Here is a 57,671-nt window from a genome sequence, read left to right as displayed (position 1 = left end):
TTGACTTCTGACTTTAAGCTAAGTCAAAAGTTATCGGCCGTGGCCGATGTGTCTTATGCTACTTCAGAACAAAACGATAATGGCATAGGAGTAGCAAGAACCTATACCAGTAATGCAGCTGCTGGCGACCCGCTTTTATTTAGGTTTTTAAACTTAGAAAACGCTGATGGCTCTCCGGCTACGGTATATAATGTACATCCTTTAGTTAGAGATCAATTTTTGAACCGTGGTTTTGAGTCTAGGGCCTATAGCCCTATTACCGACCGTAACCTTATAGATGATTCTGCTAAAACCACAAACTTACGTTTGGCGGCCGGGCTTACCTACAAACCGTTTACTTGGTTAAGTGCCAATGTAAAATACCAGCACAATATTATTGAAACTACCCTACGCAAATATTTGGATCCCAGATCAAATATCATGAGATTTTTAAATAATAGATATATTACTGGGTTTGATACAGGAGCGGGAGTTGCAAGAGCGGTACCTTATGGAGGAGAATTACAGGTACAAAAAACGCAACGTACAAATAAAAATTTAAGAGGAACATTAGAATTTAATGAAACCCTGGGAGCGATACATTCTGTAACAGTTTTGGTAGGTGCAGAGTTTAATGAAAGTGCAGACAACCAACTGCGTTTTCGCCGTTTGGGTTATAACGACGCATCAGGAACTTCAGCATCATTATTATCATTACAAGGCACTACAGATAACCGAGGAAATTTAATCGGCAGCCAATTAGGTGGAACACTGACCTTTGGAGATGCGTTTAGGCCTGATGAAATTTTTAGGACGGTATCTAGCTTTGCAAACACCGTATATAGTTTTGACAATAAATACAATCTTAATGCATCCTTAAAGTTAGATCAAGCATCGGCATTTGGAATCAACCAACGTTTAAGCAAGAATAAATTATGGTCTGTAGGTGCATCATGGAATATTGATAGAGAATCGTTTTTTAATGTAAGTTTTATCGATCAGCTAAAATTAAGGGCATCATACGGTATTAACGGTAATTTCAGAAGACGATTATTTACAAAAACCACAATAGGTATCAGTAGAAACCCAGACTTTATCAATGGAGGCCCAAGCGCAAACATTACGGATCCCGGTAATAAAAATTTAACCTTGGAGAAAACAGCAAATACCAATATAGGGTTAGACTTTGGTTTGTTTGGAGATCGATTGAGGGGAACCGTAGATGTTTACAATAGAGAATCCGATGATTTAATTGCATTAACCAATATAAACCCGACTACTGGATTTTCTAGCCTTTCAACCAATACAGGTGTTATTAATAATAAAGGAATTGAGGTTTCACTTGGTACAGAGCTAGTAAGAGCTTCTGATTTTTCATGGAATATTAATCTTAATTACTCTTATAATAAAAGCAGGGTAAAAAAATTTAATTTAACAGCTCCCTCAGACATATTTAATTATGTTGGATTTGTAAATGACGGAAGTTTTGAATTAGTAGGAGAGGACATAAGTACCAGAGTTCGGTTTCCATGGGCCGGTTTAGATAACGAAGGAAACCCACAAGTATTTAATAGAAACGGAGATAGAGTTGGCTATGTAGATTACAATACACTAACCACAGATGATTTAGTAGCGACCAAGCCCTTTGTTGCACCACATTTCGGTGGATTCACAAATTCTATATCTTACAAAAATTTCACTTTGTCTGCGTTAGCAACGTATAAGTTTGGTCATGTATTTGAAGAAGATAAAACATCAAAATATGCATACCCTATAGACGAGCTTAAATTTGGATTTCATAAAGATGTAGAAAGAGCATGGAAAAATCCTGGAGACGAAGCTTTTACGGACATCCCCGCACTACCTAGAACGGTTGACGATTTTTTTACTCCCGGTGAAACAAATTTCAACAGATTTGAAATTTTCAACAACTCAAACTTTGCAATACATGATGCGGCACATGTACGTCTACAAGATATAACCTTAGCATATAATTTTAATGAAAACGTATTGGAAAGGCTGAATATTTCGGCTTTAAAAATGCAATTCCAAGTAAGGGATCTAGGCGTTATATGGTCTGCCAATAAAAAGAATATAGACCCGGAATCTGTTCCATTTTCTAACGATGCGAATTTATTTTCAGCATTTCCTAGAGCATTTAGGCCCGGTGTGAAAATACCACCAACCTATGTCTTATCATTTTCAGTTAACTTTTAAATAAAACGAAATGAAAAATATTAAACAATATATAGCCTTATTAATAATCACCATCATTTTTAATGCTTGTGATGATTTTGTAGATGTTGACCCTAGAGGTGTTCAGGTAGCGGAAACTCTGGATGATGTCGATTTATTGCTCAATGCCACCGTAGAACTTTCAGATGCAGCATCTGGGTTTTCAAATGCTATTCCAGCTATAATCAACGATAATATCGTTGTAGATGAATCTACGGTAAATGCGTTTATTACCCAAACAACAGAAGAATCACAATACGGGCAAATGTATAAGTTGAGCGAGCAGTTTTATATCAATGGAAAAAGAGATGAAACATGGGCTAGATCTTATGCTGTTATAGGAAGTGCTAACCATATCTTAAGTATTTTAGAAAAAATAGAACCTGAAACCGAGAGAGAAATTTCGATTAAAAATAGATTTACGGCAGAAGCCCTAACACATAGGGCATTCAGCTATTTTTGGCTAGTAAACATTTATGGGCAACACTATGGATTAACAGGTGCAAGTGAGGCAAATTCTGGTGTGCCTATAATAAGTGAGTTTGGTGACTTTGATTCGCCCACTCCAAGAGCTACTGTGAATGAAGTATATGACTTTATTTTAAATGATTTAACAACGGCATTGCCTCTAGCAACTACCTCTATAGATTTTACACATAGAGTTTCAAGATTGGGCGTACAAGCGCTTTTGGCAAAAGTGTATTTGCATATGGGTAGGTATGATGAAGCTTTAACGGCCACAGAAGATGCTTTAAGCCTTAACGATGTTTTATTGGATTATAACGACGAAACATACTGTGCGCTTGATTTTGATGGAAACTGTGAATTGGATTTTGATGGTTTACCTCTTCAAATACAGTTACCTATAGAAATAGAAAATCCAGAATTTGCTTTATTTAAAGATGGTCTTCCAATAGTTGCTTTCACCAACAGTTTTGTTTTTTTAACAATGGCAAGCCTCTCTGATGACCTATTGGATTTATACGATTTTGATTTTGATTTGCGTTTCAGAACTTTTTCTGAAGATTATGAAACAGGAAATACTGTTTTTGGAAATGAAGAAAATATTTTCTTTTTAAGAAGTAATGATGGTGTTACAGTACCTGAACTTATGTTAATTCAAGCAGAGTGTTTAGCTAGAGATAATCAGTATGGCACGGCTATTGACATTGTTAATGCATTGCGTGCAACACGTTTTGCAACAGGGTCGGACTATGAGCTTTTTGCAGCAGATGGTGACGAAGCATTAGTTCATATTAAAGAAGAACGCCGCAGGGAATTTCATGTAAATAGCAAACGCTTTTTTGAGATTAAGCGTTATAACGCGCAAGATAATGATGGTATCGAAATAACAAGAGGTTCGGTAACATTGGCTCCTAATAGTATAAACTGGGCAATGCCTATCGGTCAAAATGTAATCGACTTTTCACAAGGTTCCGTTGTTCAAAATCCAAGAGAATAATAAAAAGTATTAACTTTTTAAACATAAAAAATGACATTAAAAGCATATCTAAAAAATACGGCATTTTTTGTACTATTAGTAGGATTGATGTCCTTTGCCCCTACATCTACAACCCCCATGTCTAAAGATCATGGTGGTATCAAAGTAGGTCAGTACGCTCCTGATTTTAAATTAGAAGGCGCCGATGGAAAATCATACCAATTATCAGACTTTAGAGGAAAAGTAGTCGTATTGGATTTTTGGGCAATGTGGTGCGGGCCATGTAAAAAGAAAATGCCCAAAATTCAAAAACTACATGAAATGTATAAATCTCAGGATGTTGAGGTTTTAGGTGTGCTTGCAATGAACAATGGCGCTGAAGAAAAAGCAAAAACATATTTTGCTGAGAACAACTATAACTTTAAACTGCTTTATGGCGATAATAAGTTAACACACGATTATGAGCTTAAATTTTTACCTACGGTTGTGGTCTTAGATAAAAAAGGAAAAATTATTTACCTAACCACTAAGCCTAATCCCAATGAATTTGAAGATATAAAAGCATTAATAAAAAAACATAAATAATGAAAAAGATATTATGCACAATCTTAGGGCTGACCACAGCACTAAGCGGTTTTGCCCAAAACCCGGAAGAAGATAAAATTAGGGCGACCAATATGCCTAAGTTCAAGGCTTTAAAAATTGCAAATATACCTGGTGCAGTTCAATTATCACAACCACAATGGATTACAGGTTCGGAGCAAGATGTTCGTGTAGAAAAACATGGGCTTATTTACCCAGCTATGTTTGATTGGGACAAAGACGGCAAAGAAGATTTACTGTTAGGGGAATTTGAAACCAGCGATACCCTGAGCAACATAAAAGTATACTTAAACAAAGGCACAAAAGCACTACCAAAATACACAGGAAAATATTTTTATGCGAAAGATGTAAACGGTAATCGTATAGCCAACAGTCAATGGTGTTGCATAGGTATTCATCCTCGATTTGTAGATATTACCGGTGATGGGTATTTAGATATTTTATCAGGACAGTATAATCCAGGAATTGTTTCGTTATGGAGAGGATCTAAAGATGGTTTTTTACCGCGCGAAATTGTTGAACAGGAAGGTTGGCAAGAGGATGAAGAGCAACACCCATTAGTCATAGAAAAAAGACACGGTACTAAAAGAGGGTCGGCACCGTGGGAGCCGGATCATCTAATGTATTGGAATTATACAACAACCGATTTTGCCGATTTTAATGGCGATGGACTTCTCGATCTTTTTGTAGGTAGCTCATCAGGTATACGTGTGGCATTAAATACAGGCACTAAAGACACGCCTAAATTTGGAATCCGCAAAGATCTATATCATGTTAATGGTGATATTTTATATGTAAAAAAGCCTTCTAAAAAAGAAATTGAAGCCGATAGATCTAACGGGATTTATCCGAATTTGGCAGGAGCAAGTAAAGCTTATATTAAACCTATAGATTGGGATAATGATGGCGTATTGGACTTATTGATAACTACGGCTTATTACAAAAATTATCACCACGGGGTATATTTCTATAAAGGAATACAGACCGATAAAGGATTACGATTTAATAAATACGTTCCTTTATTTGAAGCCAAAGACGACTCTAAATCATTACCCGGCACACAACCTATGTTAACAGTTACTGACTACAATAATGATGGTTTTAACGACTTGGTAATTGGCACCTCTATTCCGACAACTAACGGTTTTGAGGTAGATGATAAAATGACATGGAACTGGATAGAAGATACAGGTATTGAAATGCCAGGAAAAGATGCAGGAAGACAAATAGAATATTCTGGAGGACTAGAAGTTGTCAAAAAAGAAATTGAAGAAGACCCCAGTAAAACCGCAATGTATTTAGGGCAACAAAAAGATCTTAAATATTTAACGCTTAGACATAGAGGTTATGTTTTTGTAATGTATGGAAGCAAACCAAAAACTAAAGCTAAAAAAGCTAAAACCGAAATTGCTGGAGAAGGGTTTATTCCAGAAAGAATATCAGTTGACAATAAAGTAACCAATACTTTTGATCATGTTTCTTTTGAAATTTTAACTCCAAAAAGAATCGGATACCATACAGTTCATGAAGCCGTGGTCAATATAACATTTGAAGATGGCTGGCATGGTTATGTAGATAACGAAGCTAACAAAAAGGATAGTTTTATACCTACAATGGCCAATATTAACTTGCCGTACTGGTTGGAGCCCGTAGGAGAACTTCAAATGCCAAAAAAATCTAAAAAAGCTGGTGCAGAGGTTTATAAAAACACCATTTCTTTTGTTCAAAAGTTTAAAATGAGACTATTAGAACCAGAAAATGTTAAAGAACCAGAAGAATTGGACTGGGATAAGGCAACAAAAGAAGAGACGGACGAATACGACAGAAAATATGCTATTTATGAAGAAGCTGTAATGAAACTTCCACAGCCAACAAAAGAATTTAAAATAGAATATAAGGTAGTATGGCAAACTTGCGATGATAACATGTGTTTGCCCCCAAAAACCGTTGAAGAAAGTGCAACTGTAAAGAACGCCTACTTTTAATCGAAAAGAAAAATTCTAAGCTAGATGTTACTAGGTTTTTGTTAAAGCTATTATATAGAATTCTAATAAGTTAATTCAGGTTTTAACTTATAGATTAAACCAAATAAGTACAATACCTACTTTATAAAGATGGTTGATTTATAAGTTTCCATTAAAAAATAAAAAAATGACCCATTATAAATCCATAAAGAAAATAACTGTGCTAATAGCTTTTTTTGCTCTTAGTATTACAGCAAATGCACAAGGCATTCAATTTTTTAAAGGCACCTTTGATGAGGCCATAGCTAAAGCAAAGGAGGAGAATAAATTAGTTTTTGTCGATTTCTATACTACTTGGTGCGGCCCATGTAAAATGATGTCAAAAAGAGTATTCCCTCAAAAGATTGTGGGGGATTATTTCAACGAAAAATTTGTGTCGATAAAAATAGATGCCGAAAAAGGAGAAGGTATTGCTTTGGCAGACACCTATAAAGTAGAAGCATATCCTACCTTGGTCTACATAAATTCAGATAAAACGGAGAAAGATCGTTTTGGCTCGGCCACATCTTCCGGTCAAGAATTGGTTGATTTTAGCAAACAAGTTTTAGGCGAAGGCATTGATTTTCTTGCGTTTTTTGAAAATTATGAAAAAAATGGAAATCGCGATTTAAATTATGTGCGTGAAATAATAAGAAAAGGAGCCGTTTATGCTCAAGGGCGTAAAGATGTGAAAGAACAGGGCAGATGGTTTAGTCGTGTTTATGAAATAGCCATGTGGTATTTTATAGCTAAAGACCCAAAAGAAATGATAAATACGGAAGATTTTAAGTTGATTGCGCAATACCTTGAAGGGCCGAACAATGGCAACCCTACAGTAGAATATGTGTACGATAATTATGATGCCTTTAAAAAAGTAGCACCATTAGAAGATTTAAGCCTATTTGTACAACGTACCAATAATCAATCTATAAATGAAAGTGCTGCTAAAGGTGATTTGGTTTTTAGAACGTATGTTGATGCTACAAAGGGAAGATTAAGGCAAGCTTATGAAGATGGAAAACAGTTTGATGAAGAAAGCGCAAAAGAAGACATTCATACCACTATGAAATATATTGGTGAAGCAGCTTATGCCGAATATCAAAACGACTATGACGCCTATTTAGATTATGCCATAAAAAGCATAAACCATACAAAAACATATAGAAAGCTTGATGCAGAAGATTATTTTTATCCGGTAGGAGGTCTTTTATATCGCATTTCAAATCCGGAATTAAAAAATGCAAAAAAGACATTGACCGAATCGCAAATAAAACGTTGTCATGAATTATTGGCTAAAAGTTTAAAAGATTCACCAAAACAAATAGAAACCTTAATAGCACAAGGTGATCTGTATGCCTTAGAAAATAAAAAGGATAAAGCAATTCCTGTATACAATAAAACAAAAACCTTATTGAAAGGTGACCAAGATGAAGATTATTTTGTTGAAATGTTAAACGACAAAATTAGAAAACTTAGGGGTCCGCAACGTAAAACATTTTAAATGAGACTGTTTATATTGTCCTTGCTTTTTGTTTTTGCATGTAAAAATGATACAACGCAAAATACGGATAAAAATATTGCTTCAATAGATTTGAGCACACCATTACCGGCAGATGAGACCATTAAAAAAGGCGTTTTACCTAACGGATTGACCTATTATATAAAAAGTACCGATGTCGTAAAAGATGCAGCTAGTTTTTATATTATTCAAAATGTAGGTTCTATTTTAGAAAATGACGACCAACAGGGGTTGGCACATTTCCTAGAGCACATGGCATTTAACGGAACCGAAAATTTTAAGGGCAAAGGTATTTTTGAAACCTTTGAAAAAGCTGGCGTTCTAGATAGGGAAATTAATGCCTATACCAGTTTTGATGAAACTGTATACAATATTGATAATGTACCGACCGAGCCAGAATTAATAGATAAAGGCTTGTTGGTATTGCACGATTGGTGCAATTACTTGTTGCTTACCGATGAGGAAATTGATGCAGAACGTGGTGTAATAAAAGAAGAATGGCGGTCAACTTTAGATGGACAATCACGTTTATACGAAGTGTCTTTGCCCATAACGTTCAATCATTCGAAATACGCAAAGCGTTTACCTATTGGGTTAATGTCCATTGTAGAAAACTTTGAATATAAAGCTTTACGTGATTTTTACCACGATTGGTACCGTACCGATTTACAGGCAATCGTAATCGTTGGCGATATTGATACAAATGAAATTGAAGCAAAGATCAAAGCATTGTTTTCAAAAATTCCGGCCGTAGAAAACCCCAGAGAGCGTTTTACCGTAGAAATCCCTGAAAATGATGACGTACTATATAGCTTGGGCATGGACAAAGAAATTTCTACGCCTATGATTGAATTTGGTATTCGTCATAAAAAATCAATGGCTGATCAGACGATCAAAGATTTAAAAATGACTTTATTAGAGTCAATGACCATTAGTATGATTTCTTCTAGAATAGCTGAAAAATCTCAAGATATCGAAGCCCCTTTTCTTTTTGCTCAACTGGACTATAAACAATTGTCTAAATTAAATAATAATTTAGGTATAATAATAGGCCCTAAGCCAGAACGGCAACAAGAAGCATTTGCCGCAATACTAACAGAAATGGTTAGGGCCGTTAAATATGGGTTTACTTCGTCAGAAATAGAAAGGGCTATAAGTGAGCTGTCAAGTTCTTATGAAACACAAATTGCTCAAAAAAATGATGTGCCACATGGTGCTATTATTAATGAGATACAAGAAAATTACCTTAATAATAGTACTATTTCAGATATTGAAAAGGAGTATGGTTACGTGAAGCGAATTTTTGTCTCATTAACCCCTGAAGACGTACATAATACCATTAAGCGGTTATATGCAGAAAAGAATAGGTATGTAAACGTAACAGGTGTAAAAGGAAGAAATAACTTGACCGAAATACAAGTTAATCAAATAATCGATGAGGTTGAGAATGATGAAAGTATAATTGCCTATACAGAGGCCTTTGCGGGTAAGACCTTAATCTCCGGATTGGATATTGAAGAAGGAACTATTGCAAAAACCGAAAAAAATGAGGCTATAGACGCTACAACCTATACGTTGGGCAACGGCATTAAAGTACACTATAAATTTGCCGATAAACAAAAGAACACCGTTAATCTTAATGCGATCAGTTATGGTGGTAAATCATTGATACGACCAAAAGATTTGCCTTCGGCTGAGTTAATAGGAGATTTAATTCAAGCCTCTGGACTAGGAAGCTTTTCAGCAACCGAGCTACCTAAAGTATTAGCAGGTAAAAGCGCGAATGCTTCACCTTCTTTATCGGAAACCACAGAAAGTATAACAGGAACATCATCAACGAAAGATGTAGAAACGATGTTACAACTGGCATATTTATATTTTGAAAACCCAAGATTTGATGAGGAAGCCTATGAAATAGTTCAAGACGGTATTGATAGCTATTTAGAAAGGCGTAGCAATGATATAAACGAACAAATGAATGATGGTTTGACTACAACCCTATATGGATATAACCACTCTAGAAAACGTGTATTCGATCAAGCATTCGTAGATGAGGCTTCCTTTGAGAACATTAAAGCCATATACTTGGATCGTTTTGATAATCCGGCGGACTTTGATTTCTATATCGTGGGCGATATAAAGTCAGCACAATTAGAGCCGTTGTTACTTAAATATGTAGCGAGTTTGCCTACTACCGAAGCTAGAGAAAGCTTTAAGGACAATAACGTAACATGGAAAGCCGATAAAATTGATGAAGACGTGTTTTTGGTTATGGAAGACCCTAAAGCCAGTGTAAACATTACATTAAAAAAGGATATCGATTATACGGTAAAAAATAACTTTGTTACTAGGGCGCTAGGCAATCTTATGCAATTAAGGTTAACCGAAACCTTACGAGAAGAAGAAGGTGGCGTGTACAGCCCGAGTGCATGGGCATATTTAACTAAAGTACCTAAACCGCTGTCTTATGTATCGGTAAAATTTGATTGTAATCCAGATTTAACAGAAAAACTGATCGCTATTGTTCATAACGAATTATCGGAAATAGCAAATGGAAATATTAAACCAAATGATCTTGAAAAAACCTTGATCAGTTTTAAAAAAGTACGTGAGCAGGCAAAAAACACCAACAAATACGATATGGATTTGTTGACCACTTTTTTTAGGGATGGCTATAATATGAACGAAGCCCAAAACTTTGAAGATGTTATAAACAGTATTACCCCAAAAGACATTCAAACTTTGGCAAAGACATTACAAAATGATGGAAAATCATTTGAAGTAGTATTTAAACCTAAAAAATAGAGCTACGGTCACAATACACGTTTGTGCTTATTACATCTATCGATTCCTTTAGAGCTTGTCCTAAAGGAATTGATATTTAAAATTGAATTGAAAATAAAAAGAATAAATTCCCATAAAATGAAATCATCGATTATAAAGAAAGCAATAGTATTTAGTTTAGGCATTTTTACTGTTTTACTATATGCGAATACAGATACCCACGAACGAAATGGGGTGGCGGTAAAATCATCAAATCCGGGTAACTGCATAAGAGTGCCTAATCAACCACCTAATGAAGAAAACCAGGCCAAACAAATACAAAATAGAATTTTAGAACTATATGATAAGCTGTTGGAGCCTACGGTAAGAGTACAAGTTGGCAGCATGTGGGCAAGCGCAGTAGTCGTTTCTGAAGATGGTTATATACTAACGGCCGGCCACGTTATTGATGCGGTAGAAGGAAAAGAAACCAATGTTACCCTATCCGATGATACGGTTTATAAAGCAATTTGTTTAGGAAAGGATGTTGATGCGGATTATGGTTTAATGAAAATAGAAACCACAAAAAAGTTGGCATTTGCAGAAATGGGCAATGCAGATGGGTTGGCAAAAGATGAAACCTGCTTAATGTTCGGTCATCCGGAAACTTCGGAAAAAGGACATCCTGCCATAGGTAGAATTGGCTTTTATAAAGGAATTAACAAAGGTGATTACCTTAAGACATCTTGCCTTATGATGCCCGGAGATTCAGGAGGACCTTTATTTGATTTAAATGGAAAGTTGATAGGTATTTGCAGTTATATTGATAGTGGATTAGGGGAAAATTACTATGCTTCTATAAAGAATGTAAAAAAGAATTGGAATAAGTTGATTGAAGGTAAAACGTTTAATAATGCACAGGAGTATTATGATGATTCTATAATGGAAGCCCCTATAAAAAACAAGCCATACGTGCTTAAAGGGGGTAAAAAAACATTGGTTAAACTGTTAGCCAATCATAAAAATAAAATATATAGGTCTATTGTCACTATAGAGAGTAGGGTCAATGAAGAAACGGTCTCTACTCAAGGAACTATTTTTAATGATGTTGGTTATATTGTTGCTAAATCTTCACAGATAGGAGATGCCAATGTCTATTGCACTTTATCCAATGCTCAAAAAATTGATGCAAAAGTTATTGGTCGCAATGAAGATAATGACTTGGTTGTTTTAAAAATAGAATCGCCCGAAAAACTTCAGGCCATAAATTTAGGCGACCAGAAAGAAATAAAACCAGGACAATTGTTAGGTACAATATCCAACAACGATAATATCATTTGGGCGGGTATGCTAGGTTTGGGTTCTCGGAAGATATCTTCAAAAGAAACAGGATATTTGGGCATACAGTTTAAAGAGTCGAATAACGTTATAGTTGAAAGTATCGTAAAGAATGGACCTGCAGAAAAAGCTAAATTAAAGGCAGGTGATAAAATTATAGCGTTCAATAATACTAAAATACCAACGATAGAGGATTTAATAGAGAAACTTTCAAAAACACGCCCAAATGAAACGGTGAAAATAACCATATTGAGAAAAGAAAAGGAGAAAAAACTTGATGTCGTAATGGGGAGAAGAAATCCTAATGTTAATTCAGAATATAGTGAGCACCCTGCAGATCAGGTGAAAGTATCTAAAATTAGAGATGGCTTTACTAAAGCATTTACTCATGATATGCCCTTAAAGTTAAATCATTGTGGTACTCCGGTATTTAATTTAAAAGGAGAGGTGTATGGTATTAATATCGCACGAAAGGGTAGAACTTGCTCATTGGCTATTCCATCAAAACAAATAGAGGAAATTATCAATACGATCCTATAAAAAAACCTATGATGAAAAGAACTTTTCATGTCCTATTATTTTGCCTGAATATAATATATTCTTTTGAAGGTATCGCTCAAAAAACTGTTTGGAAAATAGATGATTTACATTCAAAAATTGGATTTAGCGTTACACATATGATGGTTTCGGAAACCGAAGGCACTTTTGATTCATATGAGGCAGAACTAAAGTCGGACGCTAATGATTTTTCAGATTTAAAAGTCGATTTTACGATTAAAACAGCCAGTATAAATACAAGAAATGAACGTAGGGATAATCACTTGAAAGCAGAAGATTTTTTTGATGCCAAAAAGTATCCCGAGATAACATTTACTAGCAGTTCAATAGAAAAAGGAGAAGGAAGCTTACTTTATATTACTGGAGATTTGACGATTAGAGATGTTACCAAACAAGTCACATTTGAAGGCGATCATAAGGGAACGATTAAAAAAGACGGGTTTGGGCTTACCAGAGCTGGTTTGTTTATAAAGATAACGATTAACAGACAAGATTTTGGTATAGCTTATAATGACAAAACAGAAGCGGGTGAATTGTTTTTAAGTAATGATGTAGACGTTTTGTGCAAACTTTCTATAGTAAAAAACTAGACTTTGTCGTGCAAATATTATTGCGGTTACATACAGGGAAACCCTAAAAAAGGATAACTTTTTAAAGGGCTATGATAAACTAAAGTTTTGTTAAAAATATACTTGTAGTAGATGGGTGTGTCACCCATTTGGGCATTTTTACGCTCTAAAAACAGAAGGGCGATTAAAATTATAACAAACGTCTTTTTTTTAACACCTCCTTAACAAGGAAGAGCGCCAAACAAAACGTCTTATTATCAAAATAAATCAACTTTATACATGAAAAACTTTTTTTTGTTTCTTTCGTTAATTTCCTGTCTTTTTGGCAACGCACAAACTTTTGATCTCGATCGGGCATTACCTGTGGATCTTTCTATCCGTAAAGGTGTTTTGCCCAACGGGCTCACTTATTATATAAAAAGTACCGACGTAGTAAAAGATGCCGCCAGTTATTATATCATACAAAATGTAGGGTCAATTTTAGAAAATGACGACCAACAAGGATTGGCACATTTTTTAGAGCACATGGCTTTTAATGGTACCGAGAACTTTAATGGTAAAGGTATCCTTGAGACTTTTCAAAAACAAGGCTTGCTTTTTGGTAGGGATATCAATGCCTATACCAGTTTTGATGAAACCGTATATAACATCGATAATGTACCGACCAAGCCCGAATTAGTGGATAAAGGTTTATTGGTATTACATGATTGGTGTAATTATTTATTACTTACCGACGAAGAAATCGATGCGGAACGTGGAGTGATAAAAGAAGAATGGCGCTCACGTCAAAATGGGCAAATGCGCTTATTCGAAACCTCATTACCCATTACATTCAACAAATCTAAATACGCGGACCGTTTGCCGATCGGTTTAATGCCTATTGTGGAGAATTTTAAATACAAAGCCTTGCGCGATTTTTACCACGATTGGTATCGTACGGACTTGCAGGCTATTGCCATTGTTGGAGATATTGATACAGATGAAATCGAAGCAAAAATAAAAAAGTTATTTTCTAAAATACCGGCGGTTAAAAATGCCAGGGAACGGTTTGTAGTAGAAATACCCGAAAGTACCGGGTTGTTATACAGTTTGGGGATGGATAAAGAAATATCGACAGCCTCGATAGATTTTGGAATCCGTCATAAAAAATCATTAGCCGATCAAACCGTTAAAGATTTAAAAAAATCGCTATTGGAATCTATGGCTACAAGCATGATTTCTGCCAGAATATCCGAGAAAGCCCAAAATCCCGAAGCTCCATTTTTGTTTGCCCGAATGGGATATCAATCACTGAGCAGGGTAAATAATACATTAAATGTAAGAATAGGACCTAAGCCGGGAATGCAGCAACAAGCATTTGCGGCAGTATTGGCAGAAATTGTAAGAGCGGTCAAGTTTGGATATACTTCATCGGAAATTGAAAGAACCATAAAGCAGTTTTCAAATTATTACGAGACACAAATTGCTAAAAAAGATGACGTTGCCCATGGTGCGATTATCAATAATATAAAAAGTAACTACCTTAACAATGTTACCATTTCAGACATTGAAAAAGAATACGATATTGTAAAGCAGCTATTTGTTTCAATGACTCCGGAAGACATACATAACACCATCAAAAAGTTATATTCTAAAAAGAATAGATATGTAAATGTAACAGGAGTGGAGGGAAAAAATAATTTAACCGAAGCACAGGCAAATCAAATCATAAAAGATGTAGAAAACGATCCTAGTATTACTGCATATACCGAAGAATTTGCAGGTAAGACCTTAATTTCGGGATTAGAGATAAAAAATGGGAATATTGCAAAAACCGAAAAGAACGATGCCATAGGTTCTACGACCTATACGTTGAGCAATGGCATAAAAGTACACTATAAATTTGCCGATAAACAAAAAAACACGGTTAACTTGAATGCTATGAGTTATGGTGGAAAATCTTTGTTGGATGTTAAAGATTTACCGTCTGCCGATTTAATGGGGAATTTGATTCAAATGTCAGGATTAGGGGACTATTCTGCAACGGAACTGCCAAAAGTATTAGCGGGTAAAACGGCAAGTGTTTCGCCAAGACTTGCGGAAACAAGAGAGAGTATTACAGGTTCTTCCTCAACAAAAGATGTGGAAACCATGTTGCAGTTAGCGCATTTATATTTTGAAAACCCACGTTTTGATCAACAAGCCTATAAAGTACTTCAAGGAAGTATTGATAATTACTTGGTTAGACGAAGCAAAGACATTGGTGAACAAATGAAGGATGGTTTGACTACGACTTTGTATGGAGCCGGCCATCCCAGAAAACGTGTGTTTGATCAGGCATTTGTTGATGATGTATCTTTTGAGAAGATAAAAGCCGTTTATTTGGATCGTTTTGAGAATCCGGGAGATTTTGAGTTCTATATTGTAGGTGATGTAAAAGCGGAACAATTAGAACCGTTGTTGGCAAAGTATATTGCAAGTTTACCAACGAGCGATACTAGAGAAAACTTTAAAGACAATAATGTAAATTGGAAATCCGATAAAATAGATGAAGATGTATTTCTGGCAATGGAAGACCCAAAGACCAGTGTGAATATTACATTTAAGAAGCCCATCGATTACACAATAAAGAACAAATATGTTTCAAATGCTTTAGGTGATATTATGCAGTTAAGGTTAACGGAAACATTACGTGAAGAAGAGGGGGGAGTATATAGTCCACAGGCTTCGGCATTTTTATCCAAAGAACCAAAAACATTGTCCCACCTGTCCGTAAGATTTGATTGTAATCCGGATTTAGCGGAAAAATTGATAGGAATCGTTCATAACGAATTGTCTAAATTGGCCAAAGGAGACATTAAAACGGAGGATTTACAGAAAACATTGACCAATTATAAGAAAGTACGTGAGCAGTCAAAAAATAAGAATAGTTATGATATGACCTTACTGACCACTTTTTATAGAGATGGTTATAATATGAATGAAGCCAAAAATTTTGAAGATGTTGTAAATAACATCACAAAAAAAGATATTCAAACCTTGGCAAAAAGATTACAACAAAAAGGAAAATCATTTGAAGTAGTATTTAAACCAAAAAAATAGAATAAACATACTATCTTTCATCCACTGAACATTGTTCTCATAGATTAACTTAGTTTTCAGGTTAATGAAAGAATTTTTTAAGGGCTGTTACCATATTATATTGATGATGGCCCTTTCAATACTCTAAAACACGATTATGAAAAATTTATTTACCCTTTTGCTTTTAACCACAACCCTAAGTGTTTTTGCACAAATTCACGATCCCGTAAAGTGGGAAACAACGGTTGAAAAAATTTCGGATTCGGAATATGAATTAGTCGCTACGGCCACTATTGAAGGAGAATGGCATTTATATTCACAATCCGTGCCCGAAGATGGTCCTATTCCTACAACGTTTACGTTTCAGAGTAATCCAAACTATTTAAAAAAAGGAAATACTAAAGAAGGGGAAGGAACTACGGTAGACGATAAGGTATTTGATATGCGTATAAAATATTTTGGTCACAAAGCAGCGTTCAAGCAGCGTATAAAATTAAGGACGAAGAATACATTTAAAGTTGACGCAACTGTTGAGTTTATGGTGTGTAATGATACACAATGTTTGCCGCCAACTGAGGTTGACCTCGAATTTGAAGTAAACTAATTGTATTGAAATTACTGTCTAAAATGAAAAGAATAATAGTTTTATTACTAGTCTTAATAGGTGCTGTTACTACCGGTTTTTCACAAATACTTGAACCTGTTAAGTGGACAACCTCTGTTGAAAAACTATCAGAAACAGAATACAAACTGATTTCCAAGGCGACCATCGATCAAGGGTGGCATTTGTATTCACAGGATGTTCCTGAAGATGGGCCAATTCCTACCTCGTTCATTTATGACGATGCCGGTGGAGCTATCAAAATTATTGGCAATACATCTGAAGAGGAAGGTCATACCGAAGATGATCCGGTCTTTGAGATGCGCATTAAATATTTTGATAAATCTGCTGTATTTGAGCAAAAAATAGAAATATTGTCAGATGACGTTACCACTATCAATGCTATAGTTGAGTTTATGTCATGTAATGATTCGCAATGTACCCCTCCGACGGAATTTGATTTAATTTTTGAACTACCAGGTTCTGGTAAAGATGCTGCTGCGAATACAACTGATGCAATATCTGACGAAGGACAAAATAGTTCATCTTCTAATCGCGGTTTATGGGGGATCTTTATCATTGCCTTTCTATCGGGCTTTGCAGCTTTGTTGACACCCTGCGTGTTTCCCATGATTCCGCTTACGGTAAGTTTCTTTACCAAACAGAGTCAAAACAAAGCGGTAGGCATTAGAAATGCCATATTTTACGGTATATGTATTATTGTTATTTACGTATTGTTAGGTACTGCCGTTACCGCCATTTTTGGAGCAGATTCTTTAAATGCCTTGGCGACCAACGTATGGTTCAACTTGATATTCTTTTTATTATTGGTAGTATTTGCAGTGTCCTTTTTAGGAGCCTTTGAGATTACCCTACCCAGTTCTTGGGCCAATAAAGTGGATGCACAATCGAATAAGACCGGTTTGATCGGTATCTTTTTTATGGCCCTGGCCCTGGCCATTGTGTCCTTTTCCTGTACAGGCCCTATTGTTGGAACCTTGTTGGTGGAAGCTGCCTCTAAAGGAGGGCTTGCACCCATCATTGGTATGTTTGGTTTTTCCTTGGCCATTGCATTGCCCTTTGGCCTGTTTGCCGCTTTTCCGGGTTGGATGAATTCCCTGCCAAAATCTGGGGGATGGTTGAATACCGTAAAAGTTGTCCTTGGGTTTTTAGAACTGGCCTTGGCCTTCAAATTCTTATCACAGGCCGATTTGGTATTGCAGTTGCATTTTCTGGAACGTGAAGTGTTCATCGCAATATGGATAGCCATATTCGGTGCTTTGGCGCTATACCTTTTTGGTAAAATTCAATTGCCCCATGATTCCCCCCTAAGTTATATCTCCGTGGGCAGATTGTCCCTGGGGCTTTTGGTGCTTTCATTTACCATTTATCTGATTCCCGGACTTTGGGGGGCACCTTTAAACCTGATCAGTGCTTTTCCACCGCCTTTAGATTATAGCGAATCGCCCTATGGGGTCGGCTATACAAAAATAGGGAGTGGCGGTACAGTATCCGCTAATGCCCATGGGGATTTGCCGGATGGTGCCCATTTATTGGCGCCCCATGATATTTTAGCATTTAATGATTATGATAAAGGACTGGCCTATGCAAAAGAGATAGGAAAACCGGTAATGATCGATTTTACAGGATGGGCCTGTGTCAATTGCAGGAAGATGGAACAGAATGTCTGGCCAAAGCCCAAAGTGCTTGATATCCTAAAAAATAAGGTCGTGTTGATCTCTTTATATGTTGATGATAAACGTAAACTAGAGGCCGATGAAGTTGTAGATTCAAGACTGAAACCGGGAAAGAAGCTAAAATATATAGGTCAGAAGTGGAGTGAATTACAGACCATAAAATATAAGGCCAATACACAGCCATTTTATGTATTGATGGATCATAACGAAGAAAATTTGATCGATCCCGTTGCCTATACCCCGAACGTAGATGAATATCACAATTGGTTGACGAACGGATTGGAAAATTTTAAGAATAAATAACAAAATACAATGAAAAAAACAGCAATATTATTTGGACTTATATTAATCATCGTTTCCGCTTGTAAAAAAGAGATTGTAAAAGATTATGTATCCCTGTCCGGTGTCATTACAAACAAGAAATCCGACTCCTTGACATTAGTGAATAGAGCAGGTATCATTAAAAATTTTCAACTAAAAGAAGACGGTTCCTTTAGCGATACTCTAAAAATAGAGCAAGGAAAATATGCTTTGTTCCACGGTAATGAACGCACAAGCATATATTTGAAAAACGGATATGATTTAAAACTGTTTTTGGACACCAAAGAATTTGATGAGACCATTACCTATGAAGGTAAAGGAGCTGAAACCAATAACTATCTGGTGCAAACAGCATTATTACAAGAAAAAATATTTGCTGATTCGGGGCTTTTTGATTTGGATAAAAAAGATTTCGACATTAAAATAGAGAACACTATAGGCGAGTTGTCCAACGTTTTGACCAATACAAAAAAATTGGACTCGAGCTTTATTGCCAAAGAACATGAAAGTATTGATGGATTAAAAAAATATCTAAATAATAAATACCAGGAAAAACAATACTTAAAAACAGTTTTAGGCAAGGGCAAAACATCTCCAAAATTTACGGATTACGAAAATTATGCGGGCGGTACGACTTCTTTGGACGATTTAAAGGGTACCTATGTTTATATAGATATGTGGGCTACCTGGTGCGGTCCTTGCAAAGCGGAAATACCATTTCTAAAAGAAGTGGAAAAAGCATACCATGGTAAGAATATATCCTTTGTGAGTATTTCGATAGATCGGCAAAAGGCGTATGATACCTGGAGAGGTATGGTAGCCGAAAAAGAGTTGTCCGGAATCCAATTGTATGCCAAGGAAGATGAAACATTTGCCGCTGCCTATAAGATTTCCGGTATTCCCAGATTTATATTAATAGATCCAGAAGGAAACATTGTCAACGCAGATGCCCCAAGACCTTCCGACCCGAAATTAAAGGCACTGTTGGACGATTTAATATAAACTATGTATTGATTTCTATGAGAGGTATCGGGCTGGTAGGTTAAGTAAACTACCTTGGGGCAGGCCCACAAGGCATTCGCAAGAAAACAAGGTTCAAAGTTTCGAAGCAAGCCTCAGAGCATTTAAATCTCGATTATCGAGTAAACCTGTACCGTTCATTATATTGAATTCAATGAGTACAGTACCTCGGAGTACTTCGAACAGATTTCATAATTAATAATTGATTTTTGTAAAAGAACATCAAGGCTTATTTTCCAAGATGATTCTCTTTTTAAAAAGAATTAATGGATTTATACAAGATAAAGCAAAGGGAAGAAGAGTTGACTACTTCAAAAAAAGACAGCTTGGAATCACACTTTCAAGAGTTTAGGAAGCATATCATTGGAAGTACTACAACTTTTAATTCCGTTTACGGAGAAAAGAAACTATTGTATGCAGACTGGATCGCGAGTGGCCGTTTGTACGGTCCCATAGAGGACACCATGACCGATGTCATAGGCCCCATGGTAGCCAATACACATTCCTTTTCCAGTGAGACGGGCAAGGCCTCGACCTATGCATACAGGCATGCAAGGGAAATCATCAAAAAACATGTCAATGCCGGTGACGATGACATTTTGGTTACTGCCGGCACGGGCATGACGGGAGTACTATCGCGTTTACAGCGTATCATGGGCCTGCGCTTTCCAGATGCCGTCAAAGCCAAAGCGGAAATGCCAGAACGGGAAAAACCAGTGGTCTTCATTACCCATATGGAACATCATTCCAACCAGGTGCCGTGGATGGAGACCGTTGCCGATGTAGTTATCCTATCATGTGACGAACATAAACTTGTACATCCACGGACCTTGGAGAAAGCGCTAGAAAAATATAAGGAGAGACCTTTAAAAATAGGCGCGTTCACTGCCTGTTCCAATGTAACGGGTATCATTACCCCGTACCATGAGCTGGCCAAGATTATGCACACGCATGGGGGATATTGCATCATGGATTTTGCGGCCTCGGCGCCCTATGTAAAGATAGATATGCACCCGGAGGATGAGGACGAACGATTGGATGCCGTTCTTTTTTCGCCCCATAAGTTCCTTGGAGGCCCGGGAACATGCGGTGTATTGGTGTTCAATAAAGAAATGTACAATGCCGATTGTCCGGATGTTCCAGGAGGTGGAAACGTAAAATGGACGAATCCTTGGGGGGAATATGAATATCATGAAGATATAGAGACCAAAGAAGATGGGGGAACACCTGGATTTTTACAGGTCATGCGCACGGCATTGGCCATCCGGTTGAAGGAGAAGATGAACGAGGACAAAATAGCAGAACGTGAGGAAGAACTGTTGGCATTGTGTTTTCAGCGATTAGAGCAGATCCCGGGGCTGTACATTTTGGGAAATAATGATGAGAAGCGGATTGGATGCGTATCCTTCGGTGTCGAGGACATCCATTACAATCTGATCGTTAGGCTGTTGAACGACCGGTTCGGTATCCAGGTAAGGGGCGGATGGTCTTGTGCCAGTACCTATGGGCATCATTTGTTCGATTTAGATCAAAATTCTTCCAAAGATATTACCAAAGGTATTGCCAAGCAGGACCTGACCATAAAACCAGGTTGGGTACGCCTATCGTTGCACCCCACAACTACAAATGCAGAAGTGGTATTTATTTGTGATGCTATTAAAGCCGTAGTTCAAAATGCTTCCGAATGGCGGAATGAATATAAGTATAACCCCCAAAGCAATGAATTTGAGTATTTAAAGGGAGGGGATGACGAAATAATTCAAAAAACCAAAGATTGGTTTAAAATATAATAATATAAAGGATACAAGAAACTATCCCATAGGATATAAATAAAGAATAGGCGGATCGGAAGATTCGTCTTTTTTTGTTCAATGTTAAGAGCATTACTATTACACAAGGTTTATCAATAACAAATTTTAGACAATGGCCGCTCCATTGTAATTTCTCTTGTATTTTTGTCCCATGGAAGAATGGTACCATTACCCTTTGCTAATAGCGGTAGGTTTTGCGGTAGGTTTTATCAATACATTGGCAGGGGGAGGGTCACTTTTATCACTTCCCGTACTTATTTTTTTAGGATTGCCCCCTAGCGTTGCCAATGGTACCAATAGGGTTGCCATTATCATTCAGACGACTATGGCCACTGCGGGATTTAAGAGTAAAGGGGTTTCTACATTTCCGTTTAATGCCTATTTGGGCATTGCCTCTTTATTAGGCTCTATTATTGGGGCTTATATTGCAGTGGATATTTCTGGGGCCGTTTTTAATCGTGTACTGGCCATTGTGATGATAATCGTGGTATTGATCATTGTTTTTGGGCCAAAAATGAATACGGTTTACGCTCATGAAAGATTAACGGGAAAGTATTTGTGGTCTGCAATTATCGTCTTTTTCCTTTTTGGTATTTATGGCGGTTTCATCAATGCCGGATTGGGTTTTTTAATGATGTTGTTTTTGCATTATGTTAACCAGATGACCCTGTTAAGAGCTAATGTGACCAAAGTTGTCGTAGTTTTAATATACATGCTTTCCGCATTGGTGGTGTTTGCATTAAATGACAAGGTAAATTGGAAGATAGGATTTATTTTAGCCATCGGTAATGGAACGGGAGCATGGATCGCAAGTCGGTTTTCCGTTAAAAAAGGAGATGGATTTATTAAGATCTTCTTGATGATCGTAGTTGTGGCCATGGCCATCAGGCTCTGGTTTTTTATGTGATGATGTATGTATAATATAAATTGATTTTATGCCCGGATTTGAATTATTTGGAGAACAGGAAAAAGAACAGGTTCAAGATGTTTTGGATTCCGGTGTATTGATGCGTTATGGTTTTGACGGTATGCGTAACGGCCATTGGAAAGCCAGGGAACTGGAAACGGCTTTGGCGGATAGAATGCAGGCAAAATACGCTCAATTGCTCAGCAGTGGTACTGCGGCCCTTACCGTAGCTTTGGTAAGTGCCGGAGTAGGGGCGGGAGATGAAGTCATTATGCCCACATTCACCTTTGTGGCCAGCTTTGAATCTATTTTGGCCATTGGGGCGATTCCGGTTTTGGTTGATATTGATGATACGTTAACATTGTCCCCATCAGCGGTTAAAAAAGCCATAACCGATAGGACAAAAGTAATCATGCCTGTTCATATGTGTGGTTCCATGGCGGATTTAGGGGCTTTAAAACAGATTTGTGAACAATATGACCTTCTTCTTTTGGAAGACGCCTGCCAGGCCATAGGCGGAAGTTATGACGGGAAACCATTGGGGAGCTATGGTGATTTAGGATGCTTTTCTTTTGATTATGTCAAGACCATTACCTGTGGGGAAGGTGGAGCCATTATTACCAACAATAAAGAATATCATCTACATGCCGACCATTATTCAGATCACGGGCATGACCATATAGGTAAGGATAGGGGAGCGGAGTCACACCCTTTTTTAGGGTATAATTATCGTATTTCAGAATTAAATGCCGCGGTGGGATGTGCCCAAATAAAGCGTTTGGACGATTTCTTGAAAATTCAGAAAGAATATTACACGATACTTCAAGACCATTTGAAACAAGTTGAAGGAATAACATTTAGAAAGGTACCCGAAGGAGGGGTCGAAAACTATGCTTTCTTAAGTTTTTTCCTGCCGAACAAAGAATGCACTAAAAAAATACACGAAGCCCTAGGGGCGGCCGGAATAGATGGATGTTTTTATTGGTATGACAATAACTGGCATTATTACCGAAAATGGGAACATCTTACCCATTTAAAATCATTGGGAAAATTACCCGAGGAAGTTCATCATCGATTATTGGATTATACTAAGGCCGATTTTTCCGAGTCCGATAAATGGATGGGCAGGACCATATCCTGTTTGATCAAGATCGGTTGGACCAAAACCCAGGTTGAAGAAAGGGCCCTAAAAATGACCGAAGTAATCCTAAGCGGTTTAAAATAGGGGTCAGTAAGAAACATTGGCTACAATTTCCAACCCGTAGCCCACGATACCTACCCTCTTGGTCTGTGCGCTATTCGTAAGCAATCTGATTTTGGTTATGCCTATATCGTGTAGAATTTGGGCCCCAATACCAAAATCGCGGGAATCCATTTCTATTTTAGGGGCTTTATAAACCCCTTTCTTTTGCAATTCCCTTAGTTCGGCCAATCTGGAAATGAGGTTTAACGACTCCGCATTTTGATTGATAAAAACAATGGCACCCTTTCCTTCATTGTTAACGGCGGTAAACATGTCTTCCAATTTTTGATCGGGATTATTGGTCAAAGTTCCCAAAATATCGTTATTGATAAGGGTAGAGTTGATCCTAGTGAGAATTTCCTCCTCTTTTTTCCAGGAGCCTTTGGTCAAGGCAATATGAACATGGTTATTGGTGGTTTGCTTGTAGGCCCGTAACCTGAAATCCCCGAAACGTGTGGTAATCTCAAAATCATTTTCTTTTTCTATCAGGCTATCGTGTTCCATTCTATAAGCTACCAGGTCTTCTATGGAAACAATTTTCAGATCAAATTTTTGCGCAACATCAAAAAGTTGGGGCAATCTGGCCATACTACCATCATCGTTCATAATCTCAACAATAACGCCCGCCGGTCTAAGCCCGGCCAATCGTGCAAAATCAATGGCGGCCTCCGTATGCCCTGTACGTCTTAGTACGCCGCCTTCCTTGGCCACGAGGGGGAAGATATGGCCCGGTCTTGCCAAATCATGGGGTTTAGTATCATTTTCGGTCAACGCACGGACCGTTTTTGCCCTATCCGTAGCGGATATACCCGTGGTAACACCATTGCCCCTTAAATCTACGGATACCGTAAAAGCAGTCTCCATGGGGTCCGTATTGTTATTTACCATCATATGCAGCCCTAATTCCTTACAGCGACCTTCGGTCAGAGGTGCACAAATAAGCCCTTTGCCGTGTGTAGCCATGAAATTTACCGTCTCTGGAGTGGCCAGTTCGGCCGCGGCCAAAAAATCACCTTCATTTTCCCTATTCTCATCATCGACCACAATAATGACCTTTCCGGCACGGATATCCGCAATGGCTTCCTCAATGGTATTTAATGGTATTGGTTTGGGCATATCAATTGTCATTCGCTTTATTCCTTTTCTTGATCAAATTTTTAAAAAAGTCCGTTACTATACCAAAATTCACCATTCCTTTATCTTCGGTAGCCCTTTTGGTCAAAAAGATACCTAAAGGAAGCATGATCAGTGTGGACATCCATGCGCCCAACATAGGGTGGATATTATTTTCTTTGGCATAATTCCCTGCAAAGACACCGATAAAATAATAGATCAGAAAAAGAATTATGGCAATGACCATGGGAAGTCCTAACCCTCCTTTTCGTATAATGGCACCTAATGGAGCGCCCACAAAAAACAGGATAATACAGGAAAATGCCAGTGCATATTTATTATGAAGGGACAAAATATGCATGTTGTAATTCTTATAACGCTTCTGCATTTCCTCCTCTTTTCCCTGTACAGATGCTAAAATACCTGTAACGGTATTGTTGGCGGAACTCATAATCTGTATTCTTTGCCATTCGGGGAAAATATGAAGTATATTTTTTTTAAGGGAATCCCGCTTTTCCTTATTTGCCAGGTTCTTGGTAATTTGGGCGGTCAGGGCGGTATCTTTTTTAATCTTCTCCTTGTTTTTTGCCGTTGCCGTATCTTTTAATTGTATAGGAACGAACATCCCCATTCTACCCCTTATGTTTTTTGAAAAGGCCCGTACGATTCTAAAATTATCGTTCCGGATGGAATCGATATCCTTGGACAACCTGGTAATATTCTTCATCTTGGCCGTGCTAATATCCCGTTCTTCTTCCATATCAACGTTATTGAGCTCGGAGAGGTCAATGTTCATGGTATAGGTGTCAAAATGAGCCAGTACAAAAGGGTATTTGAGCTTGTTCTTGCTGTTTCTGGAAGCTGCATCCTTATGATAATATCCATCGGTCAACACCAATTGTAGAATATCCGAATCCTCACTGCTGATCAATTCTCCCGATTTGGCCTTTATGACCGTAGTGTTTACATTGGTCTTGGATTTTTCATGAATAATTACATTTTTAAGAAACCGATCGTTATCACCATATTTTTGATCGACCTTAATATTCATGTCAGCAGCTTCAAAATCGCTAAAAATACCTTCGGTAACCGCTGCCGCAGGTTTTACCTTAGCGATATTTTTTCTGAGATTGTATATTTTCCGCTGGGAAAGGGGAATCACATTATTGGCAAAAAAGAAAGTTACACAACCAAGGATCGTTACAAAAATAATAAGGCTCAGCATGGATCGTTGCAGGGAAATACCGGAGGCTTTCATGGCGGCAAATTCATAACTTTCGGCAAAAGTTCCAAAGGTCAGGATGGACGAAAGCAGCACGGTCAACGGAAGTACTTTTTCCGTCAGGTCCGGCATGAGGTAAAAAAGGAATTTACCAATAATAATAATATCCAATCCTTTTCCGGCCAAATCGTCAATAAAAAGCCAAATCGTCTGAAATATGAAGATGAACATCAATATGACGAACGAACTGAAAAAATTAAAAACGAACCTGGATAATATATATCGATCTAGAATTCTCAAATATCCTAATTTCTAATGATGTAGTACCCGTCTTCCTTATACTTGGTCTCGTCAAAAGTAAATAAGGTTTTTGATAAAGGCTGATTTGTTTTAAAAGAATTAACAGTAATCGTAGTGGTCGTACCGTTCTTGCCGGTCTCTATAAGCCGGTAGATGTGTTTTGTACCCACATCGATACCCAATAATCTTGATTTTATCTCGGTGTTGGAATCGATGGGTATCAATTTTACATACTGTATTTTTCTTCCCTGTACATTCTGAAGAATGTCCCAGGCGTAATTATGCCCTTCTTGATAAAAGGTGAGCATCTTGGATGGGGTCATGGCATTATCATCTTCAGATTGATTTTCAATAGTAACCTCTTCATTTTCAGGAACAATAGTATATACTTTAGTACCGTCAAATAATTGTTTGGACCCCAAATAGTTAAAAAGGTACTTATTCCCCGCCAAGGTTACATCCCCTCTGGTTTCTTGATTAATTCCCGCTTCCGTATTTTTGAGGTCGAACCTAAAATCCACAAAAATGTTATCATAGCTTTTCACCTTTGTATAAACTTCATCCAATAACGCCTTTGCTTTTTGGGAATTTTGTGCCATAGTTGCATTTGTTGAAATGACACTTAGTAAGATTAATAAAAACCTTTTCATATTAGTTTAGTTCTTTTCGTTATCAAAAAATTGTTCTAAAGCGATCATATCCGGAATCAATACCTGCCTTGCTTTACTTCCTTCAAAAGGACCCACTATTCCGGCAGCTTCCAGTTGATCAATAATACGCCCTGCACGATTATATCCTAATTTTAATTTACGTTGAATCAATGAGGCCGAGCCTTGTTGTGCTATAATGATCACTTCTGCGGCTTCCCTGAACATTTTGTCCCGCTCCGAGATATCATAATCAAGACTTGTGCCAGAATCTTCTCCCACATATTCGGGCAGTTCATGTGCCTCTGGGTATGCACGCTGACTACCGATATATTCCGTAATTTTCGCTACTTCGGGCGTATCCACAAAGGCACATTGAATTCTGGTAACATCATTACCTTGCGTATATAACATATCACCACGACCGATCAGCTGATCGGCACCTTGGGTATCCAAAATGGTTCTGGAGTCTATTTTGGAGGTCACCCTAAAAGCGATACGTGCCGGGAAATTTGCCTTTATGATTCCCGTAATTACATTTACGGAAGGCCGTTGCGTGGCAACGATCAAATGAATTCCGATCGCCCTTGCCAATTGTGCCAATCTGGCAATGGGCGTTTCTACCTCTTTGCCCGCCGTCATGATCAAATCGGCAAATTCATCGATCACCAAAACAATATAAGGTAGAAATTTATGGCCGTCATTCGGATTTAATTTACGGGCCTTGAATTTTGTATTATATTCCTTTAGGTTACGGACCATGGCCAATTTCAACAGTTCATACCTATTGTCCATTTCTATACAGAGTGAATTCAAGGTGTTGATAACCTTGGTGTTATCCGTAATGATCGCTTCTTCGGAATCTGGTAATTTGGCCAGATAATGTCTTTCGATCTTATTGTACAGTGTGAGCTCTACTTTTTTAGGATCCACCAAAATGAACTTGACCTCTGCAGGATGTTTTTTGTAAAGTAAGGAAGTTAACACTGCGTTTAGCCCAACCGATTTACCTTGTCCCGTGGCCCCTGCCATCAAAAGATGGGGCATTTTGGCCAAATCTACTACAAAGGTCTCGTTGCTGATGGTTTTTCCAAATGCAATGGGCAGTTCCATTTCCGCTTTTTGGAACTTGCCCGAGGCAATGACGGAACGCATGGAGACGATAGAGGGATTTTTATTCGGCACTTCTATACCTATGGTTCCTTTTCCTGGAATGGGGGCAATGATCCTGATTCCTAAGGCGGCCAGAGAGAGTGCAATATCATCTTCTAGATTTTTTATTTTGGAGATACGGATACCGGCTTCCGGGACAATTTCATATAAGGTGACCGTTGGCCCTATGGTCGCTTTTATCTGTGCGATACCGATCTTATAATTTTTAAGGGTCTCGACTATTCTGTCCTTATTTTCCCCCAGTTCCTCTTGGTTGATGGTGATACCGCCCGTAACACCATGTTGGTCCAATAAATCAATGGTAGGGAACTTATAATTGCCCAACTCCAATGTGGGATCGAATTCTCCAAAATCATCTACCAGTTTGTTTGCAAGTACATCTATTTCTTCCGTTTCCTCAACCATTTCCGATACCTCCATGGCCAATTGTTCTTCAGGCTCCTCCTGTTTTGGAAGGGTAACTTCAAACTCGTCTTTTATAATATCCTTCTCTAAAGGAGGAATATCTTTTTTATGGGTATAGGTATCGATGACTACGGGTGTTTCATCTTCCGATGCCAGAATAAGTGTATTTTCTACCGATTTTTCCTTTTTTGACTTAAACTCGGATGCCAGGGCAGCTTTTTTCGATTTGAAAAATAGACCGATTCCTTCTGGGGTAATATGGAAAAGGCGGACCATAATAAAGATCAAACCAAATACCAAAAGCAGGAGTACACCTATTTTACCCGTGTAATCCTGTAGAAAGTCGTTCATTTCATAACCGACCAAACCGCCTAAAAGAGGACTGTCTATTGCAAAGAAACCAAATGTTATGGATATCCATATTACAAATAAGAGGCCCCATATCCATTTTTTGAGCAATCCCTTTTTACCAAGCCCCAAAAACATGTAAATGCCCGTTAGGCATAGTAAAAAAGGAAAAATCAAGGAAGCGAGTCCAAAACCTTTGTACACAAAAAAATGACTTACACTGGCCCCGAATTTATTTAATAGATTCTTGGCTTCGGCATTTCTGTCCCTAAATTCCGTTAATAAACTTTGATCGTCCTGCCAGGTAAAATAGAAAGAAACAAAAGAGAAAAACAACGCTATACTAAAAAGCATCAAAAGACTGCCCAGTATAATTTTGTTCTGTTTGGACAGTTTAAACGGAATACCTTTTTTTACGGGTTTCGGCTTTTTTTTGGTTGCCTTTTTTGCCATGAAATCTTTAGTTCTGCGGGCTAAATTACAAATTTACGACCTAAGCGAACGGGATACGGTATTTAAAAAAGTTTGGGAATATAAATAATACATCCTATAATGCTCGCCGCAATGGATACCAGCATGACCGCTCCTGCGGAAATATCCTTAATAAAACCTATTTTGGGGTCAAACTCCGGCTGAACGTAGTCGGATAATTTTTCTATGGCCGTATTCAAACCTTCGATTCCTAAAACCATGGCAATGGCCAGGATTTGTAATATCCATTCGGTATTGGAAATTTCAAAATAGCATCCGACAGCGGTCATTATTATGGTGATGAAAACCTGGATTTTAATACTGGCCTCGGTTCGTATCAGCAGCAATGCACCGCGCATGGCAAAACCTACACTTTTGAGCCGATTGACCAGAAACGATTCTTTGGACATGAAAAAGAATGTTTAGGATGTCATTAAAGCCTCCAAAGCGGCCTTATAATTAGGTTCGTCTACAGTTTCGGAAACCTGTTCCGTATGGCGTACCGTCCCATTTTCATCAATTACTACCACGGAGCGGGAAAGTAGTGATTTGAGTGGCCCATCCGTAAACTCTACCTGATAGGCCTTTCCAAAACTGCCATCCCTAAAATCAGAAAGCATTTCTACGTTTTCAATGCCTTCGGCACCACAAAAACGGGCTTGGGCAAAAGGCAGGTCTTTTGAAATACAAAGGATCATGGTATTGTCCAGTTCCGCAGCTTCTTCGTTAAATTGACGAACAGATTGAGCACAGGTACCCGTATCCACACTGGGAAAAATATTTAATACCACCTTGGTTCCTAGATAATCCGAAAAATTGACGGAAGATAAATCATTTTTGGTCAATTTAAATTCCGGTGCTTTGCTCCCTATTGCCGGGAGTTCGCCCAAAGTATTTATGGTATTGCCTTTTAAGGTTACGATCGCCATGGTCTAAGATTTTAAATTTAAGTTGTGAAATTAAAAAATAATACGCCCAATAGTAAGGGATTCCTAAAATAAAAAGGCCACCCTGTAAGGAATGGCCTTCTTTTGGAATTAAAAAGATGTCTAAGAATCTATGGACCCCATGACCCTCCCCATAAATTGATTTAGGGCCTCTTTTTTTGGTATGCCCGATTTTACGGATTTATGAACCTCCAATGCGCCGTACATATTGGAGATCAATTCCCCGATAACATCCAGTTCCTCGTCTTTTAAAGAAGGAACCTCGGTCAGGTCTTCCAGGGTTTCTATGGTTTCTACCAGAAAATCCTCGTCATTCTTTTCGATAAAATTCGTAAGATGTTTAATTACCGGTAACTTCACCAATCAGATCTTTTAGAACGTTATACTTATTCGTTTGCACTTGATTTTTAAATTTCCCACCGGCAAATGCAGCAAATGTCGGTAAGTTATCCACAGTGGCCAGTTTTCTGGATTCAGGAAATTTTTCCGCATCCGCAATTACAAAAGTTATGTTTTCATTGGTAGTGGCCTCCTTTTTAAACTTTGGTTTCATAATACGGCAGTTACCGCACCAACCTGCGGAATATTGAACGACAACGTTATCATTGGCCGCTATAATTTCGTGCAAATTATCTTTTTCCAGCTCTAGGATCATCTTCTTTTTTGTTTAATTAGTTAGAATGCGCCGCCAGATATTCCGCAACTCCTTTTCTATCCGCGGTCATGGCTTCCTTACCTTCTTCCCAGTTGGCAGGGCATACTTCGCCTTTTTCCTGTACATGGGTATAGGCGTCTATTAAGCGTAGGTATTCATTCACGTTTCTTCCCAAGGGCATGTGGTTTATACCTTCATGAAAAATGGTGCCTTCCTCATCTATTAAATAGGTTGCACGGTATGTAACATTGTCTCCTTCTACGGTAACAACGCCCGTTTCTTCATCATATGTTTCATTTGTGATGTCCAGGATTCCAAGAATAGAAGCCAGGTTTCTGTTGCTATCCGCCAAAAGTGGATAGGTAACGCCCTCTATACCCCCATTGTCTTTTTCCGTATTCAACCAGGCAAAATGTACTTCGGCAGTATCGCAAGAAGCACCGATAACCAGGGTGTTTCTTTTTTCAAATTCCGGTAGGGCGGCCTGAAAGGCACGTAATTCCGTTGGACAGACAAAAGTGAAATCTTTTGGGTACCAGAACAGTACTATTTTTTTATTGTTCTTCTGGGCTTCTTCTAAAATGTTGATTTTAAAAGTGTCACCTAGGTCATTCATTGCATTTACGGAAAGGTTTGGAAATTTTTTGCCTACAAAAGCCATTTGATTTGTGTTTTTATAATTTTTATGCCGGCAAAATTAGTATAGATTTAGAGCTTTTGAAAGTCTATTGATTAGAAAAATCGATTGAGTTATAATGAATTTAAATATCAGTAGGAATATCAGTGCATTGACAAAAAAACCGAAAGTAATTTAGCTGGAAACCCTTTTGGACAATTGCTTTATTTTGATGCCCAGGCCAGCAAAGATCAAAGTCATGATAGGGCTTAGCCAATTGAAGATGGCATATACAAAATACTCGCCCACGCCCACGCCCAAAACACCACTGTGATAAGCTCCACAGGTGTTCCATGGCACTAAGACAGATGTAACCGTACCCGAATCCTCCAATGTGCGGCTTAAATTTTCTGGGGCCAAACCTTTGTCCTCATAGGCTTTGCTGAACATTTTTCCCGGTACCACAATCGCCAGATACTGATCCGAAGCCGTAACGTTAAGTGCCAAGCAACTGCCCACTGTACTCGCAAATAGACTAAAGGTAGATTTGGCCATGGTCAACAGGGATTTGGTGATTCGGGCCAGAGCCCCTATACCGTCCATGATACCGCCAAATACCATGGCACACAAGATTAACCAGATGGTACCTAACATTCCTGCCATTCCCTTTGCGGAAAACAGATCATTCAATACCGCATTATCCGTTGGTATTGCGGTATTGACCGTAATTGCCTTTAAAATACCTTTATAACCGGATTCAAAACTCAATTCTTTAGCGTTGGTAATGCCTGCCACTACTTCCGGTTGAAAGATCAAGGCAAAAAGCCCTCCCAATAACGTACCGATCAACAGGGCCGCCAATGGTGGTGTCTTTTTTACGATCAATACGACCACGACGATAGGGACTATGAACAACCAACCATTAATATGGAAAGCGGCATCAATGGAATTCAAAATACTATCAACATCGGCTTCCCCGTTCGTTTCTATATTCAACCCGATGATAATAAAGACCAAAAGCGTTACCGAAATAGTGGGTACGGTAGTCCAAAGCATGTATTTGATATGGCTAAAAAGTTCTCCTCCGGCCATAGCAGGGGCCAAATTGGTGGTATCGCTCAAAGGGGAGAGCTTATCCCCGAAATAGGCACCGGAAAGAACCGCTCCGGCGGTCATCCCCAATGATATGCCCAAAGCATCCCCAATTCCTATCAGTGCAATACCTACCGTTGCTGCAGTAGTCCAACTACTTCCCGTGGCAATGGAGATTATGGCGCAGATAATAACACAGGCCGCTAAAAATATGGTCGGGTTCAAAATTTGAAGCCCATAATAGATCATGGCGGGAATGACACCGCTTATGAGCCAGGTGCCCGCCAGAGCCCCGACCATTAATAAGATCAATAAAGCTCCGGTGGTGGATTTAACGTTTTCCGCCACTTCGGCGATCATCTGTTTGTACGACACTTTATTTAAAAAACCCACAATGGCGGCAACGGCACCCCCCAATAATAAAACGAACTGATTTGAACCGCTCAACGCATCATCACCAAAAACATATACGTTGTAGGCAAGCATACCTACCAGGGCAATGATCGGAATCAATGCTTCCCATATACTCAGTTCCCTGTTTTCAACAATGTTTTCATCCTGTCTGTGCTTGTTCGAATTTTGCTCGCCCATTACATCTCTATTTGGTTATCCGGTAATATTACAATTTATGCAATGGATGTGCAAACACCTAGGAACGTATATGATCAGATCGCTGCTTTTTGGGGATTGAGGATATGGAGGTCCGTCATACATTTTTTAATGGATCTATATGTTCTTTCAATATCTTCGTCCAAGCCTATGGAAAAACGGATGAGTCCTTCTCCCAATCCCATTTGCAGTTGTTCATCCAATGGGATTTCGGAAGATGTGGAAGTACCCGGTGCACTAAAGAGGGTTTTGTAAAAACCAAGACTTACGGCCAAATACCCCAGTTTCCGATCTTGCATGAGTTCCATTAAGGCATTCGCATTTTCAAGAGATCCCACATCCATCGTTAATAACCCGCCATAACCATATTCTGGATTCATTTGCCCCTTCATGATCAAATGTCCGGAATGGGAGGAAAGGCCCGGATATACTGTACGTAGACCGTCTTTTTCAAAGCTACGGGCCAGGAACATGGCATTTTCACTATGTTTTTTCATGCGGATATGCAACGTGCGCATATTTTTTAAGATAGAAGCGGCACGCATACTGTCCAGTGTACTGCCTAATAGCATTCCCGCTCCATGGTTCACGTCTTTAAGGCTTAGGCAAAAATCGGTCGTACCGCATATGGCCCCCGCCACACAATCGCTCGTACCATTAATGAATTTGGTCAAACTATGAATGATTACATCCGCTCCCAATTTTGCCGGAGAAATGGATAAAGGCGAAAAGGTATTGTCTACTACCAATGGAATATTATTTTCTTTGGCAATTTTGGACAAAGCGGCAATATCTGCCACTTCCAATAACGGATTGCTCATACTTTCACAATAGATCATTTTGGTTTTGGGTGTAATGGCCTTGGCCACTACATCAATGTCCGTGATGTTTAAGAAAGAAGCTGTAATATGAAATTTTTTCAAAAAGTTCTTTATGAATGCATAGGTACCCCCATAGATGGTGCGGCTACTGATGATGTGGTCGTTTGCATCACATAACTGCATGATGACCGCGGTTATGGCACCCATACCGCTTGCGGTAACATTGGCCGTTTCCGTCCCCTCCAGTGCGGCCAATGCTTCTCCTAAGTAGAGATTGGACGGTGAGGAGTGCCGGCTGTACAGATAACACCCTTCTGTGTTGCCCTCAAAAGTATCGAACATCGTTTTTGCGGATAAAAAGGTATAGGTAGAAGAATCGGATATCGAAGGGTTTACCCCACCGTATTCCCCAAAGTATTGTAAATCCTGTAAATCGTTCGCAGCTTTCCCAGACATGTCTAATTGTTTTATCGATAAAATTAAATTTTATATGTTTTTTTATCAACATATAATGACAATTATGGAATATTATTCTAATAATAATATATTTATAGATATTTTATCTAAAATATAAATATTTCAACCGTTTTCAACGAAAAAACATCATTATGAAATTAGATACCCTGGATATTCGACTTTTGAACCTATTACAGACAGACTGTAAGAAAACCACCAAGGCGTATGCCAATTCATTGGGTCTTTCCAATACTGCGGTTTATGAACGGATCAAGCGTTTGGAGCGGTCGGGAATAATTAAAAATTATGTGGCTTTGGTAGCTAAACACGAGGTCAATAAAAACTTTACCGTTTTCTGCCATATTAAATTGATACAGCATACCAAGGAAAACATTCGACAATTTGAAAGGGAGGTACTAAAGTTGGAAGAAGTTGTGGAGTGTTATCATTTGAGTGGGGATTATGATTATTTGCTCAAGATCCATGTAAGTGATATGGAAGCGTACAGAAATTTTATGGTAACCAAATTAACAGCCTTACAACATATTGGCAACACGCAGAGTTCGTTCACGATAAAAGAGGTAAAGCACACCACGGCAATACCTTTGATTTAGTTGTTAAATGGATTGATAAAGCCTATTTTCTATATGGTTATCCCTTAAAACATTCGTATTTTTGTATGATGAATTTTAATATAGATAATCCATTTTTATGAATCAATATGATGTGGCCGTTATTGGCTCGGGACCCGGAGGATATGTAGCGGCAATACGCTGCGCACAGTTGGGAATGAAAACAGCGATAATTGAAAAATATGCCACTTTGGGCGGAACATGCTTAAATGTGGGTTGTATCCCTTCAAAAGCGTTATTGGACTCCTCACATCACTATGAAGATGCGATCAAACATTTTGAAGCACATGGCATTGAAATTCCGGGGGGCATAAAATTGAATTTGGATAAAATGATCACCCGCAAACAGGGTGTGGTGGACCAGACCACAAAGGGCATTCAGTTTTTAATGGATAAAAATAAAATCGATGTCTACGAGGGTCTGGGAAGTTTTAAGGATGCCACGCATATCGACATCAAAAAAAATGACGGTAAGGCCGAAACCATTGAGGCAAAAAATACGATAATCGCTACCGGTTCCAAACCGGCTACCTTACCTTTTATCAAAATTGACAAAGAACGGATCATTACCTCTACGGAGGCCCTAAAATTGAAGGAAGTTCCCAAACATATGATCGTTATCGGCGGTGGGGTGATCGGACTGGAACTGGGACAGGTATATAAAAGGTTGGGTGCGGAAGTTACGGTAGTGGAATATATGGATCGCATTATCCCGGGTATGGATGGCGGCCTTTCCAAGGAGTTAACGAAGGTACTTAAAAAGCAAAAAGTAAAGTTTGCACTTTCCCATAAGGTGAAATCCGTGGAACGTAACGGGAATGTTGTTACCGTAAAGGCAGATGACAAAAAAGGGAAAGAGGTTGTTTTTGAAGGTGATTATTGTTTGGTGTCCGTGGGTAGGAGACCCTATACGGATGGCCTTAACTTGGAGGCTGCCGGGGTAGAATTGGATGATCGCGGTAGGGTGGCGGTGGATGCCCGTTTAAAAACGAACGTTGATAACATCTATGCTATCGGAGATGTGATCAAAGGGGCTATGTTGGCTCACAAAGCCGAGGAAGAAGGTACCTTGGTCGCCGAACAGTTGGCTGGTCAAAAACCACATATAGATTATAATTTGATTCCCGGGGTGGTATATACCTGGCCCGAGGTTGCTGCCGTCGGCAAGACGGAAGAAGAACTCAAGGAAGCCGGAATAGCCTATAAATCCGGACAGTTTCCAATGCGAGCCTTAGGACGTTCCAGAGCCAGTATGGACATCGATGGTTTTGTAAAGATTTTGGCAGATCAGGAAACGGACGAAGTATTAGGGGTGCATATGATCGGGGCACGTTGTGCCGATTTGATTACCGAAGCGGTCACTGCAATGGAATTCCGTGCTTCTGCAGAAGATATTTCACGTATGAGCCATGCACATCCTACCTATGCTGAAGCGGTAAAGGAAGCGGCCTTAGCCGCAACGGATAATAGGGCATTGCATATCTGAGTTTTAGAATTTAGATTCTCTCTCGAACAGTATTATGAAATTTACTTCTAGTGACAATTCTAACAACTGCCTAATTTTTAGATGTTGTAGAAATCTTACTCAGAGGAAATATATAAAAATTCGTGTGTGCTTACTTTGATATTATATTAGTGCAATTTCAAATGAGTTTATGACGGGATGCATTTATGACATTCCTTGACTTTTCATTTGTCGTAAAAATGTCAGGGAATAACCATTGCTAAATAATTGTTACTATATATTTTTAAAGTGAATTTAAAAGTATGGATAAATGGATTTGGTGGGAAAAAGAATAAGTGAATCAAGAAAGGCGAAAGGTCTTACCCAAGAAGAACTAGCTGAATTGTCCCAGGTGAATTTAAGAACGATACAGCGCTTGGAAAATAACGAAAATAAGGCGAGAGGGAAAACATTGGATTTAATTTGTAAGGCACTTCAAATAAATACCGAAGAATTATTAAATATTAATAGTGATGAGGCAAAAACTACCATAGGAACCGTAGTGGTTAACGGAATGTTCCTTATTATTCTAAATTTGATATTGATAACAATAATTGGCTATCTAACGGTTGCGGCGGGTACAAATTTTAACAGCAGGTTCGGTGCGTTTCTTTTGAGCTTTTTTATTCCCATATTCATGGTGAACAGAACCCCTCATATGAGCGGCATTGAAAGGATGCTAAAATTTGGAACAGGCTTTATGACCTATCTTATAATGATTTTGGCTTTAGATGTAATTAGGGGACTTGAAACCTGTATCATTCCTTGTCTTGTATTATCATTAGCGATTTTGTTTTTCGGAAAAAGATTATTTGGAAATGGAGTTTTATAGCAATATGGGACATCAGTTACCGATCCGGATAAAAAATACTATGGTGTTCTTGATAATTTTTGGATTTAAATGGTCTTTTGCTCAAATGTGGGGGACAATTATAGATGAAGAAAACGGAAAATCAATTCCGTATGTAAACGTTTGGGTGAAAAATACTATGGTGGGAGCAACAACTGGAGAAAACGGAAAGTTCTTTATTGAAAAAGTGAAAATTGGAGATACGATACGCATTTCCAGCCTGGGATATTTGACAATAGAATTCTTAGCTCAAAAAAAGGAAAATATGATAACATTGAAACCTAAAATCAATGAGCTTGACGAGGTAATCATAATCCCCAAGAAGAATTCATTCAAATTTACCATAGAGTCATATAATAAAATCAAAAAAAATAGGCCTTGGTATAATAATGGCCATTATTCGCTTGCAAGATATTATGAATTTAAACCGGAATATGAGAAAACACCTTTTATAGATAAGGTCAGTTTAATTGCGAACAACGCAAAAAAAGAAAATGTGATTTTTAGAATTCGTTTGGTTGAAGCAAATACTAATCGAGAACCTTCGGAAAAAGGTTTGTTCGATAATATTGTGTTGGAGTGTAAAAATGGAGTCAAAGAAATATTCCTTGACTTAAATAAGGAAAAAATAGTTTTTCCTGAAAGTGGTTTTTTTGTCGTTATAGATAGATTGGATTTAAAAGAAAATGAAAGCTTTAATAAGGTTGCAAAAATGAATATTTTACAACCTGCTATTGGAATGGAAAGAATAGATCAAGAAAAAAACACTTGGTTGGGGTTCGGTGGAAAATGGCTTCCTCCGTCAGAAATGAAACAAATTCTTGGAACCAATCGAAATATTGCGGTGAATATTGACCTAACTAATTAAATACACGAATTTCTTTAATTTTTGCGTATTAAAATTACAGATTTAATTGTTAAGATTTCTTGAAAACAATCGCAACTTATACAGTCACTAAACTTTTATACTTCGACAATATTTTCTGTAGGCTATTTTATCAATTGGGTATCGGGAAATGCTGCTTTATAGCCGAACCAAAAAGCATTATGGGTAGGAAATCGTTTTAATGTTTCCCCTTTCGTATTGGTCATTCCCTCCTCTGCTATCGTCCATTTCCCACCTTGATTATCATAGGTCGTTACGGACCTATCATAGCTATCGAACTTTATTCCCTTGGAAAAATAGACCCTATGGGCACCACTCTTATCGGTAAACACAACAAAATGCACATTTCCTATTGTAGCACTGTAAATAGGGTTTTTTCTTAAAAATTTACTGGATATTGCTAAATTTTCGGCCGTTGTGCCAGGTAGGCGAACGGATAATATTTCATCTTTATTCTTTAAGGAACGGTCTATTTTGGGAACGGTAAACATTAAATCGTCCGTAGCAAAATAAGCATTATAGGCTACCCCTTCTCCATAATTCCTCCGATGCCCCGTATGTAATGATAGAACGGTGGTCTTTGGATGTAATTTTTTCCATTCGCCCCATGTAGTGGTAACTACGCTCAGATAATCCAATCGGATGCCCTTATCGGCCAAAGGCCCTATGACCGGTTCACCTTCCAGCGTACTCCAAAGGGACTGTGTAGTCCTATCATACATTAGTTTATTGGACCGGTAGAGAAACCCACTTGTACCCATTTGGTGTTCAACACCGTTATGTATGGTCTTGTAAAGAATGACCGTACCACATAAAGTACAATAAACGCCCGCCACGGGAATGGTACCAACCGTATCTACGAACATTTCATGCCAGGCCAAAATACGTTTTGGATAGGCCCGGGCATCGCCATTGATTTCAATTCCAAAAACAATATTGTCATCAGCCAGATAATCTGCATTTTCCGAGGCGACCATTCGTGGATTGCGCAAGGGAGGTATGCCATCTTGTAAAACCCCGCCCCAACGTACTTCGTCCAATCGAATTAAACTTTGCTTTTCCCTTCCGGAAAAATAACGATAGAATTTAGGGTCTATCGTTTCATGGATTTTTGCCTTAAATTCAAAATAATCCGGGGGATAATTCGCTTTTTTATTCCATACGTATTGAAACCATGCATCATAACTTGGATCGTATTTTTGTCCGGTCTTTTTTTTGAACAAGGAGATAAGCTTTGATCGGAGCTTATTGTTGGAAAAGTAGATAGATTCCAAGAGCAAAATTTCAAGGCTTTCTTCCCAATTTTTATCTATTTTATGGATAAGGTGGTCAAGAACTTCTTTATCCGTGGTACTCAGTAGCTTTAAAAAATCGGTCGCGACAACCTTTTCCTTTATTTTTGAGTGATCGTCTGTTTTATGATCGGATACTCCTTTTAACGATTTAACAGAAACAAAACCGGTTATTAAGTGAATACCAAGACAAATGATAAGGGACCATCGCAATGTTGAGCGCATAATCGAACTTTTTAACTATGTCGTTCAAAAACGCTCTCAATTGTAATTTAACGTTACTTTAACTCGTGCCAGAGGCGTAAATCAAACATTTCCCAGTGGGATTAATTTTTATGGGAACCATCGCAATAAGGCGGATTATTGGTTCTTTTACAAGTGCATAAATAAGCTGTTTTGTCTTGATCGACACTAAAGCCCAAAGAAGGTGGTTTGTTATGGGCCCTATGCGCTCCATCGCAAAAAGGTTGATTTTCGCTATGGCTACAAGTACACCAGGCGTACCGTTTGTCCTTTTCCAATTCACACGCAATCGGGGAATATTTTTTCTCGCTCATAATTCAATTTTAATCGAATTTAAGCTAAAAGAAAAGAAGTGGCGAAAAAGGAGAATTAATTTTTAGCCATTCCAAATAAGCGAAGTACCCTAATGCCCAGTGCTCTTAATATACTCACTGAAAAGAGCAATGTCTGGTGAGTCTGTAGTTTAATGCTCCCGACCGGTATATTTAATTTATCCTTCAGGAACGTTTTATTATCCTCATACTTCAATGCAAAGTAAGAGCAGACTGCCATAAAGACAATTGCGCCCATAATAATGGGCCATGGGCCTAAGGAATGATGAAAGTAGCGATATAGACCCAATCCCGTAAAACTACCATAAAGAATGATAAAATGAACTACATAGATGGATAAGGTGCTCTGTCCTATTCTTAATCCTGTTTTGTGGATTATAAATCGCCGGAACAACATAAAGATGGAAAATACGACCAACACATCCCCCAAACGGATAAAGAGGTAGTTATTGAAGAAAATATCCGCAAACAATTGGACACCTGTATACTTTGAAAGCGACAGAAAGAAATCCGATGAATAAAAAATTAAAATAGCCCCTGTGAACAGTCCCAGGCCAATTGCATAATGATATAGTAATTTACTGTTTTTATATCGGGTAAACAATACCGATACAAAACTTCCAAAAGTGGCGTACCCGAACCAAGGTAAAATAGTAAAGACAGAACCATTGGCTTTGGTAAAATAATTGGCTATTAACTGTGGTAGTAAATGAAAATTGGCCGTTTTATACCAGGGCTCAAAAACAAACAGCACCAGGGTTATGGACAATAAAAACATTGGAAAACCCCATTTCCTGTAATTGGCCGTTAATACATAAACACCAATAATGCCTAAAATGGAAAGCCCAATACAATGTAGTACATCTACAAGATAAAAGGAGGAGTAGATTTCCCCTTTAAAGAGTCCCAATAGATTTAACCGGAGCAAATAACCTATAGCGAGTAATTCTAGACCTCTTTTGATTCCCTTTTTTACCCTGGGATTATCCCAGCCCGTTTGTGGTATCCTGATCAGTAAATATGTAAAAATAAATCCCGATACGGTAAAGAAAACAGGAGCGGTAATCCCCCTAAAATATTTCCATGTCATGTAGAGAATATTAGAGTCATCCCTATATGTATGATCCAACAAACCGTCTATAAAGTGCCCCTGGAGCATCATTAAAATAGCCCAGGCCCGTATGGCATCTATAAAATACAATCGTGTTTTGTTGATACTCATGGCTTTTCTTTCCTTATATACTTAAATAACAGTATGTTTGGATGTACCGGACTGCAAAATTAGACAAAATACTGGCAACCGAATGGGATTTGAATTATTTTAGCAATTCAATCTTCAAATAACCTTTATGTCTTTTGTACTTGGTTTTGCCGGTAGTAATTCTTCCACATCCATTAATTACCAGCTCACTCGTTATACCATTTCATTGGTCCGATCGTCAGAAACACGATTATTGGATATGGCCGATCATAGTTTTCCCATGTATAGTCAGGATTATGAGAAGGAATACGGATTTTCGGATACCCTGATCGGATTTAATAAGGATATACAAAACGCAAAGGGAATCATACTTTCCGTAAATGAACACAATAGCAATCCGTCCGCCTATTTTAAAAATGTAATCGATTGGCTCTCCCGCATGGAACGAAAATTTATAGAGGGCAAGAAAGTACTTTTAATGTCCACTTCCCCAGGTAAACGTGGGGGGAAAAGTGCATTGGAGATAACGGAAAAAATGCTTTCTCGTTTTGGGGCGACTATTACCGGTACTTTTTCTTTATCTGCCTTCTATGACAATTTTGATGTAAATAAAGGAATACTGGACCCGGACCTTGCCAAGGAACATGCCCGGGTATTGAACAATTTCTTGGATACAATTCATGACTAATTGAGAAAAAAAAGTGTCTATACCATAGACGATCCCCTAGGCTTTAAGGAGTCCCTATTATCATGGGGACAAGAACATGATGAGGTCGTTTGGCTGGATAGCAATGAACACAGGGATACCTATGGTTCTTTTGATGCCCTATTGGCATTGGACGGGTTAACGGCCTTGATTACCGATAGCAAAAACGCTTTTTCCGATCTAAAGGAATACCAATCCGAAACAAAGGATTGGATATTCGGGTATTTGTCCTATGATCTGAAAAATGATACGGAAAATCTGGTTTCTTATAATGATGATGGTCTTGAGTTTCCGGACCTGTATTTTTTTCAGCCCAAAAAAATAATCAGGATAATTGGAAACCGGGTGGAGTTCCTGTATTTGAATATGGTCGCCAATGAAATAATGGAAGACTTCGATACCTTGAATAGAAGCAGGGTTTTAAATCCAGGTTTTATCGCAGACAAGGGCGTTTCCATAAAAATGAGAATTTTTAAGGATGAGTATTTTAAGAATGTTGACCGGATACTTTCCCATATTCACAAAGGGGATATTTATGAAGCTAATTTTTGTCAGGAGTTCTATGCCGAGAACGTATCCTTAAATCCACTGCATAGTTACAAAGCATTAAATGCCATTTCTAAAGCACCCTTTTCAACTTATATAAAACTATTTGATAAGTATATTTTAAGTGCAAGCCCGGAACGGTATTTAAAAAAAATAGGGAATAAGATCATTTCCCAACCCATTAAAGGAACCGCGCCCCGTTCTGCCAATAGGACTAAGGACGAAGAACTAAGAATTAATTTAAAAAATGATGAAAAGGAAAGGTCGGAGAATATCATGATCGTAGATCTGGTTCGGAACGACCTCTCAAAAAATGCGGAAAAGGGTAGTGTAACCGTTGAAGAATTGTGCGAAGTGTATTCATTTGAACAAGTGCATCAGATGATTTCTACAATATCCGCTAAAATAGAAGATGATGTACACGCTGTAGATCTTATAAAAGATACATTCCCTATGGGGAGCATGACAGGGGCTCCAAAAATATCGGCAATGAAGATTATTGAGAAGCTGGAAACTTTTAAAAGGGGTGTCTATAGCGGTGCCGTGGGTTATTTTACCTCGGAATCCGATTTTGACTTTAACGTGGTTATTAGGAGTATCCTTTATAACGAGACCAAACAATACCTTTCCTATTCCGTTGGTAGTGCCATTACGGCAAAATCCATTCCCGAAAAAGAGTATGAGGAGTGTTTGGTAAAGGCCAAGGCCATGCGAAAGGTCTTGGAAGGGTAGATTTTAATCCAAAAATTTCGTTTAACCCGTTGGTAGGCACTGCCTAAATGTTAATTATATTTGTTGGGTGCTAAAAGAATTCCTAGATCATATTACATCTGATTTTCCAGAACTAAAACAGTCTAAATTTTTGTTGGCCTGCAGTGGGGGAGTGGACAGTATGGTTTTGACCCATTTATGCTACAACGGTAAAATGGACTTTGCCCTTGCCCATTGTAATTTTAACCTAAGGGGGGCAGAAAGCGATAATGATGCCCTTTTTGTACAAAACCTTGCACGACAATATGGTCTGGAGTGCTTTACTGCCGAATTTGATACTTTGGATTATGTAAACCAAAATAAGGTTTCCGTACAGATGGCCGCCCGTACACTGAGATACGATTGGTTTGACCATCTAATGACAAAAAAAAAAATAAATACCCTGGTTACGGCCCATCATGCGGATGATGATTTGGAAACATTTCTTATTAATCTATCCAGAGGTACCGGAATTGAAGGGTTGACCGGTATTCCGGATAAAACGGAACGCATAGCCCGACCGCTTTTGCAGTTTTCCAGAATCCAAATTATCACATATGCCAGGGAGAACGGCTTACAATGGAGAGAGGACCAAAGTAATGCGGATACAAAATACCTACGGAATAAAATTAGATCGGAAATCGTACCACTTCTAAAGGAATTGCATCCTACTTTCCTTAAAAATTTTAAAAAGACACAATCCCATCTCCAACAGACGAGCACTATTTCCGAAGAATACTTCCAAACCTTAAAAAAGCCGTTGTTTTTTAAGGAAAACGAGGTGATTAAGATAGCCGTAGAGGAATTAAAGTCGTTGGTCCCGCTTGAGGCCCATTTATACGGACTTTTTCACACCTACGGATTTGTTGAACCGAACGATCTTAAGCACTTGTTGAACGCTGTGAGCGGTAAAATATTGGTGTCCAAGACCCATAAACTGCTTAAGGACAGGGGTTTTTTATTGCTATCCCAATCATTTCAAAATGATGGTTTTTTAAAGACTTTCTTAATTCATGAAGATGAAAAAATAGTGGGAACTCCCATTAAGTTCCGGTTGAACAACGTAGCCGTTCTGGGGGAAAAATCCAATACGGTAATCTATATAGATAAAAATACGTTAAACTATCCGTTAAAGATAAGGAAATGGAAAAAGGGCGACTATTTCTATCCGTTTGGTATGAAAGGAAAAAAGAAGCTTTCAAAATTTTTCAAAGATGAAAAAGTAGATGTTTTTTCCAAGGAAAAGCAATGGTTATTGTGCTCCAACGAGGATATTGTTTGGGTCATAGGCAGACGGTTGGACAATAGGTTTAAGGTTACGCAACATACGAAAGAAATTTTGAGAATAGAGTATATCCCATGAAATACATAATAGCGACCATAATATTTTTATGGACATCGGTGTATGTTTTTTCGCAGACCGATGATGATCCTGTATTCTGGGAACAAGAGCTGAACCAGCTTTCGGATACGGAATATGAGCTTATCTTAAAAGGTAGTATCTATAAAGGCTGGCATATGTATTCCCAATATACTGCGGAAGGAGGTTCCTTGCCAAGTAAGTTTACCTTTAAAAGGGTAGGTGCGGATTATGAACTGGTGGGAAGAAATCAGGAAAGTAAGACCATAAAAGAATACAACGATATTTTTAAATTAGAGGAGACTTTTTTTAAGGAACGGGCCATTTTTAAACAACGAATCAAACTGTTGGATCCAAATGTGGAACAGATTACCGTAAACCTCTTTTATCAAGTCTGTAAAGAGATCTGTATTCCTGCGGATATCAATTTCGTTTTCATTTTAAATACGCTTCCATAAGCTGTAAACTTTTAAGGAATCGATTATAGAGCGCAATAGTTCTGTTTGAAACTATAGTAAAAACGGGTATGGCTACATTTAATATTGAAAATAAGCCTTACCTTAGGAAGAAAATCCCCTTGTAATTTTATGAAGATTTTGAAGAAAATCGGCATCTGGTCGCTAGCTATTATTACGGTGCTGGTAATTACTATAGGATCGTTTATATATTCTTTAAGACCGGAATATAACGGTGAAAAAGAATTATTGTATTTAAATGCCCAAGTCAAGGTCTATTATGATGATTACGGCGTACCCCATATTTATGGAGATAATGAACGAGACGCTTTTCGTGCTTTGGGATATGTACATGCCCAGGATCGATTATGGCAGATGGAATTGCTACGCCGTATTGCCGCCGGAGAGTTATCTGAAGTTTTCGGAAAGGACTTGATAGGAACGGACAAATTCTTTCTATCCATTGGTATTGATGACGCTTCCGCACAGACGGTAGCCCAAATAGATCAGAATAGTGAAGCTGTACAGTTGGCCGGAGCCTATCTGGATGGTATCAATCAATTTATTGCGGAAGGGCCTACCCCTATAGAATTTTACCTCACGGGAATTGAAAAAAAGGATTTTACCCTAAAAGATATCTATAATACCATGGGTTATATGGCCTTCAGTTTTGCTATGGCCCATAAAACAGATCCGTTGCTGACCAATATTAAAGATAAGCTTGGTCCCGAATATTTAAAAGACCTTGCCGTATTTTCGGATGCGGAAACGGAAAAAATCAAAAACTATACTCCAATTCCCACGGACACATTGGGGAATTCAATTCCCACGGACACATTGGGGAATTCAATTCCCACGGACACATTGGGGAATTCAATTACGGCGGTGGTTGCCGATGCTTTAAGGAAATTGGACCTTCCTTTGTTCCAGGGAAGCAACAGTTGGGTACTGGCACCCGAAAAGACAAAGAACGGAAAGGTCATCTTTGCCAATGATCCGCATATAGGGTTTTCGCAACCTTCGGTTTGGTACGAGGCCCATTTGGAAACACCTGCCTATTCTAAATATGGTTATCATATTGCTGGAATCCCATTTCCAATTTTAGGACACAATAGAAAACTGGCCTATGGTATGACCATGTTCGAGAATGACGATGTTGATTTTTATTACGAAGAAACAAATCCCAAGAATGAAAATCAATATAAAACAGATCAAGGTTGGAAATCGTACGAAACCGTAACAAAGAAAATTAAGGTAAAGGATTCCGATACAGTTTCGTTTTCCTTTAAGAAAACCCTCCGTGGCCCTGTTTTAAACGGCATTGCAAATCAGATAACGGGAGAAAGACCAGTGGCCATGACCTGGGTCTATACCCAAATGGAGAATAAGGTAATAGATGCCTTATTTGAAATGGCCCATGCCGAAAATTTAACCGAGTTTAAAATGGCATTACCAAAAGTACATGCCCCTGGATTGAATATCATGTACGGTGATGCAAGAGGTAACATCGCCTGGTTTGCTACGGCACAGCTCTATGAAATTCCCGATAGCGTAAGCACAAAATTAATTTTTGACCGTGGAGAAGATTTTCCGATAGCACGCAAACTTCTTGATTTTTCAGAGAACCCCCAAGCTATAAACCCACCCTGGCGGTATGTGTATTCCGCGAACAATCAGCCGGATTCTATTGCAGGAATGTTATACCCGGGATACTACTTGCCCGAAAATAGGGCAAAACGTATTGTTGCTTTATTGGAACCAAAAGATGATTGGGGCATTTTGGATGTTCAGGAGATGATGACCGATGTTACTTCTACCGTAAACCGGGATGTTGTTGCCGATTTGTCTAAACTTTTAGAGGTTTCCAAATTGAACGATAAGGAATTAAAAACCTTGGATGCCCTTGCCAGTTGGAAGGGAGATTACCCTTTGGATAGTTGTGAAGCTGTTATTTTCTCCAGATGGATGTATTATTTTCTTGAACATACGTTTAAGGACGAGTTGGGCGGGGAGCAGTTTGAACAATTCCTGGAAACACATTTTCATAAGCGACTGATCGCTCCGTTAGTACAAAGACCCAATTCTGTTTGGTGGGATAATGTTACGACACCGGGTACGGTCGAGACACGGACACAAATTGTAAGTGAGGCATTTTCAAGAACGATGAAATCATTAGAGGAAGATTTTGGTGCCGATACCGATCAATGGACATGGGACAAGGTACATACGCTGGAACATCCGCACCCCATAGGACAGGTAGCGACCTTAAGGTCGTTTTTTAATGTAGGTCCTTTTCCCGTACATGGAACAAGGGAAGTCATAAACAATATGTATTTTGATTATAATGCAAAGGGGTTTTATGAAACCGTTACTGGCCCATCCACAAGAAGGGTGGTCGATTTTTCGGATGTTGAAAACAGTATGAGTATCCTTCCTACGGGGCAATCCGGAAATCCGTTGAGCAAGTATTATAAAGATCAGGCGGAACTCTATGTTCAGGGAAAATTCAGAAAGATGATGATGAATAGGGAAGAAATTCAAAAATCTAAGGAAATCCTTATTTTTAGCCCCAAAAGTAAATAAATGCTTACAAAAGTCTATGGGAGTGCCGTATTTGGGGTGGAAGCTACCACAATAATTGTTGAAGTCAATATCGATAAGGGAATAGGATATCACCTAGTGGGCCTTCCGGACAATGCTATAAAGGAAAGTAATTATAGGATCGCTGCCGCATTACAGAATAATGGATATAAAATCCCCGGTAAAAAAATCACCATTAATATGGCTCCGGCAGACCTTAGAAAAGAAGGCTCTGCTTACGACCTTACTTTGGCATTGGGAATTTTAGCGGCTTCCGATCAAATACGATCCGAGGAAATTGAAAAATATATCATCATGGGAGAATTGTCCCTGGATGGTAGCCTGCAACCTATTAAAGGAGCCTTGCCCATTGCCATAAAGGCCCGGGAAGAAGGGTTTAAAGGATTTATATTGCCCAGTGAAAATGCCAAGGAAGCGGCCATAGTGGACAATTTAAAAGTATATGGTGTAGATACGATCAAACAGGTCATTGAATTTTTTGATCAGGGAACGCCTCTGGAACAGACCTTTATAGATACGAGAGCCGAATTCTATAAAGACCTTGATTTTCCCGAATTCGACTTTGCCGATGTTAAGGGGCAGGAGAGTATAAAACGTTGTATGGAAATCGCTGCGGCCGGGGGACACAATATTATTTTAATCGGCCCTCCAGGAGCCGGAAAAACGATGTTGGCCAAGCGGTTACCTTCAATATTGCCGCCTATGACATTGCATGAAGCATTGGAGACCACGAAAATACACAGCGTAGTGGGTAAAATAAAAAATATGGGATTAATGGGGCAACGACCTTTCCGTTCACCACATCATACCATTAGCAGTGCCGCTTTGGTCGGTGGGGGAAGTTATCCACAGCCCGGGGAAATCTCGTTATCGCACAATGGTGTGTTGTTTTTGGATGAACTACCGGAATTTGAACGTCGTGTTTTAGAAGTGATGCGCCAACCTATGGAAGATCGGGAGGTGACGATTGCCAGAGCAAGGTTTGCGGTTACCTATCCCAGCAGCTTTATGCTGGTAGCGAGTATGAACCCTAGTCCCGGAGGGTATTTTAATGATCCGGACGCCCCTGTAACCTCTTCCCCTGCTGAAATGCAACGCTATTTAAGTAAGATTTCAGGACCTTTATTGGATCGTATAGACATCCATATAGAAGTTACCCCGGTTCCGTTCGAGAAACTTTCCGAAGATAGAAAAGGGGAAAGCAGTGTAGATATCCGCAAACGGGTAACGGCTGCCAGGGAAATTCAGACAAAACGCTTTGAGGCACTGGAGAATGTACATTATAATGCCCAAATGAATACTAAGCAGATTCGGGAATACTGTATATTGGACGATAAGTCCAAAACCCTGTTAAAAACCGCTATGGAACGGTTAAACCTTTCTGCCCGTGCCTATGACCGTATTTTAAAAGTGGCTAGAACGATCAGTGACTTGGATGGTTGCGAACAACTAAATGGCAACCACATCTCTGAAGCTATTCAATACAGGAGTTTGGATCGAGAAGGCTGGTTGGGATAGGGATGTTTTCTAATGGATAATTTAAAGAGATTATATTACAATAACAGTTCCTCGTTATTTTGATCCTTTTTCTTATCCTTTGTTGGACTAAAGATGTCTTTTAAAATATAAGTGGTAACAATGGTAAGCCCAATGGTTAAAGTTGATGTGGCATATTCCCAGTCGACCAAATGCATTAACCCACCGCTTATAATCGTAAGGACGCCTATAACCATTACAAAATTCCAAAAAACCTCTATAAAGCTATTTTTGGCCCTTCGTTCTTCATCCATAAAATAAGCCGTTCCTTCCATAGCAAACCACATGATAAAGGTAATGGCCGTGCCAATTTGAAAAAATAAGGTATAAGGAAAATCCAGTATACGCAAAAGTCCGTTTGTTGTCCAGAATAGTACAAGCACCATTTTTATATAGGCCACGGGCCTTTTGTCTTCTTTTTTGGCAAAGCGGATACCGTAAAGAATTCCGATCGTCAAAAAAGCGGTAAATATAATGCCTGCTGTATAAGGCAAATTGAGTGTACGCATAATCATACCGCATAACAGTACGATCAAGGCGATCCGTATGGGAGTCTTCAATACTTTTTTTGACATTGACATAAGCTTATATTTTAAATCAAATGACTTTGATATTGGCTTTGAGCCCCTCCATGATGCCCATAATGTTCTTTACCGTTTCGTTGAGGTAATATCGTACTACAATATGTGGTATACGAATGGTGGTAAAACCACTTTTAAAGGAATGCATAGTTTCCTCTAAGTTGTTTATGGCCTGTTTTTCGGTCAGTTTTTCATATTCCGAGTCTATTTCGATATTGAGTTTCACACGGGAAATAGCGATATCAATGGATTTTTTACCATCCCACCATTCCAACATGGCCTGTACACCGGCCTCTTTAAGACCATAATACAATTGTATGGCTTCCAGGGGGGTATCGTATTTTTTGATCAATCCCTGCATTCGCTCATGATGTTGTTCACAGAGCTCTACACCAAGACTGTCCATCGCATTTTTATGGTCCAGATAGCCAAGTTCTTTTTTACATTCTAAACACGTCATTCAATAAGTAGGTTAAATTTGATTTGGGGTTATGATAACATTATTTTTTTTTGATTAGTATGAACCATCGGTGTATGACATCCTAATTTTAGATGAACTGCAATTTTTTAGATAAACTGCAATTAAAAATGTTAAAACTGTGGTGAAAATACATGTAAGCGAAGGGTGAAAATATGTTTTTTGAAGTTATATTTACCAGAACCTATACCATTTACATAATGTTCAGGAAAATTGGCCCGGGAGCTTTGATCGCGGCGGCTTTTATAGGGCCGGGAACGGTCACGGCCTGTACGTTAGCGGGAGTGGGGTTTGGTTATACGCTATTATGGACCATGCTCTTATCTATAATAGCTACTATGGTGCTTCAGGAAATGTCCGTTCGTTTGGGCATTATCACCCAAAAAGGACTTGCGGAAGTCATAAAGCAAGAACTATCATCTTCTTGGATCAGGTATATGGTCATAGGAATTATTTTGTCCGCCATAGTTATAGGAAATGCGGCCTACGAAGCTGGAAACATTGGAGGGGCCGTTCTTGGAATGGAAGCTATTTTTGGGCCTGGTTTTTCATCGTACTATCCTTTTATTATCGGTGGACTGGCTTTTGTGTTGTTGTTTTTAGGAAATTATAAGACCTTGGAAAAGGTATTCGTGTTGCTTGTGGCACTTATGAGTTTATCCTTTGTGGTAACCGCAATACTTACAAAACCAGATATGCCTGAAATTTTAAAGGGCCTTTTTGTTCCGGGTATACCCCATGAAAGTATTTTGACCGTAATTGCATTGGTAGGCACGACCATAGTACCGTACAATCTTTTTTTACATGCCTCTTTGGTCAATGAAAAATGGAAAAGTAAAAACGATTTAGGAACTGCCAAGAAAGACACGTTTATATCCATTGCTTTGGGAGGTACGGTTTCTATTTGTATTGTCATCGCCGCTGCTGCCTTTAGCAATGAAAATGTACAGTCGGTAATGGATCTGGCCCGGGGGTTGGAACCTTTGTACGGAAAAAGTGCCCGGTATTTTATGGGTATCGGTCTTTTTGCGGCGGGGATTACGTCCGCAATTACGGCACCTTTGGCGGCGGCCTATGTGGCCAATAGTTGTTTTGGGTGGAAAGCCAATTTTAAGGATTATAGATTTAGGGCCGTATGGATGATTATTATGGCATTGGCCGTATTTTCCCTTTCTTTTGATATAAATCCCATAGAGATCATAAGGTTTGCCCAGATTGCCAATGGCGTACTCTTACCATTGGTAGCTATCTTTTTGGTTTGGGTCGTGAACAGGACTACGGTAATGGGAAAATATAAAAATAACATGTTCCAAAACGGAATGGGCATCATTATTATATTATTGACGTTACTATTGGGAATAAAGAGCATAGCTAAGGTTTTCGGCCTTTTTTAAGATGGAAAAGAGATATGTGGATATCAATTGCGATGTGGGCGAAGGAATAGGGAACGAACCCCAACTGTTTCCTTTGATTTCTTCCTGTAATATTGCCTGTGGAGGACATGCAGGAGATATGCGGTCTATGAAACAGATGCTGGCTTTGACCAAAGAATATAAAGTTAAGGTGGGTGCGCACCCTTCGTATCCGGATATGGAAAATTTCGGGAGAATTTCCATGCAAATACCTAAAAATCAGCTTATAATAAATATTAGAACACAAATTGAAAGTCTATTGGATTTGTGTAAAAAAGAAGAGATCGGACTACATCATATCAAGCCTCACGGTGCTTTATATAATGATATCGCTAAAGATGAAAAGCTGGCGGACGTATTTTTGGAAGCGATCGAATCGTATCGGTCGGACGTATTTCTCTACGTTCCTTTTGCATCGGTAATCGCACAATTGGCCATGGATAATGGATTTAAAATAAAATGGGAAGCTTTTGGAGATAGAAACTATACGAGGGATTTAAAATTAGTCCCAAGAAAGGAACATAATGCATTGATTACGCATCCTGATAAGGTATTAAAACACCTGCTCTCCATGCTAAGGGATTCCCAATTAATTACGGTAGATGGGGAGCTCTTTCAGATTAAGGCGGATACCTATTGTATCCACGGGGATACCCCCTCGGCAGTGGAAATATTGACGTATCTTACAGAGGAATTGCCCAAATATAATTATTATCCAAACCCATGAGTTTCCTGCCTATTCACATAAAACCCTTTGGTAATTATGCCCTGCTCATAGAATGGCTCGATGAAGTAAGTGAAAATACGCTTAACACCATTCTTCAATTTGAGTTCCATCTAAAATCCAACTACCTTAAAGAGAAAGAATGGGAAACTGTACCTGCTTATAATTCCCTAATGATCATCAATAGAAATTTGGAAATCGATGCATCGGAATGGAACACTAAATTGATAGACTGGTATGCCGAGTTGCAGAAAATGAAAGTGAAAGTATTCAAAAAGCATTTATGGAAATTACCGGTCTGTTATGACGCTGCATTGGGTATGGATATGCCCTATATTACGGAAACACTTGGGCTGTCAAAGGAAGAAATTGTTGAGCTCCACACGACGGCTACATATACCGTTTACGGAATAGGGTTTTTACCCGGTTTTATGTATTTGGGGGGATTGCCCAAAGCCCTGGAGATTCCCAGGCGAACATCCCCAAGGCTTAAGGTTCCACAAGGTGCCGTAGGTATTGCGGGAAAACAAACGGGAATCTATCCTCAGGAATCCCCAGGAGGATGGCATATAATCGGTCAATGTTTTGTTCCTATGTTCAATAGGGATAAAGAGTGCCCCTGTTTTGTTTCCGTTGGGGATAAGATCCGGTTTTACCCCATTTCTAGGGCAGAATATGAGTTGCATAAGATTGAGACCGAAGTGGGAATATACCAATTGGAAAAAACAATGTTGAATGCTTAAGGTTATAAAATCGGGTTTCTATCTTACGGTACAGGACTTGGGCAGGTTTTATTCCCGCAATAAAGGCGTTCCCGTATCCGGTGCTATGGATACATTATCCCTTCTTAGGGCCAATGCACTTTTGGAAAACCAAGATACGGATGCCGTTTTGGAAATTGCCATGATGGGGCCTACCCTTCTTTTTAAGGAAAGTACCTATATTTCTTTGGCCGGAGCGGAAATGACCGTTACCCTGAATGATAAAGGCATCCAAAATAATACGGCGTATAAAATAAATGCCGGTGATATCGTTTCCTATGGCCGATTGGAAAAAGGGTTTAGGGGTTATTTGGCCATAAAAGGAGGTTTCCAGACCAAATCCGTACTGGACAGCAAATCGTTTTATACACCGATTACGGATGAAAACCGTTTAAAAAATGGTGATTTGGTTCCCTATAACCGTACTACCGTTTTTATGCCCAAAATTTCCGAAATCAAAACCGGTTCCTTGCTCGAAGAATCTATATTGACCGTCTATAGAGCACCCGAATACGGACATTTAACGGATAAACAGTTGGAATCCATTTTTGCAAAAGAATTTACCATCGCCAAGGAAAACGACCGGATGGCCTATCAATTAAAAGAGACTATTCAGGGGCATGACATTAGTATGTTGACTTCGGCCACCTTGCCCGGGACCGTACAATTGACCCCGTCCGGTAAATTGATAATGCTAATGAAAGATGGGCAGACTACCGGAGGGTATCCAAGAATACTCCAACTGACCAATGAGGCTATTTGTATATTGGCACAAAAGAAGTCGGGCGATATCGTTTCATTTAAATTAATGTGATCTTGCTTTCAGTTTAAGTATGGATAGCCAAAGGTGGTTACCCAAACATTTTTTTGACGACCCATGCCGGACCGATTAACAAAAATTGCAAATCCTTAAAGAAAGAAGGTTTCTTGCCTTCTACTTTATGACCATAAAATTGCCCGATCCAAGCGATAACAAAAAATGCAATGGAAACATATAAAAGGGGCAGATATTGCCCTAAGTAATAATTGCCGACAAGACATAGTATCGAGAACAATAGCATTTTTAGGAACATAGAGAGTGATAGTCGCAAATAAAAGAGTAGAAATAGCAATAATATAACCACTGCCCAATTTCCCAAGAGTGCATTTTCAATACCTATTTGATTGCGTAAAAACTGAGAAGGAATGGTCATTAACATACCTACAATACTAAAAAATATAGCCGGGACACAAACAAAATGAATTAAGATATTCGTTTCATTTTTATGGCTTACAGCGTATTCTTCAAACCATTGGTCCATTGTTTTCATATAGGTAACGTTTATTTATTGGAATCTTCTTTGCGTTTAGAAAAGGTACTTTATTTTTTTTATAAACCAAAATGGTAAATTATAAGGAGGATATCGCAGTGGGGCATCCAGCCAATTCGCCTTTTTGATAATCGCTTTTTGATGTGAGAACAAATCAAACGATGCTTTACCGTGATATGCGCCTAAACCACTTTGACCAACCCCACCAAAAGGTAATTTTTTATTGGCGATTTGTATTACGGTATCATTAATGGCTCCTCCGCCAAAACTGTATTTTTTCACCATTTTACGTTGAAAGGACTTTGTATTGGAGAATACGTAAGTTGCCAATGGTTTTCCATAATGCATGAGGTACCTATCCAGTTCCTCTTCGGTTTCATAACTGATAATAGGGAGTATTGGCCCAAAAATTTCACCTTCCATCAACTTACTGTCCATTTTGGGTTGATCGATCAGTGTTGGTGAAATATAGTTGTCCCTATCATTGCTCTGTCCACCAAAAAGGATTTTTTCTCCTTCCAGCATGGATTTTAGCCTTTGGTAATGATGCGGACCCACCATTCGCGCAAAATCCGGGGATTTTTCTATGGATTCACCATAAGACAGGATAATATACTTCTTAAGCATCGCTACCAATTTATCTTTGATTTTTTTGTGGACTAAAACATAATCCGGAGCAAGGCAGGTTTGTCCCGCATTTAAAAATTTACCCCAAACAATTCGCTTTGCGGTTAATTTGACCGTTGCAGATGCATCTACGATACAAGGGTTTTTTCCACCCAGTTCAAGGGTCACGGGCGTTAGATATTTAGCGGCACTTTCATAAACGATTTGTCCTACCTTTGCACTCCCCGTAAAGAAAATATAATCCCATTGTTGTAAAAGAAGTTGTCGGGAAATTTCCACACCGCCCTCAACAACCGTTACATGCCCGGGATAAAAGACAGTTTTTATAATCCCTGAAACGATTTTTGATGTGTTCACCGTCAATTCCGAAGGCTTTATAACGGCCGTATTTCCACTGGCAATAGCACCCACCAAAGGGGCAATGGCCAATTGAAATGGATAGTTCCACGGGGCAATGATCAATACAGTGCCATAGGGTTCCTTATAAATATAGTCGGAAGAAGGCCAATTGGATAGGGTACCCGTTACTTTTTGAGGTCGCGACCATAGATCTATATGTTTTAATGCCTGTTTAATCTCGGCAAGTACCAACTGGGTTTCAGTTGCCATGGTCTCGAACCGTGGTTTTTTAAAATCAGCGTAAAGGGCATCGCATATGGCATCTTCTTGAGCAATGATTTCTTTTTGTAATCGTTTTAAAGCTTTTTTTCTAAAAGAAATATCCTTCGATCGTTGCGTTAGAAAGAAATCACGTTGTTTTTGTATCGTTTCTGAAATCATATGCCTAAGATTTAATTTTAAATGGATTCTAATGTTAAATGAAACAATAAGATCGGGAAATTTAGGGCCTCCCGTAGCGTGTTTTATATTAGGTTCCCGCTATCTTTAAACTCTATATATTCATCCAAGATCAACTGTGTTTTTCCAGTAAAATCAATCAGAACCATCCCTGTAGATGTAAGTGAATTTACCGTAAGATCATCTTCACTTATTTGCCCGGTAGTATCTCTTTTTGGTGTATGAACCACATTGGCCAAGGGAATGTTTGCGGGATTAGAAGATAGTGGTTGAGAAACCGAATGCCCGAGCGATTCTTTATCACGCTCTATGTTCAATGCCGTAACAACAACTTCATCTAGAGTCTCACCGTCGATTTCGAGCGTCCCATCTATTGTCGTCTGATCGGCAACTACAATTTCTATGGTTTTTTGTGCCGAGATGGCAATCGGAAAGCTGACCATTATCAGAAATAGGAGTTTTCTCATGTAGTTAATAATTTAGTTATTTTAAGTTCCGGTATCAATGATTTTCCCGATTATGAAGAGAGTAATTTTTCCTTATTTTTTCATACTTAGGATATATTCGGCCACGGCCATTTTTGCCTCATCGGGCAAATAGTCCTGTGGAGGCATTTCAGGATAATCCGGTCGAAGATTTTTAGGGTTGTTGATGTAGTCGACGATTCCCTGGGGATTACCATTATGTATAGCTTGTATAATTTCTGTGGGAGGGCCTATTAATCGTGTGCCAAAGGCATGGCAACCTGCACATATACCATAGTATGTAAGTCGGCCGAGTTCCTCTTCGGATACTGATCGTGGTGCTACTGGTTTGTTCAGTTTCATACTTATTAGGTCCTTCGTATCCGATATTGGAGGAAAACCATAGTCGTCCAAGCCAAATGTGCGATACTTGTTCTTGTCCAATATACTACTCCCCGTTCCTCCTCCCATTGCAAAAATATCGGGACCTTTAGTGGATAGTTGAGTAAGCATCAAAGCTTTTAATTCTCCTGTAGGATTATTGCCATTGGCGAACATAATATTATCCAACAGCACGACCCTGTCCGGATTAGGTTCGCTATTGGGGTCGTTCGCTTTGGGGTCACCGGTAGCCAAATCAACAATAGTAATACCGGCATTGTCATTACCGGTAATAATATTGTTTTCAACGACCACATCGTCCGCAGCCATAATCAGAATGCCGGCCCCAGGAGGAATACCTGCAACTGTGGATCCAGGAGCTCCAAAATTCTCATGGTTATTATTAACGATAAAATTGTTGCGTATAATAACGTCAAAAGTTGTCTTAATCGGTAGACCAGGGGTTACAAAGGCTAAAATCCCTCCGGTATTGTTATGGGCATAATTATTCTCGACTAGGCAGTGCCTAGAATTTTCAATTTCTATACCTGCTACACTATTAAATACCTCGTTATTAATGACATCTACGTTATCGCACATGCCTACATAGATTGCGGCATCTGCAATTTTTGACAAGACATTATGTTCGACCAGGCCATTTTGACCATATTGTGGAAAAATGCCATATACTCCAGTAT

At 38.7% G+C, this 57,671-nt stretch carries 49 protein-coding genes (2 of these 49 only partly in view); 29 read left to right on the top strand and 20 right to left on the bottom strand.

The features are described from left to right. The 15 genes from ACKWB9_RS06075 to ACKWB9_RS06005 form a co-directional block, all read left to right on the top strand. Positions 1-2,196 carry the 3' portion of a SusC/RagA family TonB-linked outer membrane protein gene (locus tag ACKWB9_RS06075; RefSeq protein ID WP_414002109.1) on the top strand. It extends 1,554 nt beyond the left edge of the window, so the window shows 2,196 of its 3,750 coding nt (coding positions 1,555-3,750); the start codon falls outside the window, past its left edge; the stop codon is at positions 2,194-2,196. Between the two features lie 10 nt (positions 2,197-2,206). Further along, positions 2,207-3,676 (top strand): RagB/SusD family nutrient uptake outer membrane protein, encoded by a 1,470-nt coding sequence (locus tag ACKWB9_RS06070; RefSeq protein WP_414002108.1) that lies wholly within the window; start codon positions 2,207-2,209, stop codon positions 3,674-3,676. Between the two features lie 30 nt (positions 3,677-3,706). Beyond that, positions 3,707-4,240, top strand: a complete 534-nt coding sequence (locus ACKWB9_RS06065; protein WP_414002107.1) for a peroxiredoxin family protein — start codon at positions 3,707-3,709, stop codon at positions 4,238-4,240. Next, the gene (locus ACKWB9_RS06060; RefSeq protein ID WP_414002106.1) at positions 4,240-6,243 is read left to right on the top strand and encodes an FG-GAP repeat domain-containing protein; all 2,004 of its coding nucleotides are present in this window, start codon (positions 4,240-4,242) and stop codon (positions 6,241-6,243) included. Before ACKWB9_RS06065 ends, ACKWB9_RS06060 begins: the two co-directional genes overlap by 1 nt. 166 nt (positions 6,244-6,409) lie before the next feature. Then, on the top strand, positions 6,410-7,762 hold the full coding sequence (locus ACKWB9_RS06055; protein WP_414002105.1) for a thioredoxin family protein: 1,353 nt from the start codon (positions 6,410-6,412) through the stop codon (positions 7,760-7,762). Beyond that, positions 7,763-10,585 (top strand): M16 family metallopeptidase, encoded by a 2,823-nt coding sequence (locus ACKWB9_RS06050; protein WP_414002104.1) that lies wholly within the window; start codon positions 7,763-7,765, stop codon positions 10,583-10,585. A 117-nt stretch (positions 10,586-10,702) separates the two neighbouring features. Then, the gene (locus ACKWB9_RS06045; protein ID WP_414002103.1) at positions 10,703-12,421 is read left to right on the top strand and encodes a trypsin-like peptidase domain-containing protein; all 1,719 of its coding nucleotides are present in this window, start codon (positions 10,703-10,705) and stop codon (positions 12,419-12,421) included. A gap of 8 nt (positions 12,422-12,429) precedes the next feature. Continuing rightward, positions 12,430-13,029, top strand: a complete 600-nt coding sequence (locus tag ACKWB9_RS06040; protein ID WP_414002102.1) for a YceI family protein — start codon at positions 12,430-12,432, stop codon at positions 13,027-13,029. 258 nt (positions 13,030-13,287) lie between these two features. Continuing rightward, the gene (locus ACKWB9_RS06035) at positions 13,288-16,089 is read left to right on the top strand and encodes a M16 family metallopeptidase (protein WP_414002101.1); all 2,802 of its coding nucleotides are present in this window, start codon (positions 13,288-13,290) and stop codon (positions 16,087-16,089) included. 136 nt (positions 16,090-16,225) lie between these two features. After that, the gene (locus ACKWB9_RS06030; RefSeq protein WP_414002100.1) at positions 16,226-16,672 is read left to right on the top strand and encodes a protein-disulfide reductase DsbD domain-containing protein; all 447 of its coding nucleotides are present in this window, start codon (positions 16,226-16,228) and stop codon (positions 16,670-16,672) included. Positions 16,673-16,695: 23 nt separating this feature from the next. Next, positions 16,696-18,669, top strand: coding sequence for a cytochrome c biogenesis protein CcdA (locus tag ACKWB9_RS06025; RefSeq protein WP_414002099.1), 1,974 nt, complete (start codon positions 16,696-16,698; stop codon positions 18,667-18,669). Positions 18,670-18,678: 9 nt separating this feature from the next. Further along, positions 18,679-19,689 carry a TlpA family protein disulfide reductase gene (locus tag ACKWB9_RS06020; protein ID WP_414002098.1) on the top strand — a complete coding sequence of 337 codons (1,011 nt, stop codon included), beginning with the start codon at positions 18,679-18,681 and terminating at the stop codon, positions 19,687-19,689. A gap of 284 nt (positions 19,690-19,973) precedes the next feature. Beyond that, a complete protein-coding gene (locus tag ACKWB9_RS06015; protein ID WP_414002097.1) occupies positions 19,974-21,497 on the top strand; it encodes an aminotransferase class V-fold PLP-dependent enzyme in 1,524 nt (507 codons plus the stop codon). A gap of 172 nt (positions 21,498-21,669) precedes the next feature. Continuing rightward, entirely contained in the window at positions 21,670-22,425 is a 756-nt protein-coding gene (locus ACKWB9_RS06010; RefSeq protein WP_414002096.1) for a sulfite exporter TauE/SafE family protein, read from the top strand. Positions 22,426-22,453: 28 nt separating this feature from the next. Continuing rightward, positions 22,454-23,650, top strand: coding sequence for a DegT/DnrJ/EryC1/StrS family aminotransferase (locus ACKWB9_RS06005; RefSeq protein WP_414002095.1), 1,197 nt, complete (start codon positions 22,454-22,456; stop codon positions 23,648-23,650). A gap of 3 nt (positions 23,651-23,653) precedes the next feature. On the opposite strand, the gene ribB is transcribed toward ACKWB9_RS06005, so the two are convergent. The 11 genes from ribB to ACKWB9_RS05950 form a co-directional block, all read right to left on the bottom strand. Then, positions 23,654-24,784: a 3,4-dihydroxy-2-butanone-4-phosphate synthase gene (gene ribB, locus ACKWB9_RS06000; RefSeq protein ID WP_414002094.1), complete on the bottom strand. Its 1,131-nt coding sequence runs from the start codon at positions 24,782-24,784 to the stop codon at positions 23,654-23,656. 1 nt (position 24,785) lies between these two features. Continuing rightward, entirely contained in the window at positions 24,786-26,303 is a 1,518-nt protein-coding gene (locus tag ACKWB9_RS05995; RefSeq protein ID WP_414002093.1) for an LptF/LptG family permease, read from the bottom strand. Positions 26,304-26,308: 5 nt separating this feature from the next. Then, on the bottom strand, positions 26,309-26,953 hold the full coding sequence (locus ACKWB9_RS05990) for an outer membrane lipoprotein periplasmic chaperone LolA1 (protein WP_414002092.1): 645 nt from the start codon (positions 26,951-26,953) through the stop codon (positions 26,309-26,311). 6 nt (positions 26,954-26,959) lie between these two features. Continuing rightward, entirely contained in the window at positions 26,960-29,329 is a 2,370-nt protein-coding gene (locus tag ACKWB9_RS05985) for an FtsK/SpoIIIE family DNA translocase (RefSeq protein WP_414002091.1), read from the bottom strand. 62 nt (positions 29,330-29,391) lie between these two features. Next, entirely contained in the window at positions 29,392-29,757 is a 366-nt protein-coding gene (locus tag ACKWB9_RS05980; protein ID WP_414002090.1) for a diacylglycerol kinase, read from the bottom strand. A 12-nt stretch (positions 29,758-29,769) separates the two neighbouring features. After that, complete coding sequence (tpx, locus tag ACKWB9_RS05975) at positions 29,770-30,276, bottom strand: thiol peroxidase (RefSeq protein ID WP_414002089.1); 507 nt, start codon at positions 30,274-30,276, stop codon at positions 29,770-29,772. 120 nt (positions 30,277-30,396) lie between these two features. Then, positions 30,397-30,654, bottom strand: coding sequence for a DUF6952 family protein (locus tag ACKWB9_RS05970; RefSeq protein WP_414002088.1), 258 nt, complete (start codon positions 30,652-30,654; stop codon positions 30,397-30,399). Further along, positions 30,635-30,949, bottom strand: coding sequence for a thioredoxin family protein (locus tag ACKWB9_RS05965; protein ID WP_414002087.1), 315 nt, complete (start codon positions 30,947-30,949; stop codon positions 30,635-30,637). Before ACKWB9_RS05965 ends, ACKWB9_RS05970 begins: the two co-directional genes overlap by 20 nt. Before the next feature lie 16 nt (positions 30,950-30,965). Further along, the gene (locus ACKWB9_RS05960) at positions 30,966-31,610 is read right to left on the bottom strand and encodes a peroxiredoxin (RefSeq protein WP_414002086.1); all 645 of its coding nucleotides are present in this window, start codon (positions 31,608-31,610) and stop codon (positions 30,966-30,968) included. Between the two features lie 150 nt (positions 31,611-31,760). Then, positions 31,761-33,248 (bottom strand): Na+/H+ antiporter NhaC, encoded by a 1,488-nt coding sequence (gene nhaC / locus ACKWB9_RS05955; protein ID WP_414002085.1) that lies wholly within the window; start codon positions 33,246-33,248, stop codon positions 31,761-31,763. Between the two features lie 74 nt (positions 33,249-33,322). Further along, positions 33,323-34,543: an aminotransferase class I/II-fold pyridoxal phosphate-dependent enzyme gene (locus ACKWB9_RS05950; RefSeq protein WP_414002084.1), complete on the bottom strand. Its 1,221-nt coding sequence runs from the start codon at positions 34,541-34,543 to the stop codon at positions 33,323-33,325. A 152-nt stretch (positions 34,544-34,695) separates the two neighbouring features. On the opposite strand from ACKWB9_RS05950, the gene ACKWB9_RS05945 reads away from it, so the two are divergent. From ACKWB9_RS05945 to ACKWB9_RS05930, 4 genes are all read left to right on the top strand, one after another. Further along, positions 34,696-35,157 carry an Lrp/AsnC family transcriptional regulator gene (locus ACKWB9_RS05945; RefSeq protein ID WP_414002083.1) on the top strand — a complete coding sequence of 154 codons (462 nt, stop codon included), beginning with the start codon at positions 34,696-34,698 and terminating at the stop codon, positions 35,155-35,157. A gap of 97 nt (positions 35,158-35,254) precedes the next feature. Further along, positions 35,255-36,661, top strand: coding sequence for a dihydrolipoyl dehydrogenase (lpdA, locus tag ACKWB9_RS05940; protein WP_414002082.1), 1,407 nt, complete (start codon positions 35,255-35,257; stop codon positions 36,659-36,661). A 289-nt stretch (positions 36,662-36,950) separates the two neighbouring features. After that, a complete protein-coding gene (locus tag ACKWB9_RS05935) occupies positions 36,951-37,511 on the top strand; it encodes a helix-turn-helix domain-containing protein (protein ID WP_414002081.1) in 561 nt (186 codons plus the stop codon). 49 nt (positions 37,512-37,560) lie between these two features. Beyond that, positions 37,561-38,397 carry a carboxypeptidase-like regulatory domain-containing protein gene (locus tag ACKWB9_RS05930; protein ID WP_414002080.1) on the top strand — a complete coding sequence of 279 codons (837 nt, stop codon included), beginning with the start codon at positions 37,561-37,563 and terminating at the stop codon, positions 38,395-38,397. Positions 38,398-38,519: 122 nt separating this feature from the next. Here ACKWB9_RS05930 and ACKWB9_RS05925 read toward each other — a convergent pair whose 3' ends face one another. From ACKWB9_RS05925 to ACKWB9_RS05915, 3 genes are all read right to left on the bottom strand, one after another. Further along, positions 38,520-39,932, bottom strand: a complete 1,413-nt coding sequence (locus ACKWB9_RS05925; RefSeq protein WP_414002079.1) for a DUF3179 domain-containing protein — start codon at positions 39,930-39,932, stop codon at positions 38,520-38,522. A gap of 101 nt (positions 39,933-40,033) precedes the next feature. Then, positions 40,034-40,264 carry a CDGSH iron-sulfur domain-containing protein gene (locus ACKWB9_RS05920; RefSeq protein ID WP_414002078.1) on the bottom strand — a complete coding sequence of 77 codons (231 nt, stop codon included), beginning with the start codon at positions 40,262-40,264 and terminating at the stop codon, positions 40,034-40,036. Between the two features lie 55 nt (positions 40,265-40,319). Further along, complete coding sequence (locus ACKWB9_RS05915; protein WP_414002077.1) at positions 40,320-41,504, bottom strand: heparan-alpha-glucosaminide N-acetyltransferase domain-containing protein; 1,185 nt, start codon at positions 41,502-41,504, stop codon at positions 40,320-40,322. A gap of 127 nt (positions 41,505-41,631) precedes the next feature. Here ACKWB9_RS05915 and ACKWB9_RS05910 point away from each other — a divergent pair, with 127 nt between their 5' ends. From ACKWB9_RS05910 to ACKWB9_RS05885, 6 genes are all read left to right on the top strand, one after another. Then, positions 41,632-42,171: an NADPH-dependent FMN reductase gene (locus tag ACKWB9_RS05910; RefSeq protein ID WP_414002076.1), complete on the top strand. Its 540-nt coding sequence runs from the start codon at positions 41,632-41,634 to the stop codon at positions 42,169-42,171. After that, positions 42,172-43,467, top strand: a complete 1,296-nt coding sequence (locus ACKWB9_RS05905; protein ID WP_414002075.1) for an anthranilate synthase component I family protein — start codon at positions 42,172-42,174, stop codon at positions 43,465-43,467. It begins immediately after the preceding gene. A gap of 67 nt (positions 43,468-43,534) precedes the next feature. Then, positions 43,535-44,848, top strand: a complete 1,314-nt coding sequence (tilS, locus tag ACKWB9_RS05900; protein WP_414002074.1) for a tRNA lysidine(34) synthetase TilS — start codon at positions 43,535-43,537, stop codon at positions 44,846-44,848. Continuing rightward, positions 44,845-45,303, top strand: a complete 459-nt coding sequence (locus ACKWB9_RS05895) for a protein-disulfide reductase DsbD domain-containing protein (RefSeq protein ID WP_414002073.1) — start codon at positions 44,845-44,847, stop codon at positions 45,301-45,303. The genes tilS and ACKWB9_RS05895 overlap by 4 nt, the downstream gene beginning before the upstream one ends. Positions 45,304-45,432: 129 nt before the next feature. Next, positions 45,433-47,883, top strand: a complete 2,451-nt coding sequence (locus ACKWB9_RS05890; RefSeq protein WP_414002072.1) for a penicillin acylase family protein — start codon at positions 45,433-45,435, stop codon at positions 47,881-47,883. After that, the gene (locus ACKWB9_RS05885) at positions 47,884-49,419 is read left to right on the top strand and encodes a YifB family Mg chelatase-like AAA ATPase (protein WP_414002071.1); all 1,536 of its coding nucleotides are present in this window, start codon (positions 47,884-47,886) and stop codon (positions 49,417-49,419) included. It begins immediately after the preceding gene. 35 nt (positions 49,420-49,454) lie between these two features. Here ACKWB9_RS05885 and ACKWB9_RS05880 read toward each other — a convergent pair whose 3' ends face one another. Together ACKWB9_RS05880 and ACKWB9_RS05875 are read right to left on the bottom strand one after the other, a co-directional pair. After that, complete coding sequence (locus ACKWB9_RS05880) at positions 49,455-50,012, bottom strand: hypothetical protein (RefSeq protein WP_414002070.1); 558 nt, start codon at positions 50,010-50,012, stop codon at positions 49,455-49,457. A gap of 22 nt (positions 50,013-50,034) precedes the next feature. Beyond that, positions 50,035-50,478, bottom strand: coding sequence for a hypothetical protein (locus ACKWB9_RS05875; protein ID WP_414002069.1), 444 nt, complete (start codon positions 50,476-50,478; stop codon positions 50,035-50,037). Positions 50,479-50,696: 218 nt separating this feature from the next. Between ACKWB9_RS05875 and ACKWB9_RS05870 the strand changes: the two genes are divergently transcribed. The 4 genes from ACKWB9_RS05870 to ACKWB9_RS05855 are packed head-to-tail and all read left to right on the top strand — an operon-like array spanning position 50,697 to position 54,207. Continuing rightward, positions 50,697-51,890 (top strand): Nramp family divalent metal transporter, encoded by a 1,194-nt coding sequence (locus ACKWB9_RS05870; RefSeq protein WP_414002068.1) that lies wholly within the window; start codon positions 50,697-50,699, stop codon positions 51,888-51,890. A gap of 1 nt (position 51,891) precedes the next feature. Beyond that, positions 51,892-52,635 (top strand): 5-oxoprolinase subunit PxpA, encoded by a 744-nt coding sequence (gene pxpA, locus ACKWB9_RS05865; protein ID WP_414002067.1) that lies wholly within the window; start codon positions 51,892-51,894, stop codon positions 52,633-52,635. Then, entirely contained in the window at positions 52,632-53,375 is a 744-nt protein-coding gene (pxpB, locus tag ACKWB9_RS05860; RefSeq protein ID WP_414002066.1) for a 5-oxoprolinase subunit PxpB, read from the top strand. The genes pxpA and pxpB overlap by 4 nt, the downstream gene beginning before the upstream one ends. Next, positions 53,368-54,207 (top strand): 5-oxoprolinase subunit C family protein, encoded by an 840-nt coding sequence (locus tag ACKWB9_RS05855; RefSeq protein WP_414002065.1) that lies wholly within the window; start codon positions 53,368-53,370, stop codon positions 54,205-54,207. Before pxpB ends, ACKWB9_RS05855 begins: the two co-directional genes overlap by 8 nt. Positions 54,208-54,244: 37 nt before the next feature. Here the strand turns inward: ACKWB9_RS05855 and ACKWB9_RS05850 are convergent, their stop codons facing one another. From ACKWB9_RS05850 to ACKWB9_RS05835, 4 genes are all read right to left on the bottom strand, one after another. After that, positions 54,245-54,703: an Mpo1 family 2-hydroxy fatty acid dioxygenase gene (locus ACKWB9_RS05850; protein ID WP_414002064.1), complete on the bottom strand. Its 459-nt coding sequence runs from the start codon at positions 54,701-54,703 to the stop codon at positions 54,245-54,247. 36 nt (positions 54,704-54,739) lie between these two features. After that, the gene (locus tag ACKWB9_RS05845; RefSeq protein WP_414002063.1) at positions 54,740-56,110 is read right to left on the bottom strand and encodes an aldehyde dehydrogenase; all 1,371 of its coding nucleotides are present in this window, start codon (positions 56,108-56,110) and stop codon (positions 54,740-54,742) included. An 83-nt stretch (positions 56,111-56,193) separates the two neighbouring features. Beyond that, positions 56,194-56,595 carry a hypothetical protein gene (locus ACKWB9_RS05840; RefSeq protein WP_414002062.1) on the bottom strand — a complete coding sequence of 134 codons (402 nt, stop codon included), beginning with the start codon at positions 56,593-56,595 and terminating at the stop codon, positions 56,194-56,196. Between the two features lie 72 nt (positions 56,596-56,667). Continuing rightward, positions 56,668-57,671 carry the 3' portion of a parallel beta-helix domain-containing protein gene (locus ACKWB9_RS05835; protein WP_414002061.1) on the bottom strand. It continues 505 nt past the right edge of the window, so 1,004 of the gene's 1,509 nt are visible here — the last part of the coding sequence; its start codon lies off the right edge, out of view; it ends in the stop codon at positions 56,668-56,670.

Origin of the sequence: Maribacter spongiae, from assembly GCF_047345125.1 — a bacterium.
Classification (GTDB): Bacteria; Bacteroidota; Bacteroidia; order Flavobacteriales; family Flavobacteriaceae; genus Maribacter.
This window is presented reverse-complemented; position numbering and strand designations above follow the sequence as displayed.

What these genes read in the sequence shown, in the direction of transcription:
- ACKWB9_RS05855 (WP_414002065.1), top strand. Translation starts at nt 53,368, where the DNA reads ATGCTTAAGGTTATAAAATCGGGTTTCTATCTTACGGTACAGGACTTG.
- ACKWB9_RS05925 (WP_414002079.1), bottom strand. Translation starts at nt 39,932, where the DNA reads ATGCGCTCAACATTGCGATGGTCCCTTATCATTTGTCTTGGTATTCAC.
- ACKWB9_RS05845 (WP_414002063.1), bottom strand. Translation starts at nt 56,110, where the DNA reads ATGATTTCAGAAACGATACAAAAACAACGTGATTTCTTTCTAACGCAA.
- ACKWB9_RS05915 (WP_414002077.1), bottom strand. Translation starts at nt 41,504, where the DNA reads ATGAGTATCAACAAAACACGATTGTATTTTATAGATGCCATACGGGCC.
- ACKWB9_RS05880 (WP_414002070.1), bottom strand. Translation starts at nt 50,012, where the DNA reads ATGTCAAAAAAAGTATTGAAGACTCCCATACGGATCGCCTTGATCGTA.
- pxpB (WP_414002066.1), top strand. Translation starts at nt 52,632, where the DNA reads ATGAGTTTCCTGCCTATTCACATAAAACCCTTTGGTAATTATGCCCTG.
- ACKWB9_RS05990 (WP_414002092.1), bottom strand. Translation starts at nt 26,953, where the DNA reads ATGAAAAGGTTTTTATTAATCTTACTAAGTGTCATTTCAACAAATGCA.
- ACKWB9_RS05985 (WP_414002091.1), bottom strand. Translation starts at nt 29,329, where the DNA reads ATGGCAAAAAAGGCAACCAAAAAAAAGCCGAAACCCGTAAAAAAAGGT.
- ACKWB9_RS05850 (WP_414002064.1), bottom strand. Translation starts at nt 54,703, where the DNA reads ATGAAAACAATGGACCAATGGTTTGAAGAATACGCTGTAAGCCATAAA.
- ACKWB9_RS05950 (WP_414002084.1), bottom strand. Translation starts at nt 34,543, where the DNA reads ATGTCTGGGAAAGCTGCGAACGATTTACAGGATTTACAATACTTTGGG.
- ACKWB9_RS05945 (WP_414002083.1), top strand. Translation starts at nt 34,696, where the DNA reads ATGAAATTAGATACCCTGGATATTCGACTTTTGAACCTATTACAGACA.
- pxpA (WP_414002067.1), top strand. Translation starts at nt 51,892, where the DNA reads ATGGAAAAGAGATATGTGGATATCAATTGCGATGTGGGCGAAGGAATA.
- ACKWB9_RS06060 (WP_414002106.1), top strand. Translation starts at nt 4,240, where the DNA reads ATGAAAAAGATATTATGCACAATCTTAGGGCTGACCACAGCACTAAGC.
- ACKWB9_RS05965 (WP_414002087.1), bottom strand. Translation starts at nt 30,949, where the DNA reads ATGATCCTAGAGCTGGAAAAAGATAATTTGCACGAAATTATAGCGGCC.
- ACKWB9_RS06020 (WP_414002098.1), top strand. Translation starts at nt 18,679, where the DNA reads ATGAAAAAAACAGCAATATTATTTGGACTTATATTAATCATCGTTTCC.
- ACKWB9_RS06045 (WP_414002103.1), top strand. Translation starts at nt 10,703, where the DNA reads ATGAAATCATCGATTATAAAGAAAGCAATAGTATTTAGTTTAGGCATT.
- ACKWB9_RS06055 (WP_414002105.1), top strand. Translation starts at nt 6,410, where the DNA reads ATGACCCATTATAAATCCATAAAGAAAATAACTGTGCTAATAGCTTTT.
- ACKWB9_RS06040 (WP_414002102.1), top strand. Translation starts at nt 12,430, where the DNA reads ATGATGAAAAGAACTTTTCATGTCCTATTATTTTGCCTGAATATAATA.
- ACKWB9_RS06015 (WP_414002097.1), top strand. Translation starts at nt 19,974, where the DNA reads ATGGATTTATACAAGATAAAGCAAAGGGAAGAAGAGTTGACTACTTCA.
- ACKWB9_RS06030 (WP_414002100.1), top strand. Translation starts at nt 16,226, where the DNA reads ATGAAAAATTTATTTACCCTTTTGCTTTTAACCACAACCCTAAGTGTT.
- ACKWB9_RS06025 (WP_414002099.1), top strand. Translation starts at nt 16,696, where the DNA reads ATGAAAAGAATAATAGTTTTATTACTAGTCTTAATAGGTGCTGTTACT.
- ACKWB9_RS05960 (WP_414002086.1), bottom strand. Translation starts at nt 31,610, where the DNA reads ATGGCTTTTGTAGGCAAAAAATTTCCAAACCTTTCCGTAAATGCAATG.
- lpdA (WP_414002082.1), top strand. Translation starts at nt 35,255, where the DNA reads ATGAATCAATATGATGTGGCCGTTATTGGCTCGGGACCCGGAGGATAT.
- ACKWB9_RS06050 (WP_414002104.1), top strand. Translation starts at nt 7,763, where the DNA reads ATGAGACTGTTTATATTGTCCTTGCTTTTTGTTTTTGCATGTAAAAAT.
- ACKWB9_RS05895 (WP_414002073.1), top strand. Translation starts at nt 44,845, where the DNA reads ATGAAATACATAATAGCGACCATAATATTTTTATGGACATCGGTGTAT.
- ACKWB9_RS06065 (WP_414002107.1), top strand. Translation starts at nt 3,707, where the DNA reads ATGACATTAAAAGCATATCTAAAAAATACGGCATTTTTTGTACTATTA.
- nhaC (WP_414002085.1), bottom strand. Translation starts at nt 33,248, where the DNA reads ATGGGCGAGCAAAATTCGAACAAGCACAGACAGGATGAAAACATTGTT.
- ACKWB9_RS06010 (WP_414002096.1), top strand. Translation starts at nt 21,670, where the DNA reads ATGGAAGAATGGTACCATTACCCTTTGCTAATAGCGGTAGGTTTTGCG.
- ACKWB9_RS05980 (WP_414002090.1), bottom strand. Translation starts at nt 29,757, where the DNA reads ATGTCCAAAGAATCGTTTCTGGTCAATCGGCTCAAAAGTGTAGGTTTT.
- ACKWB9_RS05890 (WP_414002072.1), top strand. Translation starts at nt 45,433, where the DNA reads ATGAAGATTTTGAAGAAAATCGGCATCTGGTCGCTAGCTATTATTACG.
- ACKWB9_RS06035 (WP_414002101.1), top strand. Translation starts at nt 13,288, where the DNA reads ATGAAAAACTTTTTTTTGTTTCTTTCGTTAATTTCCTGTCTTTTTGGC.
- ACKWB9_RS06070 (WP_414002108.1), top strand. Translation starts at nt 2,207, where the DNA reads ATGAAAAATATTAAACAATATATAGCCTTATTAATAATCACCATCATT.
- ACKWB9_RS05840 (WP_414002062.1), bottom strand. Translation starts at nt 56,595, where the DNA reads ATGAGAAAACTCCTATTTCTGATAATGGTCAGCTTTCCGATTGCCATC.
- ACKWB9_RS06005 (WP_414002095.1), top strand. Translation starts at nt 22,454, where the DNA reads ATGCCCGGATTTGAATTATTTGGAGAACAGGAAAAAGAACAGGTTCAA.
- ACKWB9_RS05910 (WP_414002076.1), top strand. Translation starts at nt 41,632, where the DNA reads ATGTCTTTTGTACTTGGTTTTGCCGGTAGTAATTCTTCCACATCCATT.
- ACKWB9_RS05870 (WP_414002068.1), top strand. Translation starts at nt 50,697, where the DNA reads ATGTTCAGGAAAATTGGCCCGGGAGCTTTGATCGCGGCGGCTTTTATA.
- ACKWB9_RS05935 (WP_414002081.1), top strand. Translation starts at nt 36,951, where the DNA reads ATGGATTTGGTGGGAAAAAGAATAAGTGAATCAAGAAAGGCGAAAGGT.
- ACKWB9_RS05885 (WP_414002071.1), top strand. Translation starts at nt 47,884, where the DNA reads ATGCTTACAAAAGTCTATGGGAGTGCCGTATTTGGGGTGGAAGCTACC.
- ribB (WP_414002094.1), bottom strand. Translation starts at nt 24,784, where the DNA reads ATGCCCAAACCAATACCATTAAATACCATTGAGGAAGCCATTGCGGAT.
- ACKWB9_RS05920 (WP_414002078.1), bottom strand. Translation starts at nt 40,264, where the DNA reads ATGAGCGAGAAAAAATATTCCCCGATTGCGTGTGAATTGGAAAAGGAC.
- tpx (WP_414002089.1), bottom strand. Translation starts at nt 30,276, where the DNA reads ATGGCGATCGTAACCTTAAAAGGCAATACCATAAATACTTTGGGCGAA.
- ACKWB9_RS05875 (WP_414002069.1), bottom strand. Translation starts at nt 50,478, where the DNA reads ATGACGTGTTTAGAATGTAAAAAAGAACTTGGCTATCTGGACCATAAA.